Source organism: Streptomyces catenulae, from assembly GCF_000718015.1.
In the GTDB taxonomy this organism is placed as follows: Bacteria; Actinomycetota; Actinomycetes; order Streptomycetales; family Streptomycetaceae; genus Streptomyces; species Streptomyces catenulae.
Genome location: NZ_JODY01000030.1, coordinates 112,796 through 169,205, shown reverse-complemented (window position 1 = coordinate 169,205; position 56,410 = coordinate 112,796). Strand labels below are relative to the sequence as shown.

At 73.4% G+C, this 56,410-nt stretch carries 50 protein-coding genes, 3 tRNA genes and 1 pseudogene (1 of these 54 only partly in view); 27 read left to right on the top strand and 27 right to left on the bottom strand.

The genetic code is table 11. The features are described from left to right. Nucleotides 1–60 precede the first annotated feature (60 nt). A complete protein-coding gene (locus IF23_RS0123730) occupies nt 61–879 on the top strand; it encodes an isoprenyl transferase (RefSeq protein ID WP_030286923.1) in 819 nt (272 codons plus the stop codon). A 70-nt stretch (nt 880–949) separates the two neighbouring features. On the opposite strand, the gene IF23_RS0123725 is transcribed toward IF23_RS0123730, so the two are convergent. The 4 genes from IF23_RS0123725 to IF23_RS0123710 form a co-directional block, all read right to left on the bottom strand. Beyond that, nucleotides 950–1,372, bottom strand: coding sequence for a Fur family transcriptional regulator (locus IF23_RS0123725; protein WP_030286921.1), 423 nt, complete (start codon nt 1,370–1,372; stop codon nt 950–952). Nucleotides 1,373–1,491: 119 nt separating this feature from the next. Further along, complete coding sequence (locus IF23_RS0123720) at nt 1,492–2,400, bottom strand: metal ABC transporter permease (RefSeq protein ID WP_030286920.1); 909 nt, start codon at nt 2,398–2,400, stop codon at nt 1,492–1,494. A 1-nt stretch (nt 2,401) separates the two neighbouring features. Further along, on the bottom strand, nt 2,402–3,196 hold the full coding sequence (locus tag IF23_RS0123715) for a metal ABC transporter ATP-binding protein (RefSeq protein WP_030286918.1): 795 nt from the start codon (nt 3,194–3,196) through the stop codon (nt 2,402–2,404). Nucleotides 3,197–3,228: 32 nt separating this feature from the next. Then, nucleotides 3,229–4,173 carry a metal ABC transporter substrate-binding protein gene (locus tag IF23_RS0123710; RefSeq protein ID WP_030286916.1) on the bottom strand — a complete coding sequence of 315 codons (945 nt, stop codon included), beginning with the start codon at nt 4,171–4,173 and terminating at the stop codon, nt 3,229–3,231. Nucleotides 4,174–4,380: 207 nt separating this feature from the next. Between IF23_RS0123710 and IF23_RS0123705 the strand changes: the two genes are divergently transcribed. Then, nucleotides 4,381–5,763, top strand: a complete 1,383-nt coding sequence (locus IF23_RS0123705) for a glycine--tRNA ligase (RefSeq protein WP_030286914.1) — start codon at nt 4,381–4,383, stop codon at nt 5,761–5,763. An 87-nt stretch (nt 5,764–5,850) separates the two neighbouring features. Here IF23_RS0123705 and IF23_RS31585 read toward each other — a convergent pair whose 3' ends face one another. Further along, the gene (locus tag IF23_RS31585) at nt 5,851–6,270 is read right to left on the bottom strand and encodes a hypothetical protein (RefSeq protein ID WP_051739841.1); all 420 of its coding nucleotides are present in this window, start codon (nt 6,268–6,270) and stop codon (nt 5,851–5,853) included. Between the two features lie 177 nt (nt 6,271–6,447). On the opposite strand from IF23_RS31585, the gene IF23_RS0123695 reads away from it, so the two are divergent. Together IF23_RS0123695 and IF23_RS0123690 are read left to right on the top strand one after the other, a co-directional pair. Continuing rightward, nucleotides 6,448–7,662, top strand: a complete 1,215-nt coding sequence (locus tag IF23_RS0123695) for a sensor histidine kinase (protein WP_030286910.1) — start codon at nt 6,448–6,450, stop codon at nt 7,660–7,662. 65 nt (nt 7,663–7,727) lie between these two features. Beyond that, nucleotides 7,728–8,372 (top strand): response regulator, encoded by a 645-nt coding sequence (locus IF23_RS0123690; protein ID WP_030286902.1) that lies wholly within the window; start codon nt 7,728–7,730, stop codon nt 8,370–8,372. A gap of 66 nt (nt 8,373–8,438) precedes the next feature. On the opposite strand, the gene IF23_RS0123685 is transcribed toward IF23_RS0123690, so the two are convergent. Then, a complete protein-coding gene (locus IF23_RS0123685; protein ID WP_030286900.1) occupies nt 8,439–9,935 on the bottom strand; it encodes an MFS transporter in 1,497 nt (498 codons plus the stop codon). 190 nt (nt 9,936–10,125) lie between these two features. Here IF23_RS0123685 and dusB point away from each other — a divergent pair, with 190 nt between their 5' ends. Further along, nucleotides 10,126–11,253 carry a tRNA dihydrouridine synthase DusB gene (dusB, locus tag IF23_RS0123680; RefSeq protein ID WP_030286898.1) on the top strand — a complete coding sequence of 376 codons (1,128 nt, stop codon included), beginning with the start codon at nt 10,126–10,128 and terminating at the stop codon, nt 11,251–11,253. Nucleotides 11,254–11,309: 56 nt separating this feature from the next. Here dusB and IF23_RS0123675 read toward each other — a convergent pair whose 3' ends face one another. Next, nucleotides 11,310–12,386, bottom strand: coding sequence for a glutathione S-transferase family protein (locus IF23_RS0123675; protein ID WP_030286897.1), 1,077 nt, complete (start codon nt 12,384–12,386; stop codon nt 11,310–11,312). A 446-nt stretch (nt 12,387–12,832) separates the two neighbouring features. On the opposite strand from IF23_RS0123675, the gene ppdK reads away from it, so the two are divergent. Together ppdK and IF23_RS0123665 are read left to right on the top strand one after the other, a co-directional pair. Next, the gene (gene ppdK / locus IF23_RS0123670) at nt 12,833–15,613 is read left to right on the top strand and encodes a pyruvate, phosphate dikinase (RefSeq protein ID WP_425423878.1); all 2,781 of its coding nucleotides are present in this window, start codon (nt 12,833–12,835) and stop codon (nt 15,611–15,613) included. Nucleotides 15,614–16,348: 735 nt separating this feature from the next. Further along, the gene (locus IF23_RS0123665; RefSeq protein WP_030286893.1) at nt 16,349–17,179 is read left to right on the top strand and encodes an ArsR/SmtB family transcription factor; all 831 of its coding nucleotides are present in this window, start codon (nt 16,349–16,351) and stop codon (nt 17,177–17,179) included. 73 nt (nt 17,180–17,252) lie between these two features. Here the strand turns inward: IF23_RS0123665 and IF23_RS0123660 are convergent, their stop codons facing one another. The 11 genes from IF23_RS0123660 to nirB form a co-directional block, all read right to left on the bottom strand. Further along, nucleotides 17,253–17,561, bottom strand: a complete 309-nt coding sequence (locus tag IF23_RS0123660; RefSeq protein ID WP_030286891.1) for a hypothetical protein — start codon at nt 17,559–17,561, stop codon at nt 17,253–17,255. Nucleotides 17,562–17,864: 303 nt separating this feature from the next. Further along, complete coding sequence (locus IF23_RS31580; RefSeq protein WP_030286888.1) at nt 17,865–18,239, bottom strand: hypothetical protein; 375 nt, start codon at nt 18,237–18,239, stop codon at nt 17,865–17,867. 96 nt (nt 18,240–18,335) lie between these two features. Next, on the bottom strand, nt 18,336–19,280 hold the full coding sequence (locus IF23_RS0123650) for a TauD/TfdA dioxygenase family protein (RefSeq protein ID WP_030286887.1): 945 nt from the start codon (nt 19,278–19,280) through the stop codon (nt 18,336–18,338). A gap of 403 nt (nt 19,281–19,683) precedes the next feature. Further along, nucleotides 19,684–20,520: a carbohydrate ABC transporter permease gene (locus IF23_RS0123645; protein WP_030286885.1), complete on the bottom strand. Its 837-nt coding sequence runs from the start codon at nt 20,518–20,520 to the stop codon at nt 19,684–19,686. A gap of 6 nt (nt 20,521–20,526) precedes the next feature. After that, nucleotides 20,527–21,405, bottom strand: a complete 879-nt coding sequence (locus IF23_RS0123640; RefSeq protein WP_030286884.1) for a carbohydrate ABC transporter permease — start codon at nt 21,403–21,405, stop codon at nt 20,527–20,529. Nucleotides 21,406–21,512: 107 nt separating this feature from the next. Next, on the bottom strand, nt 21,513–22,781 hold the full coding sequence (locus tag IF23_RS0123635; RefSeq protein ID WP_030286883.1) for an ABC transporter substrate-binding protein: 1,269 nt from the start codon (nt 22,779–22,781) through the stop codon (nt 21,513–21,515). 223 nt (nt 22,782–23,004) lie between these two features. Further along, the gene (locus tag IF23_RS0123630) at nt 23,005–23,832 is read right to left on the bottom strand and encodes a putative protein N(5)-glutamine methyltransferase (protein ID WP_030286881.1); all 828 of its coding nucleotides are present in this window, start codon (nt 23,830–23,832) and stop codon (nt 23,005–23,007) included. Between the two features lie 232 nt (nt 23,833–24,064). Further along, nucleotides 24,065–25,042, bottom strand: coding sequence for an oxidoreductase (locus IF23_RS0123625; RefSeq protein WP_051739846.1), 978 nt, complete (start codon nt 25,040–25,042; stop codon nt 24,065–24,067). 173 nt (nt 25,043–25,215) lie between these two features. Then, nucleotides 25,216–25,698: an SRPBCC family protein gene (locus IF23_RS0123620; RefSeq protein ID WP_051739840.1), complete on the bottom strand. Its 483-nt coding sequence runs from the start codon at nt 25,696–25,698 to the stop codon at nt 25,216–25,218. A gap of 127 nt (nt 25,699–25,825) precedes the next feature. Further along, nucleotides 25,826–26,278 (bottom strand): nitrite reductase small subunit NirD, encoded by a 453-nt coding sequence (nirD, locus tag IF23_RS0123615; protein ID WP_078654201.1) that lies wholly within the window; start codon nt 26,276–26,278, stop codon nt 25,826–25,828. Continuing rightward, entirely contained in the window at nt 26,275–28,902 is a 2,628-nt protein-coding gene (gene nirB, locus IF23_RS0123610; RefSeq protein ID WP_030286874.1) for a nitrite reductase large subunit NirB, read from the bottom strand. Before nirB ends, nirD begins: the two co-directional genes overlap by 4 nt. Before the next feature lie 293 nt (nt 28,903–29,195). Between nirB and IF23_RS0123605 the strand changes: the two genes are divergently transcribed. Beyond that, entirely contained in the window at nt 29,196–29,984 is a 789-nt protein-coding gene (locus IF23_RS0123605) for a sulfite exporter TauE/SafE family protein (protein ID WP_030286872.1), read from the top strand. A gap of 32 nt (nt 29,985–30,016) precedes the next feature. On the opposite strand, the gene IF23_RS0123600 is transcribed toward IF23_RS0123605, so the two are convergent. After that, on the bottom strand, nt 30,017–30,397 hold the full coding sequence (locus tag IF23_RS0123600) for a cupin domain-containing protein (protein WP_030286869.1): 381 nt from the start codon (nt 30,395–30,397) through the stop codon (nt 30,017–30,019). 530 nt (nt 30,398–30,927) lie between these two features. Between IF23_RS0123600 and cutA the strand changes: the two genes are divergently transcribed. After that, a complete protein-coding gene (gene cutA / locus IF23_RS0123595; RefSeq protein WP_051739839.1) occupies nt 30,928–31,284 on the top strand; it encodes a divalent-cation tolerance protein CutA in 357 nt (118 codons plus the stop codon). Nucleotide 31,285: 1 nt separating this feature from the next. Continuing rightward, nucleotides 31,286–32,326: a trypsin-like serine peptidase gene (locus IF23_RS0123590; protein WP_107127003.1), complete on the top strand. Its 1,041-nt coding sequence runs from the start codon at nt 31,286–31,288 to the stop codon at nt 32,324–32,326. Between the two features lie 71 nt (nt 32,327–32,397). Here IF23_RS0123590 and IF23_RS0123585 read toward each other — a convergent pair whose 3' ends face one another. Then, on the bottom strand, nt 32,398–33,078 hold the full coding sequence (locus IF23_RS0123585; protein ID WP_030286863.1) for a SanA/YdcF family protein: 681 nt from the start codon (nt 33,076–33,078) through the stop codon (nt 32,398–32,400). Nucleotides 33,079–33,265: 187 nt separating this feature from the next. Between IF23_RS0123585 and IF23_RS0123580 the strand changes: the two genes are divergently transcribed. The 7 genes from IF23_RS0123580 to IF23_RS0123550 all read left to right on the top strand — a co-directional run bounded on the left by IF23_RS0123580 (nt 33,266) and on the right by IF23_RS0123550 (nt 42,747). Further along, nucleotides 33,266–34,276: an adenosine deaminase gene (locus IF23_RS0123580; RefSeq protein WP_030286861.1), complete on the top strand. Its 1,011-nt coding sequence runs from the start codon at nt 33,266–33,268 to the stop codon at nt 34,274–34,276. Between the two features lie 124 nt (nt 34,277–34,400). Continuing rightward, entirely contained in the window at nt 34,401–35,312 is a 912-nt protein-coding gene (locus tag IF23_RS0123575; RefSeq protein WP_078654198.1) for a sirohydrochlorin chelatase, read from the top strand. Further along, nucleotides 35,309–36,676: a deoxyguanosinetriphosphate triphosphohydrolase gene (locus tag IF23_RS0123570; protein ID WP_051739838.1), complete on the top strand. Its 1,368-nt coding sequence runs from the start codon at nt 35,309–35,311 to the stop codon at nt 36,674–36,676. Before IF23_RS0123575 ends, IF23_RS0123570 begins: the two co-directional genes overlap by 4 nt. A gap of 263 nt (nt 36,677–36,939) precedes the next feature. Beyond that, entirely contained in the window at nt 36,940–38,202 is a 1,263-nt protein-coding gene (locus tag IF23_RS0123565) for an NAD(P)/FAD-dependent oxidoreductase (RefSeq protein WP_030286855.1), read from the top strand. Nucleotides 38,203–38,211: 9 nt separating this feature from the next. Then, nucleotides 38,212–39,234: a pyridoxal-phosphate dependent enzyme gene (locus tag IF23_RS0123560; protein ID WP_030286853.1), complete on the top strand. Its 1,023-nt coding sequence runs from the start codon at nt 38,212–38,214 to the stop codon at nt 39,232–39,234. Nucleotides 39,235–39,282: 48 nt separating this feature from the next. Continuing rightward, entirely contained in the window at nt 39,283–41,184 is a 1,902-nt protein-coding gene (gene dnaG / locus IF23_RS0123555; protein ID WP_030286851.1) for a DNA primase, read from the top strand. A 393-nt stretch (nt 41,185–41,577) separates the two neighbouring features. After that, nucleotides 41,578–42,747, top strand: coding sequence for an RNA polymerase sigma factor (locus IF23_RS0123550; RefSeq protein ID WP_425423877.1), 1,170 nt, complete (start codon nt 41,578–41,580; stop codon nt 42,745–42,747). Between the two features lie 4 nt (nt 42,748–42,751). Here IF23_RS0123550 and IF23_RS0123545 read toward each other — a convergent pair whose 3' ends face one another. Together IF23_RS0123545 and IF23_RS0123540 are read right to left on the bottom strand one after the other, a co-directional pair. Beyond that, nucleotides 42,752–44,236, bottom strand: coding sequence for an FGGY family carbohydrate kinase (locus IF23_RS0123545; protein ID WP_030286847.1), 1,485 nt, complete (start codon nt 44,234–44,236; stop codon nt 42,752–42,754). A gap of 81 nt (nt 44,237–44,317) precedes the next feature. Next, on the bottom strand, nt 44,318–44,617 hold the full coding sequence (locus tag IF23_RS0123540; protein ID WP_030286845.1) for a hypothetical protein: 300 nt from the start codon (nt 44,615–44,617) through the stop codon (nt 44,318–44,320). A gap of 261 nt (nt 44,618–44,878) precedes the next feature. Here IF23_RS0123540 and IF23_RS0123535 point away from each other — a divergent pair. The 3 genes from IF23_RS0123535 (at nt 44,879) to IF23_RS0123525 (ending at nt 45,282) form a co-directional block, all read left to right on the top strand. Next, nucleotides 44,879–44,951: transfer RNA gene (locus tag IF23_RS0123535), tRNA-Asn, on the top strand. Nucleotides 44,952–44,956: 5 nt separating this feature from the next. Next, nucleotides 44,957–45,029: transfer RNA gene (locus IF23_RS0123530), tRNA-Asn, on the top strand. Nucleotides 45,030–45,208: 179 nt separating this feature from the next. Then, a tRNA-Ile gene (locus tag IF23_RS0123525) sits at nt 45,209–45,282 on the top strand. Nucleotides 45,283–45,488: 206 nt separating this feature from the next. On the opposite strand, the gene IF23_RS0123520 is transcribed toward IF23_RS0123525, so the two are convergent. Continuing rightward, the gene (locus IF23_RS0123520; protein WP_030286844.1) at nt 45,489–46,043 is read right to left on the bottom strand and encodes a VOC family protein; all 555 of its coding nucleotides are present in this window, start codon (nt 46,041–46,043) and stop codon (nt 45,489–45,491) included. A 327-nt stretch (nt 46,044–46,370) separates the two neighbouring features. Between IF23_RS0123520 and trxA the strand changes: the two genes are divergently transcribed. Next, entirely contained in the window at nt 46,371–46,754 is a 384-nt protein-coding gene (gene trxA / locus IF23_RS0123515) for a thioredoxin (RefSeq protein ID WP_030286841.1), read from the top strand. Then, nucleotides 46,751–47,341 carry a histidine phosphatase family protein gene (locus IF23_RS0123510; RefSeq protein WP_030286839.1) on the top strand — a complete coding sequence of 197 codons (591 nt, stop codon included), beginning with the start codon at nt 46,751–46,753 and terminating at the stop codon, nt 47,339–47,341. Before trxA ends, IF23_RS0123510 begins: the two co-directional genes overlap by 4 nt. Nucleotides 47,342–47,368: 27 nt before the next feature. Here IF23_RS0123510 and IF23_RS0123505 read toward each other — a convergent pair whose 3' ends face one another. From IF23_RS0123505 to IF23_RS0123490, 4 genes are all read right to left on the bottom strand, one after another. Then, complete coding sequence (locus tag IF23_RS0123505) at nt 47,369–48,400, bottom strand: rod shape-determining protein (protein ID WP_030286837.1); 1,032 nt, start codon at nt 48,398–48,400, stop codon at nt 47,369–47,371. 148 nt (nt 48,401–48,548) lie between these two features. After that, nucleotides 48,549–49,064: a hypothetical protein gene (locus tag IF23_RS0123500; protein WP_425423876.1), complete on the bottom strand. Its 516-nt coding sequence runs from the start codon at nt 49,062–49,064 to the stop codon at nt 48,549–48,551. A 109-nt stretch (nt 49,065–49,173) separates the two neighbouring features. Then, nucleotides 49,174–49,827 (bottom strand): mycothiol-dependent nitroreductase Rv2466c family protein, encoded by a 654-nt coding sequence (locus IF23_RS0123495; RefSeq protein WP_051739835.1) that lies wholly within the window; start codon nt 49,825–49,827, stop codon nt 49,174–49,176. A gap of 111 nt (nt 49,828–49,938) precedes the next feature. Further along, the gene (locus tag IF23_RS0123490) at nt 49,939–50,370 is read right to left on the bottom strand and encodes a MarR family winged helix-turn-helix transcriptional regulator (protein WP_030286831.1); all 432 of its coding nucleotides are present in this window, start codon (nt 50,368–50,370) and stop codon (nt 49,939–49,941) included. 87 nt (nt 50,371–50,457) lie between these two features. Here IF23_RS0123490 and IF23_RS0123485 point away from each other — a divergent pair, with 87 nt between their 5' ends. The 5 genes and pseudogenes from IF23_RS0123485 to IF23_RS35520 all read left to right on the top strand — a co-directional run. Next, a complete protein-coding gene (locus IF23_RS0123485; RefSeq protein ID WP_030286829.1) occupies nt 50,458–51,477 on the top strand; it encodes an NADP-dependent oxidoreductase in 1,020 nt (339 codons plus the stop codon). 359 nt (nt 51,478–51,836) lie between these two features. Next, a complete protein-coding gene (locus tag IF23_RS0123480) occupies nt 51,837–52,265 on the top strand; it encodes an organic hydroperoxide resistance protein (protein WP_030286827.1) in 429 nt (142 codons plus the stop codon). Nucleotides 52,266–52,846: 581 nt separating this feature from the next. Beyond that, nucleotides 52,847–53,881 (top strand): LacI family DNA-binding transcriptional regulator, encoded by a 1,035-nt coding sequence (locus tag IF23_RS0123470; protein WP_030286825.1) that lies wholly within the window; start codon nt 52,847–52,849, stop codon nt 53,879–53,881. 244 nt (nt 53,882–54,125) lie between these two features. Continuing rightward, entirely contained in the window at nt 54,126–55,889 is a 1,764-nt protein-coding gene (locus tag IF23_RS0123465) for a sugar ABC transporter ATP-binding protein (RefSeq protein WP_030286824.1), read from the top strand. Continuing rightward, nucleotides 55,882–56,410: pseudogene (locus tag IF23_RS35520) on the top strand (ABC transporter permease/substrate-binding protein) (it continues 1,465 nt past the right edge of the window). The gene IF23_RS0123465 and the pseudogene IF23_RS35520 overlap by 8 nt, the downstream one beginning before the upstream one ends.

Sequence of the window (56,410 nt, the reverse complement as noted above, 5' to 3'; positions counted from 1 at the left end):
GCAGCCGCCCGGCGAACTCAATCGACCTCGGTATTCAAGACAATGGGAGACGTGGGCCGCATGGCACGACGCGGAATTCTGGGCCGTAATCGACGCGAATACGAGACGCCCGAGCCGCACCCCTCCGGTGCGCGTCCCCCGCAGATCCCCGGGGAGCTGGTTCCCCAGCATGTGGCCGTCGTCATGGACGGAAACGGCCGGTGGGCCAAGGAGCGTGGACTGCCGCGCACCGAAGGTCACAAGGTCGGCGAGGGCGTCGTCATGGATGTGCTCAAGGGCTGCATCGAAATGGGCGTGAAGAACCTCTCGCTCTACGCATTCTCCACCGAGAACTGGAAGCGTTCGCCGGACGAGGTCCGCTTCCTGATGAACTTCAATCGCGATGTCATCCGGCGGCGGCGTGACGAAATGGACGCGCTGGGTATCCGTATCCGGTGGGTCGGGCGTATGCCGAAGCTGTGGAAGTCCGTTGTCCAAGAGCTCCAGATCGCCCAGGAGCAGACGAAGGACAATGACGCGATGACGCTGTATTTCTGCGTGAATTACGGCGGTCGCGCGGAGATCGCGGATGCCGCCGCGGCCATCGCCGCGGATGTGAAGGCGGGCAAACTCGACCCGTCCAAGGTCAGTGAGAAGACCGTCGCCAAGTACATGTATTACCCGGACATGCCGGACGTTGATCTCTTCGTTCGCCCGTCGGGCGAACAGCGCACCTCGAACTATCTGATCTGGCAGAGCGCCTACGCCGAGATGGTGTTTCAGGACATTCTCTGGCCTGATTTCGACCGCCGGAACCTCTGGGAAGCCTGCCTGGAGTACGCCAAGCGGGACCGCCGCTTCGGTGCGGCACCGGTCGCCGAGGGCGAATCGGCGGTCTGACGGCCGCCGGACACACGGAAGGGCCGCCTCCCGCTCGGGGAGACGGCCCTTCCGCCGTACCGGGGTGCCGCTACTTCTCCGCGCCCTCGGCGCAGTCGCCGCAGGTGCCGAAGATCTCGATGGTGTGCGCGACATCGCGGAAGCCGTGTTCGGCGGCGATCTGGTCGGCCCACTTCTCCACCGCCGGGCCCTCCACCTCGACCGCCTTGCCGCAGCTGCGGCAGACGAGGTGATGGTGGTGGTCGTCGGTGCTGCACCGGCGGTAGACGGCCTCGCCGTCGCTGGTCCGCAGCACATCGACCTCACCGGCGTCCGCGAGCGACTGGAGCGTGCGGTAGACGGTGGTCAGGCCCACCGAGTCGCCCCGGTGCTTGAGCATGTCGTGCAGTTCCTGGGCGCTGCGGAACTCGTCGACCTCGTCGAGAGCGGCCGACACCGCGGTCCGCTGTCGCGTCGACCGGCCGCGTACCGGGGATCCCGCGCTCGTCGCCACCGTTGCCTCCTAGGTCGTGGTCGTCCCCCTGGACGGGCGTGTGGCCATTGTGCCAGGTGATGACCGGATCGCCGGGGTGACACTTACGCCCCCGCGGCGCCCGCGGACCGGACCGGCGCTCAGACCCGTACGTCGTCCGCCGGAGCACGGCTCCCGGGTACTTCCAGGGTGCACCCGTCGGCGCCTCCCGCGGCGGCCCGCGCCCGTTTCCGGGCGAGCGGCGCGGCGAGCAGCGTGAAGAGGACGAAGACGGCGATGGCGAAGAGCACGATCGTCGCGCCGGACGGTACGTCGACGTAGTACGAGGTCGCGGTGCCGGTCACGGTGACGCCGATGCCGATCGCCACGGCCAGCGCGAAGGTGACCGCGAAGCTGCGGCTGATCTGCTGGGCGGCGGCGACCGGGATCACCATCAGCGCGGAGACCAGCAGCAGGCCGACGACGCGCATCGCGACGGTGACGGTGACCGCGGCGGTCACCGCGATCAGCAGGTTCAGCAGCCGCACCGGCAGCCCGGTGACGCGGGCGAACTCCTCGTCCTGGCAGACCGCGAAGAGCTGGCGGCGCAGCCCCACGGTGATCGCCAGGACCAGCGCGGCCAGCACACAGATCGCCGTCATGTCCTGTGCGGAGACGGTGGTGATCGAGCCGAAGAGGTAGGTGCTGAGGTTGGCGTTGGACCCGGCGTCGGAGAGGTTCATCAGCATCACACCGCCCGCCATACCGCCGTAGAACAGCATCGCCAGCGCCAGATCGCCGCGGGTCTTGCCGTACCAGCGGATCAGCTCCATGGCGACGGAGCCGGCGATGGCGACGAAGGTGGCGATCCACACCGGACCGGCCCACGCCGAGCTGCTGTTGATCAGGAAGCCGAGGCCGACGCCGGTGAGGGCGACATGGCCGATGCCGTCGCCCATCAGGGACTGGCGGCGCTGGACGAGGTAGATGCCGATGGCGGGTGCGGTGATGCCGACGATCAGGGCGGCGATCAGGGCCCGCTGCATGAAGGCGTAGGTCAGGATTTCCATGTCAGCTCAGCAGTCCCGTCCCCAGCGTCGCGGGGGCCGTGTCGTCGGCGTGCGGGTGGACGTGGTCGTGGCCGGGCAGCGCGTGCTGGCCGACGGCCTCCGGCGGCGGCCCGTCGTGCACGACACAGCCGTCGCGGAGCACCACCGCCCGGTCGATCAGCGGCTCCAGCGGACCCAGCTCGTGCAGGACGAGCAGGACGGTGGTGCCGCGGGCGACCTGCTCGCGCAGCGCGCTCGCCAGCACCTCCTGGCTGGCGAGGTCCACCCCGGCCATCGGCTCGTCCATGATCAGCAGTTCCGGTTCGACGGCCAGCGCGCGGGCGATCAGCACCCGCTGGTGCTGACCGCCGGAGAGCGCGGTGGCGGAGTCCTTGGCGCGGTCGGCCATCCCGACCAGCTCCAGCGCGTGGTGGACGGCCTCGCGGTCGGCGCGGCGCGGCAGCCCGAAGCGGCTGCGGGCCAGCCGCCCGGAGGTGACGATCTCCCGCACGGTGGCGGGCACCCCGCCCGCCGCCGTGGTGCGCTGCGGGACGTAGCCGACGCGGTGCCACTCCTTGAAGCGGCGCAGCGGCGTGCCGAAGAGGGTGAGGTCGCCGCCGGTCAGCGGGACCTGGCCGATCACGGAGCGGACGGCGGTGGACTTGCCGGAGCCGTTGGCGCCGAGCAGCGCGACGACCTCCCCGGCGCGCACGGTCAGATCGACGCCGCGCAGCACGGGCCGGGAGCCGAGCGACGCGGTGGCGCCGCGCAGCGCGATGACCGGGTGGTCGGACCGCGGGGGTGACGTTTCTTCCATGCTGGCCTCCGTCGTGGACCCGGGGTGGCTGGTCACTTGGTGCCGAGCGCCTTCTGGAGGGCGGCGAGGTTGGCGTGCATCACGCCGAAGTAGTCCTTGCCGCGGGAGGCGTCGGTGATCCCCTCCAGGGGGTCGAGCACGTCGGTCTTCAGGTGCAGGTCACCGGCGAGCGCCTTGGCGGTGGCCGGGTTGGCGAGCGTTTCGAAGAAGACCGTCGAGACATGGTGCTTCTCGGCCACGGTGTGGAGGTTCTTGATGCGGTTCGCGCTGGGCTCGGACTCGGGGTCGAGGCCGTTGATGGCCTCCTCGGTCAGGCCGTAGCGCTCGGCGAGGTAGCCGAAGGCCGCGTGGGTGGTGAGGAAGGTGTCCGACGCGCGGTTCTTCAGGCCCTTCTCGAAGTCGGCGTTCAGCCCGTCGAGCTTCTTGACCAGGGCGTTGGTGTTCTTCTGGAAGTCGGCCTTGTGGGCGGGGTCCGCCTCGGCGAGCGTCGTGTTCACGCCCTTGGCGACCTCGGCGTACTTCACCGGGTCGAGCCAGATGTGCGGATCGGCGTCGGCGCCGGTCGTGGCGTGGCCGTGGTGGTGGCCGTCGACCTCGTTGCCGTGCTTCTCCAGGGTGGTCATGGCGGCGGCGTCGGCGATGTGCGCGACACCGGACTGGGCGACCGCCTCGTCGACGGCGGGCTGGAGCCCCTTGAGGTAGACGATCGCGCCGGACTCGCCGAGCTGACCGGTCTGCTTGGGGGACAGCTCCAGGTCGTGGGGTTCGACGCCGGGCCTGGTGAGGTTGGACACCTCGACGTGGTCGCCGCCGATCTGCCGGGCGAGGAACTCCATCGGGTAGAAGGACGCCGTCACCCGCAGCTTCCCGTCGCCGCTGCCGCCGGTCGTGGCGGTGGAGCAGCCGGAGAGGGCGAGGAGACCGAGGCCGCAGGCTCCGGCGAGGATTGCGGTGGATATGCGACGGCGTGTGTTCATGACTGTCATTTTCAACAAAAGTGGAAACGATTGTCAACAACATGTTCGAACGGGGTCCTGGGGCGGGTGGTACCGGGAGGAAGCGGAGAGGCGCCCCAGGCGATTTGGCCCGGGGGGTACGCCCGCCGGTAACCTGAATCATTCACCCGCACCGGCGCTGAGCGCCGCCGCCCATCCATCGTTCGCCGTCGTAATGAAGAGAGCACCGTGGCCGCCGACAAGATCGACAGCATCGTCAGCCTGAGCAAGCGCCGTGGCTTCGTCTACCCCTGCAGTGAGATCTACGGCGGTTCGCGCGCCGCCTGGGACTACGGTCCGCTGGGCGTCGAGCTGAAGGAGAACCTCAAGCGCCAGTGGTGGCGCGCGATGGTCACCTCGCGCGAGGACGTCGTGGGTATCGACTCGTCGGTGATCCTGGCCCCCGAGGTCTGGCAGGCGTCCGGCCACGTCGCCACCTTCACCGACCCGCTCACCGAGTGCACCTCCTGCCACAAGCGCTTCCGCGCCGACCACCTGGAGGAGGCGTACGAGGCGAAGCACGGCCGCCTCCCCGCCAACGGTCTGGCCGACCTGAACTGCCCGCACTGCGGCAACAAGGGCGGCTTCACCGAGCCCAAGCAGTTCTCCGGTCTGCTCTCCACCCACCTCGGCCCCTCGCAGGACACCGCCTCGGTCGCCTACCTGCGTCCCGAGACCGCGCAGGGCATCTTCACCAACTTCGCGCAGGTCCAGCAGACCTCCCGGAAGAAGCCCCCGTTCGGCATCGCGCAGATGGGCAAGTCGTTCCGGAACGAGATCACGCCGGGCAACTTCATCTTCCGCACCCGCGAGTTCGAGCAGATGGAGATGGAGTTCTTCGTCAAGCCGGGCGAGGACGAGCAGTGGCACGAGTACTGGATGGCCGAGCGCTGGAACTGGTACCGCGACCTCGGCATCCGTGAGGAGAACATCCGGTGGTACGACCACCCCAAGGAGAAGCTCTCCCACTACTCCAAGCGCACCGCTGACATCGAGTACCGCTTCAACTTCGGCGGCACCGAGTTCTCGGAGCTGGAGGGCGTCGCCAACCGCACCGACTTCGACCTGTCGGCGCACGCCAAGGCGTCCGGTCAGGACCTCTCCTACTTCGACCAGGAGGCCGGCGAGCGCTGGACCCCCTACGTCATCGAGCCGGCGGCGGGCGTGAACCGCGCGATGCTCGCCTTCATGCTCGACGCGTACATCGAGGACGAGGCGCCGAACGCCAAGGGCAAGATGGAGAAGCGCACCGTCATGCGCCTCGACCCGCGTCTGGCGCCGGTCAAGGTCGCGGTTCTGCCGCTCTCCCGCAACCCGCAGCTGTCGCCGAAGGCCAAGGGTCTCGCCGCCGACCTGCGCAAGAACTGGAACATCGAGTTCGACGACGCGGGCGCCATCGGCCGCCGCTACCGCCGTCAGGACGAGATCGGCACCCCGTTCTGCGTCACCGTCGACTTCGACACCCTCGACGACAACGCGGTCACCGTCCGCGAGCGCGACACCATGAAGCAGGAGCGCGTCTCCCTGGACCAGATCCAGGCGTACCTGGGTGCGCGGCTCCTCGGCTGCTGACCTCGGGCGGGCTCCGGCCCGCCGCCCCTGAGCGTGGCCCCGGCCCCGCCCGCATCCGCTGCGGGCGGGGCCGGGGCCTTTCCCCGCTCAGCGCGCCGCCGGGCGCTCCGGGCGTAGCGCGAGCGCCCCGCACACCGCCGCCAGCGGGAGTTCGGTGGCCAGGGCCATGGCGACGGCGGTGGCCAGTTCGGCGCCGGGTGCGGCGGTGGTGACGTCCGCGACGGCGTCGACGAGGAGCAGCAGGGCGGCGGCGGCCGCGGGACGGCGGTGGCCCGGGGCGCCGCGCCGCAGTCGGCGGCCCGCGCCCAGCAGGGCCGCGGCCTCCAGGAGGTCCAGGGTCACCCAGGCCACGGCCTGACCGGGCGGCAGGGTGGCGGCGAGGCAGACGGTCCAGGGGAGCAGGGCGAGCCCGGCGCCGGTCAGCACCCGGCCCGGCCACCGGTCCCCCTCCACGGCGAACGGGCGCCAACCGGCCTTCGGGGCTGGCGGGTTGAGGAGCAGCGTCATGATCCGGGTCCTTCGCGGTGACGGTGAACCCGGACGTCGGGCCCGCACTCCACCCTGGTCATTCCGGCCGCCGGTGTCGGTGGCCCACGGGCCCGACCTGGGGTGGTGCCAGGTACACCCCCGATCCGGTCCCCTGCTGCATGGCGGGCCCGTACGGGCGGCCCGTACGGTTCCGGCATGACCCTTCCGCCCCGGGTGCGCCGGGCCCTGTCGCGGCTGCGGCGTGATCTCCTCTTCGTCGCGGCCGGGGTGCTGCCGCATCTGCTGGTGGTCCCGCTGTATCTGTGGGCGGCGCTGTGCATCGGCCCGACGCTGACCGGCAGCGACGCGAACGCCCCGGTGGTCCTCATGGCGCCCCTCGCCCTGCTCTGCGCCGCTGGTCCGGGCCTCACCGAGGTCCAGCGGTGGCGGTTCCGGGCGCTGTGCGGGGTGGAGCTGCCGCGGCTCGGACTGCGGCGGCTGCGGCGGCAGTTCGGCTACAACTGGCTGGTCGGCCCGCTCCTGGGCACCCTCGAACTCCTGCTGCTGGCACTGCTGGCGACCGGAGTGGCCGCCGCCACGGTGCTGCTGTGGATCTGGGCGCTGCCCTGGCAGTGGCGCATCGGCCACCCCGGCTACACCACCCAGGCCACCTATCTCACCGGCCTCGGCCTGCTCGCCCTGGCCGCCGTCGTCCCGGGCGCCGCCGGTCTCGTCCGGCTGGAGAACCTGGTGGGGAGGGCGGTGCTGGGCGTCAGCCGCCACGACGAGTTGGCGCGGCGGGTCGAGGATCTGACCGAGAGCCGCGCCGGGGCGGTGGACGCGGCGGACGCCGAGCGCCGCCGCATCGAACGCGATCTCCACGACGGCGCCCAGCAGCGGCTGGTCTCCCTCGCGCTCAACCTGGGCCTCGCGAAGGCGACCCTCACCGATCTGCCGCCGGAGGCCCGCGAGGTCATCGAGGCGGCGCACCGGGAGGCGAAGGACGCGATCGAGGAGCTGAACCATCTCGTCCGCGGGCTGCACCCGGCGGTCCTCGACGAACTCGGCCTGGACGCCGCGCTGTCGGGGCTCGCCGCCCGGGCGCCGCTGCCGGTGCGGCTGCGGGTCGATCCCCTGGAGCGGACGACCGGCGCCGTGGAGGGCGTCGCCTACTTCGTCGTCTCCGAGGCGCTCACCAACGTCGCCAAGCACGCCCGGGAGGCGACCCGGGCCGAGGTGACGGTCGCCCGGATCGGCGGAATACTGCGGGTGGTGATCACCGACGACGGGCCGGGCGGGGCCGATCCCGCCCGGGGCAGCGGCCTGACGGGGCTGGCGCAGCGGGTGCGTTCGGTGGACGGGACGTTCCGGATGAGCAGCCCGGTGGGCGGTCCGACGACGATGAGTGTGGAGCTGCCGTGTCCGGGGTGAACGCGCCGACGGCGCCCGCCACCGGGCCCGGCGCGAGCGAGGGGGCGAACGGCGTGCGGCGTGCGGTGATCGCGGAGGACTCGGTCCTGCTGCGGATCGGGCTGGTCAAGGTGGTGGAGATGGCCGGTTTCACGGTCGCCGCCGAGGCGGGGGACGCGGCCGGGCTGCTGGCCGCCGTCGCCGCACACCGCCCGGAGCTGGCGGTGGTGGACGTCCGGATGCCGCCCGGTTTCACGGACGAGGGCGTCCGGGCCGCGCTGTCGATCCGGCGGGAGCACCCGGACACCGCGGTGCTGCTGCTCTCCCAGTACGTCGAGGAGCGGTACGCGGCCGACCTCCTTGCGGCGCACACCGGCGGGGTGGGCTACCTCCTCAAACAGCGGGTCGCGGACGTCGAGGAGTTCGTCGAGGCGCTGCGCCGGGTCGCCGGGGGCGGTACTGCCCTCGATCCGCAGGTCGTCTCGCAGCTGCTGATCCGGCGGGCGAGCGATCCGCTGGAGCGGCTGACCGCCCGGGAGCGGGAGGTGCTGGAGCTGATGGCGGAGGGCCGCTCCAACTCCGCCGTCGCCGCGCGGCTGGTGGTGAGCGAGAGCGCCGTCGCCAAGCACATCAACAGCATCTTCACCAAGCTCGACCTGCCGAAGGCGGACGCGGACCACCGCCGGGTGCTGGCGGTGCTGCGCTTCCTGGGCGTGGCGGCGGGACGCTGACCCGGGGCGCGGGCCGCCGACCCGGGGCGCGGGGCACGGCCGGGCGGGGCCCGCCGCCCCCGCGTCTCAGCGTCCCGGTCCGGACCCCCGCGCCGCCGCCCGTACCGCCCCCGGCGCCGTCTCGCCGTCGAAGAGTCCGGCGGTGCGCAGCGCCGTCGTACGGGCCCAGACGCCGGTGGTCAGGGCGCCGAGGAGCAGGACCGCGGCGCCGCAGCCCGCGATGATCCACCACGCCGGGCGGGCCGCCGCGACGAAGTCGGCGGCGGCCGCCGCGCTCGCCGCACCGCCCGGGCCCGCCGCCCGCACCCCACCGGCCAGCACCGCACCGATCACCGCGACCCCCAGCGACGAGCCGACCTGGCGGCTGGTGGACGCCACCGCCGCCGCCACGCCCGCCTGGGCCCGGGGCATCCCGGAGACCGCGGTGTTGGTGATCGGCGCGTTGACCAGGCCGAAGCCGATGCCGAACAGGACGTACCCGGTGAAGAGCAGCGCGGTGGTCGACTCGGCGTCGAACGCGGCGAACATCAGCCCGCTGGCGCCCATCGCCCACCCCGCGAGCAGCAGCGGCAGCCGCGGCCCGCGGTTGCCGACCAGCCGCCCGGACAGCGGGGCGCAGACCAGCGTCATCCCGGCCATCGGCAGCATGTAGAGCCCCGCCTCCAGGGCGGAGTGGCCGCGGATGTTCTGCAGGTAGAGCGTGTTGAGGAAGAGGAACCCGGCGAGCGACGCGAAGGCGCAGACCGCTATGACGGTGGCGCCGCTGAACGGCAGGCTGTGGAAGAACCGCAGGTCGATCAGGGGTTCTGGGCGCCGCCGCTCGTAGCCGATCAGTCCGGCGAGCGCCGCCAGCGCGACGGCGGCGAACGCCAGGATCTCCGCGGAGAGCCAGCCCTTCTCCGGCGCCTCGATGATCGCGTACGTCAGGGCGCCGAGCAGCACGATCACCAGCAGCTGGCCGACCGGGTCGGGGCGGCGCGGCCGCGGGGCGCGGGACTCGGGGACGTACCGCAGGGTGAGGAAGAGGGCCAGGGCGCCGATCGGGACGTTGATCCAGAAGATCGAGCGCCAGCCGACCGACTCCACCAGCAGCCCGCCGACGACCGGCCCGGCGGCCATGCTGATGCCGACGACACCGCCCCACGCACCGATCGCCCGGGCCCGTTCGCGCGGTTCGGTGAAGGTGTTGGTGATGATCGACATCGCGACGGGGTTGAGCATCGACCCGCCGACGGCCTGCATAATGCGGAAGACGACCAGCCAGGTGAGGCTCGGCGCGAGGCTGCACAGCAGCGAGCCGAGGGAGAAGACGGCCAGGCCCACGGTGAAGACCCGGCGTCGGCCGAGCCGGTCCGCGGTCGAGCCGGACAGCATCAGCAGCGACGCCAGCACCAGGGTGTAGGCGTCGATGGTCCACTGCAGGCCGGAGACGGAGGCGTGCAGCTCGTGCTGGAGGGAGGGGAGTGCGACGTTGAGGACGGTGTTGTCGAGGCTGACGATCAGCAGGCTCATACAGCAGATCGCCAGAACGAGCAGGCGCCGCCGGTGGCTCAGCTCAGACATGGTTGAACGCTACAACGATATCCGCGGGGCGGCCCGGCCGGGCGGCGGATTCCGGTCCCCCTCGCGCCCCGGCCGCCCGTGGGGGACGTGCCTGTGGGGGCCGCCCGCCGGATGCGGGACAATGGGAGGTCGCACCGCCGGGTCGCCCCGGCGCCGCACCGCCCCCGACCGCCGAAGGAACCCTCCTGCCATGACCTCGCTCCAGATCGGACCGCACACGGCGTCCCCGCCCGTGGTGCTCGCGCCCATGGCCGGGATCACCAACGCCCCGTTCCGGACGCTGTGCCGGGAGTTCTCCGGCGGCAAGGGGCTCTTCGTCAGCGAGATGATCACGACGCGGGCGCTGGTCGAGCGGAACGAGAAGACCATGCAGCTGATCCACTTCGACGCGTCCGAGAAGCCGCGCTCGATCCAGCTGTACGGCGTCGACCCGGACACCGTCGGCAAGGCCGCCCGCATGATCGCCGAAGAGGACCTCGCCGACCACATCGACCTGAACTTCGGCTGCCCGGTTCCCAAGGTGACCCGTAAGGGCGGCGGCTCCGCACTGCCGTACAAGCGGCCGCTGCTGCGCGCGATCCTGCGCGACGCGGTGAAGAACGCGGGCAACCTGCCGGTGACGATGAAGATGCGCAAGGGCATCGACGACGGCCACCTCACCTACCTCGACGCGGGCCGGATCGCCGCCGAGGAGGGCATCACCGCCATCGCGCTGCACGGCCGCACCGCCGCCCAGCACTACAGCGGCACCGCCGACTGGGACGCCATCGCCCGCCTCAAGGAGCACGTCCCGGAGATCCCGGTGCTCGGCAACGGCGACATCTGGTGCGCCGACGACGCCCTGCGGATGGTCCGCGAGACCGGCTGCGACGGCGTCGTCGTCGGCCGCGGCTGTCTGGGCCGCCCCTGGCTCTTCGGCGATCTGGTCGCCGCGTTCGAGGGCACCGGAAAGTACACCGAGCCGACGTTCGGCGAGGTCGCGGCCGTGATGGTGCGCCATGCGGCGCTGCTCGGCGAGTGGATCGGCGACGAGAAGCGCGGCGTGATCGACTTCCGTAAGCATGTCGCCTGGTACACCAAGGGCTTCGCGGTCGGCTCCGAGATGCGCCGTGGCCTGGCCGTCAGCTCCTCCCTCGCGGAGCTGGAGGACCTGCTCGGCAAGATCGACGCCGACCAGCCCTGGCCCGCCGGAGCCGACGGCCCGCGCGGCCGCACCTCCGGCCGCGACCGGGTCGTCCTGCCCGACGGCTGGCTCGACGACCCCAACGACTGCACGGGCGTCGACGCCGACGCGGAGCTGGACACCTCCGGCGGCTGAGCCGCGGCGGCGCGGCGGACCGGACGCGGTGGCCGCCGGGCGCGGCCGGTCCGCGCTCATGCCCGCCCGTCCGGCGGCACCACCTCGCCCGCCGGTACCGGTCCCGGCGGGGTGCCGTCGCCGAACGGGCGGCCGCCCAGTTCCTCGCGGTGGTGCGGGGTGAGCCAGCCGTCCAGCTCCGGCCCGCCCGGCACGATCCCGGTCGGGTTCACCCCGGTGTGCACGCGGTAGTAGTGCTGCTTGATGTGGTGGAAGTCGACGGTGTCCCCGAACCCGGGCGTCTGGAAGAGGTCCTTCGCGTACGCCCACAGCACCGGGTCCTCGGACAGTTTGAAGCGGTTGCACTTGAAGTGGCCGTGGTAGACGGGGTCGAACCGCACCAGCGTGGTGAAGAGCCGGATGTCGGCCTCGGTGATGCTGTCCCCGACGAGGTAGCGCCGTTCGGCCAGCCGCTCCGACAGCAGGTCCAGCCGCCGGAAGAGCGCCGCGTACGCCGTGTCGTACTCCGCCTGCCCGGTCGCGAACCCGGCGCGGTAGACGCCGTTGTTGACGTCCCGGTAGACGCCCTCCATCACCTCGTCGATCTCCGCGCGCAGCGCCTCGGGGTAGAGGTCGGGCGCCCCGGGCCGGTGCAGCTCCCGCCACTCGGTGGCCAGGTCGAGCGTGATCTGCTGGAAATCGTTGGTGACGAGCTGCCCGGTCGGTACGTCCACGACCGCCGGGACGCTCACCCCGCCCGGGTATCCGGTCTCCCGCCGGTCGTACGCCTCGCTCAGGAAGCGGATGCCGAGGACCGGGTCGCGGTCGCCGGGGTCGAGGGTGAAGCGCCAGCTGCGGTCGTCCTGGATCGGGTCGACGATCCCCATGGACAGCGCGGACTCCAGTCCGAGCAGCCGCCGGGAGATCACCGCCCGGCTCGCCCAGGGGCAGGCGCGGCTGACGATCAGCCGGTAGCGCCCCGCCTCGACCGGCCAGCCGGAGCCGCCGTCGGCGGTGATGCGGTCGGCGAAGTGGCTGCGGGAGCGGGAGAAGGGTTGACGGCCGTAGGCGGTGTTGCCGACGCCCTCGCCGGTGGCGGTAGCGGATGCGGCGTCCTCGGGTCCGGTGCCGTGGCTGTCGTGCGGGCGGGCCATCGCTCACTCCTTGCCGTGGGGTGCTGCCTCCCCGCCAGCTTTCCCGCCCGTGGCCGCCGCCGCCCGGAGGCATCGGCCGACCGGGCGCCCCGACCACCCGGCGCGGACCCGGATCCGGACCCGTGGGCGCTCGAATGATGGGACCGTAGCCCGTCCGAGCGCGTGATTCTCGCCACCCCTGATAACCCTTGCGCTCAGATGAGCAACCCGTAGGGGGATCCACCTCTCCAATGCTGGCACTGGGTGCCACGTAGTTGATGTTCATTGGCTGTACGAATTGGTGGACGGAGAGCGAGGACACTCGGCAATTCCGCAACGCTCCGCACTCGTCCGTTCAAGTGATGTATTCACCCGTCAAGGAGATATTCCTTTCGATCCGGTGGCGGACGGGCGGTTACGTACGCATGTCGACCAAGTGGACGTACCCAGATGCCTTCGATCTGGGTATGTTCCTCGCCGTCAGGGCAGCCATCCGCGAGGAGTCCAGTCCCGTGTCGGAAACACAGAATCCCCACGTAACCAAGCCTGCGTCCGCGAAGTTCGTGTACGACTTCACCGAGGGCAACAGGGACCTCAAGGACCTGCTGGGTGGCAAGGGCGCCAACCTCGCCGAGATGACGAACCTCGGTCTCCCGGTCCCGCCCGGCTTCACCATCACCACCGAAGCCTGCAAGGTCTACCTGGAGAGCGGGGAGGAGCCCGCGGCACTCCGTGCCGAGGTTTCGCACCACCTGGACGCCCTTGAGCAGCAGATGGGCAAGAAGCTCGGCCAGGCCGACAACCCCCTGCTCGTATCGGTGCGTTCGGGTGCGAAGTTCTCCATGCCCGGCATGATGGACACCGTCCTCAACATCGGCCTCTCCGACGCCTCGGTCGGCGGTCTGGCGCAGCAGGCCGGATCCGAGCGGTTCGCGTGGGACTCCTACCGCCGCCTCATCCAGATGTTCGGCAAGACTGTGCTGGACGTCGACGGCGACCTCTTCGAGGAGGCGCTGGAGGAGGCGAAGAAGGCCAAGGGCGTCACCGTCGACGTCGACCTCGACGCGGGCGACCTCAAGACGCTGGTCGAGCAGTTCAAGGGCATCGTCGCCAAGGAGACCGGCCGGGACTTCCCGCAGGACCCGCGCGAGCAGATGGACCTCGCCGTCCGCGCGGTCTTCGACTCGTGGAACACCGACCGCGCCAAGCTCTACCGCCGCCAGGAGCGCATCCCCGGCGACCTCGGCACCGCGGTCAACGTCTGCTCGATGGTCTTCGGCAACCTCGGCCCGGACTCCGGCACCGGCGTCGCCTTCACCCGCGACCCGGCCAGCGGCCACCAGGGCGTCTACGGCGACTACCTCCAGAACGCGCAGGGCGAGGACGTCGTCGCCGGTATCCGCAACACGGTCCCGCTTGCGGACCTGGAGCGGATCGACAAGGCGTCGTACGACCAGCTGATGCAGATCATGGAGACGCTCGAAACGCACTACAAGGACCTGTGCGACATCGAGTTCACCATCGAGCGCGGCAAGCTCTGGATGCTCCAGACCCGGGTCGGCAAGCGCACCGCCGGTGCCGCCTTCCGCATCGCCACCCAACTCGTCGACCAGGGACTCATCGACGAGGCCGAGGCCCTCCAGCGGGTCAACGGCGCGCAGCTGGCGCAGCTGATGTTCCCCCGCTTCGACCTGGGCGCCAAGGCCGACACCATCGGCCGCGGCATCGCCGCCTCGCCGGGCGCCGCCGTCGGCAAGGCTGTCTTCGACTCGTACACCGCGGTCAAGTGGTCCCGCTCGGGTGAGAAGGTCATCCTCATCCGCCGGGAGACCAACCCCGACGACCTCAACGGCATGATCGCCGCGGAGGGCATCCTCACCTCCCGCGGCGGCAAGACCTCGCACGCCGCCGTCGTCGCCCGCGGCATGGGCAAGACCTGTGTCTGCGGCGCCGAGGAGCTGGAGGTCGACACCAAGCGCCGCCGGATGACGACGCAGGACGGCGTGGTCGTCGAGGAGGGCGACACCGTCTCCATCGACGGTTCGACCGGCAAGGTCTACGTCGGCGAGGTGCCCGTCGTCCCGTCCCCGGTCGTCGAGTACTTCGAGGGCCGGATGCACGCCGGTGCCGACGACGCCGACGAACTGGTCAAGGCCGTCCACCGGATCATGGCGTACGCGGACCGGGTCCGCCGTCTGCGGGTCCGCGCCAACGCCGACAACGCCGAGGACGCCGCGCGCGCCCGCCGGTTCGGCGCCCAGGGCATCGGCCTGTGCCGCACCGAGCACATGTTCCTCGGTGAGCGCCGCGAGATGGTCGAGCGGCTGATCCTCGCCGACACCGACGCCGACCGGGACGCCGCCCTGGAGCAGCTGCTGCCGCTCCAGAAGGCCGACTTCATCGAGCTGTTCGAGTCGATGGACGGTCTGCCGGTCACCGTCCGGCTGCTGGACCCGCCGCTCCACGAGTTCCTGCCCGACATCACCGAGCTGTCGGTCCGCGTCGCGCTCGCCGAGGCCCGCAAGGACGCCAACGAGAACGACCTCCGCCTCCTCCAGGCCGTCCACAAGCTGCACGAGCAGAACCCGATGCTGGGTCTGCGCGGTGTCCGCCTCGGCCTGGTCATCCCCGGTCTGTTCGCCATGCAGGTCCGCGCCATCGCGGAGGCCGCGGCCGAGCGCAAGGAGGCCAAGGGCGACCCGCGGGCGGAGATCATGATTCCGCTGGTCGGCACCGTCCAGGAGCTGGAGATCGTCCGGGACGAGGCCGAGCAGGTCATCGCCGAGGTCGAGAAGGCCCACGGCGTCAGCCTCAAGCTCACCCTCGGCACCATGATCGAACTGCCCCGGGCCGCCCTCACGGCCGGTCAGATCGCCGAGTCCGCCGACTTCTTCTCCTTCGGTACCAACGACCTCACGCAGACGGTCTGGGGCTTCTCCCGCGACGACGTCGAGGCCAGCTTCTTCACCGCGTACCTGGAGAAGGGCATCTTCGGCGTCAGCCCCTTCGAGACGATCGACAAGGACGGCGTCGGCTCGCTGGTCCGCAACGCCGCCGCGGCGGGCCGGGCCACCCGGCCCGATCTGAAGCTCGGTGTCTGCGGTGAGCACGGCGGCGACCCGGAGTCCGTGCACTTCTTCCACGAGGCCGGACTCGACTACGTCTCCTGCTCGCCGTTCCGCATCCCGGTCGCCCGTCTGGAGGCCGGTCGCGCCGCCGCCGAGGCCAAGGGGAGCGACAGCCGCTGAACCACGGGTGCCGGCCGTGCCCTCACACGTCCGGCACCCGTACTCCCACCGGAACCACCGGCCGGCACCACACCCTCACCGCCGTGCCGAGGCTCCGGACCGACGAGGGCGGCACCTGTGCGGAGGTGCCGCCCTCGGTTTTCGCGGTACCGGTCGGGGTCCGTGCGGTGGACGGGGCGCGGCGGCAAACGGGCAGGCCGCGGCGGCAAACGGGCACGGCGGCGATGGGGCCCGGCGGCGCGGCGTCGGCGCGGGCCGTGCGGACAAGGGCGGCACCCGTGCGGAGGTGCCGCCCTCGCCTTTTTCCGAACTCCCCCCTCGGGAGCCGCCGCCTCCCATGTCGGCGTGGGGGCGGCTTTCAACGCAATGTGGCGCGGCTGGTTCCTTGCCCGTCACCCCCCACGGGATCGAGCAATCCGGCCGCGTACATCGGCGTTGAATTGAGTACAGCATTCCTCGTGTCCACCCCTGTGCGCGACCCTTTTCAACTCTGGCCAAAAGGCCATGGTGACCGCACGTATCGGCGTGCATACTCAGGCGTGGGCCGGGGTCGTCGGAGGTAACCAGGGGTGGGGTTCGGTGTTACGCGTCCATTTCAGTGGACCCGATCTGGCCCGCGTGCGGATAGCGGCGCGTCCCGATGCGCTGTGGGAAACCATTTTAAGTTTTCACCGACTCCGTGACCGGCGGGACGGCCTGGCCTTCGGGAAATGGCGTGTGGAAACCCGGGAAAAGTTGAACGGCGAAACGCGGCTGCTGGCGCCGCTGGTGCCCACCCGCGGCTATTTCCCGGATTTCCTCACCCCGCCCGAGGGGCAACTCGGCGTCGACGCCGCCCTGTCCGCGCTCCGCGAGACCCCGCCCGCCCGCGTCCACACCGAACTCGCCGGGCTCGCCCGCACCCGGACCCTGCCCACCTGGATACGGGCCATGGCCGACGGCGACTCCCGTCAGCTCGGCCACCTCGTCGGCGTCCTCCAGCGGTACCACGCGGCGGCCGTTGCCCCCTACTGGCCGCGGCTCCAGGCCCGGATAGAGGCCGACCGCGCCGCGCGGGGCCGGGCCCTGCTCGACGGCGGCGCCGACCGGCTGCTCGCCACCCTCCCCTCGACGCTCCGCTGGCGCGCCCCGGTGCTGGAGGTCGAGTACCCCGTGGACCGCGATCTCCATCTGGGGGGCCGCGGTCTCCTCCTGATGCCGTCCTACTTCTGCCGCCGCACGCCGGTCACCTTCCACAACCCGGACCTCACGCCGGTGCTGGTCTACCCCGTCGACCATCCCGTCCCGCGCGTCACCGCCGTACCGGCGCCCGGCCGCTCCCTGGGGCGCCTCGTCGGGGCCACCCGCTCCGCGATCCTCCGCGGCATCGGCGCCGGTTGCACCACCACCGAGCTGGCCCGCCGCGCCGACGTCTCCCTCGCCTCCGCCAGCCAGCACGCCACGGTGCTCCGCGAGGCCGGACTCCTCTTCACCCTCCGCCGCGGCAACGCGGTGCTGCACACCCTGACCCCGCTGGGCGCGGCCCTCCTCCGCGGCGGTCAGCAGGGTGAGGGCGAGACGGGGTGAGCCGGGCAGCGGGGGAATGCGGTCTCCTCCGTATTTCGCCGGAATTTCTCGGAACGGCATTTCCCTACGGGAGTTATCCGTGCCGTTCCCGGTAGCGGGCGATGACGCTCTCGGCGGGAAGGTGGGGGACGGTGACGGATTCCCCGGTCGCCTTGGACACGATGATCTGCGCCCCGCCGGGCGGCGCGGGAAGCGGATTTCCCGCGGCGTCGGTCCGCGCGGTCCGCGGAAAAACCGGGTGGACGAGATAGCCGATGTCGAATTCCCGCACCGCCAACGGGACCGCCGTACCGTCCGGCAGCCGGGGCTCCGCATAACGGCGGCGGACGAGGGCGAGCGCGTCCTCGGGGGTGGTCGGCGGGGCGTCGGGGTGGGGTGACATGGGTGACTACCTCCTGCTTCGGTGCAGTCCGGAGTGGCCCGGAGAGGTCCTGTGCGGTCCGGCGCGGTCCTGTGCGGTCGGTGTGATCCGGTGTCCCGGGGGATCCCGCACCCCCGAATTCCCGTGCGGCGCCTTCGAATCCCGGGGGGCGATCCACCGGGGTGCCGCAGCCGACACGCCCCGCGGGCGGCTCCGGGGAATTCGTAGGAGCCAGGGGCGCCGCGGAACCCCTTCGGAGGGGCGACCGTCCGGCCCTCCGAAGGGCTTGTGCCGGAGTTCTCTTCTCCGGATTCGCTTTTCGCTTCAGCCGGGGCGACGGGCGCGGAGGCGGCGATACAGCGCGACGGCTTCCGGGGGTGGGAAGTGGGGCAGGAAGGTGAGTTCGCCCGTTTGCTTGGCGATGACGACATGGCTACCGCCGGGCTGTGCCGGACAGGCGCCCGGGTCCTCCGGCGGCGGCCAGCCCGCGTGGACGAGGTAGCCCTCGGCGAATTCGTGGACGAACAGACCGCTGGGACCCCCGGGCGCGCCGACCGGCGGGAAGTGGTTCCGGCCGATCTCCAGCGCCTCGTCCGCGCTCCGCGGCACCGGGCCGCCCGTGGTCCGCGCCCGCGGCGGAAGCGGGGGCGGCGGCGGAGGCGGGGCGGGGCCGCCGGGCGGCGCGCCGGGGTCCGTCATGGCTGCTCCTCGTACGGTGTGCTGCGGGGACGGTCAACGTAGCGCGCGCCGCCCGGAGTCGGCCGGTGCGGCGGCGGGTCCGTGGTCGTCCCGGTTTCAGTACGGCCGGTCGCCCGCGATGGCGACGCGTTCGGCGACGCGGCGGTGCGGGGCGTAGTCGGCGACCGCGTAGTGCTGGGTGGCGCGGTTGTCCCAGAAGGCGATGTCGCCGGGGCGCCAGTCGAACCGCACCTGGAACTCCGGCACATGGGCCTGCTGGAAGAGCAGCCGCAGCACCCGGTCGCTCTCCTCCTCGGGGAAGCCGGTGATGCGGGTGGTGAAGGAGGCGTTGACGAAGAGCATCCGGCGGCCGGTCTCGGGGTGGCGGCGCACCACCGGGTGCTCCACCGGCGGGAACACCTCCTGGAACGGGGCGAGTTGTTCCGGGGTGTAGAAGCGGGCGAAGCCCGGGAGGTAGTCGTGGACGGCGCGGGCGCCCTCGATGCGCTCCTTGATCTCCGCCGGAAGGTTGTCGTACGCGGCGGCCATGTCCGCCCACAGGGTGTCGCCGCCCGACGGGGGCACCTCCCGCAGTTGCAGCACCGCGCCCATGGCGGGGCGGGCGCGGAAGGTGACATCGGTGTGCCAGACGTTCTCGAACGTCGGGACGGCGTCGGCCGACTTGTCGAAGCGCACCACATCCGTGGCGTCGCCGGACGCCAGCAGCGGATTGGTCTCCAACTCGCCCCAGTGGGCGGCGAACGCGCGCTGCGCGGCGGCGGTCAGCTGCTGGTCCCGGAAGAACAGCACCTTCCATTCGAGCAGCGCCCGGTTGAGCTGGGCGCGCAGGGCGGGGCTCAGCGGGCGGGACAGGTCGAGCCCGTGGATCTCGGCGCCGAGGGTGCGGCCCAGCGGGTGGACGTCGAAGAGGTCGTAGGGCCGGTCCTGCCAGTCGTCGGGGGTGCGGCGCAGGACGCGTGTGCCCTCGTACAGCCCGTCGGCGGGGATGCGGTGCGGGCGCAGGGCGGGGGTGGGACGGACGGAATCGGCGATGGCCGTCAACGGGACCTCCTGGAGGAGCGGAAACGGAAGCGGATGTGGCGGGGCGCGGTACGGCGGGCACGCGCCGGAGGCTTCGACGGCCGCGCGGAAGGCGGCGGATCAGGGCGCGGCGCGGGGCCCGCCCGGCGTACGGCAGCCGGGATCAGGCCGTACAGCGGATGCCGGGGGGCGAGCCCACCCGGCCGCGGCGGCGCAGGAAGCTCAGGCCGCGGGGCGCGCAGCCGCCGTGACGGCCGCGGGGGCGCGGCTCACGGGCGATCGGCTGCGGGCACATGCCGGGCAGCGTACCCCGGCCGTCCCGGAACGATGCGGGACGGCCGGAGCGAAGTGGGGAAGGGCGGCGGGACGGCGTCCGGGGACGCGGCCCGGCCCGGGGCCTCTGACCGGCGCCCCGGGGCGGTGCTCAGTCGTCGATGCCCGAGCGTTCCACCCCCGCCACGATGTACCGCTGGAGCAGCAGGAAGACCACGACCAGCGGGGCGATGGAGACCGCGGCGGCGACGAAGAGTTCGTGGAGGTTGAGGTTCTGCGCGGTGGTGAACGTCGACAGCGCGACCTGGACCGTCCACGCCTCCTGGTCCTGCCCGATGACCAGCGGCCACAGGAAGGCGTTCCAGGCGCCGATGAAGACGATGGTGGAGACGGCGGCGAACACCGGACGGGAGTTGGGGACGACGATGCGCCAGTACGTCCGCCAGTACCCGAGGCCGTCGACCCGCGCCGCGTCCTCCAACTCCCGCGGGAAGCCGAGGAAGTACTGCCGGAAGATGAAGCAGGCGAACGCGCTGAACAGCGTCGGGATCACCAGACCGCGCAGCGTGGAGATCCAGCCCAGCGACGAGACCAGCACGAAGCTCGGCACGAAGGTGACGGCCGCCGGGACCATCAGCGTGCCGAGGATCGCGGAGAAGACGACGCCCGCGCCGCGGTACGGGATACGGGCCAGTCCGTACCCGGCGAGGGAGGCCAGCAGCACCGTGCCGAGCGTCGTGGAGAGCGCGATCAGTGTGGAGTTGAGCAGCGCGTGGCCCAGCGGGAGGCTCGGGTCGGTGAAGACCTCGGTGAGGTTGGACCACTGCACATGGCGCGGGAAGAACGTCCAGTCCGGTGCGGTGATGTCCGCCTCGGTGGCCAGACCGTTGCGGACCAGCAGGTAGAAGGGGACGAGGAAGAGCAGCGCCAGGGCGCACAGCAGCGCCGCCCGCAGCGCGCGGCCCACCCGGATCCAGGCGTGGTGCATCGGCGGTCAGTCCTCCTTGCGGCCGAGGCCGAGCCAGCGGGCCTGGACGACCGTCGCCACCGCGATGATCAGCGCGAGGATCACCGCGCCCGCGCTGCCCAGCCCGAGGTTCTGCTCCCGCCCGAGAGCCGTGTAGTAGAGGTAGACCAGCGGCGGCCGGGCGTACGGCGGATAGCCGCGGGCGTCGCTGAGCAGGTTGTAGAACTCGTCGAACGCCTGGAACGCGTTGATCACCAGCAGCAGCACCACCGCCACGGAGGTGGCGCGCAGTTGCGGGAAGGTGATGTGGCGGAACGTCTGCCAGCCGGGCCGGGCGCCGTCCACCGCCGCCGCCTCGTAGAGCTGCGGGGAGATCCGCTGGAGCCCGGCGAGGAAGAGGATCATGTAGAAGCCGGCCTGGAGCCAGAGCCGGACGGTCACGATGACCAGCCAGTACCAGGGCGGATGGGTGGTCGACAGCCATGCCGTCTGGTCCGCGCCGAACCATCCCAGCACGGTGTTGGCCAGCCCGAAGCGCACCCCGCTGAAGAGCGACAGCTTCCAGATCAGCGCCGCCACCACATAGCTGCACGCCGTCGGCAGGAAGAACACCGACCGGAAGAACGCCTGGGCGACGCGCAGCCGGTTGACCATCACCGCCAGCGCCAGCGACAGCGCGTACGTCGCGGGGACGATGAAGAGGGTGAACAGCGCGAAGGTGCCCAGGCTGGAGAGGAACGCGCCGTCCGTGAGCATCGAGGTGTAGTTGCCCAGGCCCACGAAGTCGGTCGGGGTGACGGTGTTGTGCGCGTCGAAGAAGCTGAGGTAGACGCTCCAGGCCAGCGGGACGTACGTGAACAGCGCCAGGCCCAGCGCGAACGGGCCGACGAAGATCCAGAACCACAGGGAGCGGCGCTGCGGGCCGAAGAACCCCGCACCGGGCGTGCGCCGTCGGCGCTCGGCGGCGCCGCGCGCCCCCTGCCCGTCCGGGAGCGCCTCCGCCGTCGGCGCGGTCACCTCTTCCTGACCCGGGCCAGCTCGGCGTCGACCTTGCGCACCACGGTCCGCAGTTCGCTCTCCGGGTCGGCGCCGTCCTTGATGACGCGGCTCAGCGCGTCCTGGTAGGCGGTGCGGGACGCGGTCGTCCAGCGCAGCGGTTCGGCGTAACCGTGGTCGGTGGCGTACCGCACGGCGTCCGCGGCGGCGCCGGTCCGCAGCCGCGCCGCCTTCTTCGCCAGCGACGTCCGGGCCGGGATGTGGAAGCCGTACGAGAGCGCGAAGTCCTGCTGGAGGTCGGTGCGTTCGATCCACAGCCAGGATGCGAACGCCTTGGCCTCCGCCTTGCGGGGGCTGCGCGCGCTGACCGCCGAGGCGTAGGCGCCGACCGGGACGGCGGGTGTGCCGTGCGGGCCGTCCGCCGGGAACGGCAGGACGCCGAAGTCGTCGCCGAAGGTCTGCTGGATCTGCGGCAGCGCCCACAGGCCCGACCACTGCATCGCGGTCAGCTCCTGGAGGAACGCCGCCGGGTCGGACCAGTCCGTGGGCGCGCCCAGCAACAGCGACTTGTCGGCGTACAGGCGGCGGATCTTGCCGAGGGTGCGGGCGGCCGCCGGGTCGTCGAAGCCGACCTTGCCGTCCTCGGTGACCAGGCCGAGACCGGCGGCGAAGAGCGGGGTGCCGCCGAGGACGCCCGCGCCGCCGTCGTTCCCCAGGAACAGGCCCTTGGTCTGCGCCGTCGTCAGCTTCCGTGCGGCGTCCACCAGCGCGTCCAGGGTGCGCGGCGGCTCGACCCCGGCGTCCTTCAGGAGGCTCTTGCGGTAGTAGAGCACCTGGGTGTCGACGGTCTGCGAGATGCCCCAGATCCGGTCCTGCCAGATCTTGGGGGCCAGCACCGCCTGGTTGAAGTCGTCCTTGACCGGCTCGATCTCGGCGGTCAGATCGACGACCTGACCGCCGCGGATCTGGTCCAGCGTCGGGCCGTTGACCTCGAAGACGTCCGGGCCCGAGTCGGTCAGCAGCGCCGCGGCGGTCTGCCGGTCGTAGTCACCGGGCCGCCACTGCACGGTGACGCGCGCCTTCTTGTACGAGTCGGCGTACCGCTTGACGGCCCGTTCGACGCCCGGTTCGCCGTACTGGTGGTACCACTGGCTGATCCCGGGGCCCGAACCGCCGCCGCCCCGGCCGGTGTTGGAGCCGCAGGCGGCCAGCAGGCCGGTGAGCGCGAGCCCTCCGGTGGCGGCCAGCAACCCCCGTCTGCCGATGCCCGTGCCGGTGTCCGTCATGGCCTCGCCCCCTGCGTCCGCTGCCGTCGCCTGCCGACGGTGATCGGCGATCACCGCGTGGTGCCCGACCACTGTGCCGTACGGGTGTGACAACCGCAGGGCTACCGCACTATTCCCCCCGGCGCACCGGGAGGTGACGGCCCGTCCGGGGCGCCCCGGAGTGCGCTTCGGGGGCGCGGCGGGGGAGGCCGCGCGCCTCGTCGCGCCCCGGGGACGGCGGCCGTTACGGAACGTCGGCGGGCCGGGTGCCGAGGACGACGGTGGCGGCCCGTTCCGCGCAGCGTTCGGCGCGGGCGTGGAGTCCGCCGCCGGTCAGGGCGCGGAGCGCCGCCGGGGCCTGGCGTTCGCTGGTCTCGCTCAGCACCACACCGCCGGGCGCGAGCCACCGCGCGGCCGCCCCGGCGACCCGGCGCAGCACGTCGAGACCGTCGGCGCCGCCGTCCAGCGCCACCCGCGGCTCATGGTCCCGCGCCTCCGGCGGCAGCAGCCCCACCTCCTGCGTCGGTACGTACGGGACATTTGCCAGCAGCACGTCGATGCGGCCGCGCAGCTCCTCGGGGAGCGCGGCGAAGAGATCGCCCTCGTGGACGTGGCCGCCCGCCGCGGCGACGTTGGCGCGGGCGCAGCGCACCGCCGCCGGATCGATGTCGGCGGCGTGCAGCTCGACGGGCCCGGCGCAGGCGGCGAGCGCCGCGCCCAGCGCGCCCGAACCGCAGCACAGATCGACGACGACGGCGCCGGGGCGGGTGTGCCGGGCGGCTTCGTGGACGAGGAACTCGCTGCGCCGCCGGGGGACGAAGACGCCCGGTCCGACGTGCATCCGGTGGCCGCAGAAACCGGCCCAGCCCAGGACGTGTTCGAGGGGCAGCCCGGCCATCCGGCGCCCGGCCAGGGCGGCGAGTTCGGCGGGGGTGCGGGCGGCGGCGAGGAGCAGCTCCGCCTCGTCCTCGGCGAAGACGCACCCGGCGGCGCGCAGCCGCGCGACGAGACCGGGGGAGGCGGGCGGTGCGGAGGGATCGGAGGAGGGGACAGCGGGGTGACGCGCGGGCATGAGGGCCTCTCGGAGTGCCGAAAAGGGCGCTCTCCGGTCACCTCTGCCTGGTGAACCGCGCGGTGTCGGGGTGAGAGCACCCACCGGGTACAGCGGTGATGGGTCCCACCTCCTCGTCTCGTCCACTGCGAATGCGCCGTCACTCTACCGTGGGGGCGCGCGCCGGGCATCCGCGCGCCGGTCGGTTTCCCGGACGCGCCGGTGGCCGTCCCCGGGGCGGTACGGGCCGGGCTCAGGCCGTCCTCCGGCCGCCGCCCGCCGTGAAGTCGTAGTGCACACCGGTCAGTTCCTCCGACGCCTCCCAGAGCCGGACGGCGGCTGCGTCGTCGCGGGCCCACGGGGCGCGGGGGGAGGGGGCCGGGGCGCCGCGGAGCAGGGCGCGGGGGCCGACGAAGGTGTCCGGCTTCATGTGCGGGGCGGTGGCGGCGCACAGCACGGGCAGCGCGCCGCCCTCCGGGCTCTGCCCGATGAGGCGGTTGCCCAGCTCCATCAGGCGCTCCGCGGACCGGCGGCCCTCCATCCGGGGCGCCGTGGTCTGCAGGTTGGTGGCGGCGTACCCGGGGTGGGCGGCTGCCGCGACCACCGGGGAGCCGATCGCCGCCAGCCGCCGCGCCAGTTCGTGGACGAAGAGGAGGTTGGCGCTCTTGGAGCGCGCGTAGGCCCGCCAACGCCCGTAGGAGAGCAGGGCGTTGAGGTCGTCCGGGGCGATGCCGCCGAGGGCGTGGAGAAAGCTGGAGACGGTGACGACGCGGGCCCCGGGGGTGGCCAGCAGCCGGGGGAGCAGCAGCCCGGTGAGGGCGAAGTGGCCCAGGTGGTTGACGCCGAACTGCCGCTCGAAGCCGTCGGCGGTGGTGCCGCGGGGCAGCGCCATCACGCCCGCGTTGTTGACGAGCAGATCGAGCCGGACGGCGTCGAAGCTGTCGAGCCCGGCGGCGAAGTCGCGTACGGAGGCGAGATCGGCCAGGTCCAGGCGGCGGAACTCCGCCTCGGCGGCGGGCACCTCGCGCCGCAGCTCGGCGAGGGCCGCCTCGCCGCGCGCCACGTTGCGGCAGGCCAGCACCACCCGGGCGCCGTGGCGGGCGAGTTCGCGCGCGGTGGCGAAGCCGATGCCGCTGTTGGCACCCGTGACGACGGCGCAGCGGCCCGTCTGGTCGGGGATGTGGCTGGGGTTCCACCGGGGCACGGCGCCTCCTCCGTCGGGGACGCGCATCAGCGTACGCCCGGGGCGCACGGGGCCGGACGGGCGCAGGGGGCGTTCCCGGGGCGCTCGGGGCGCTTCGGGCGGGAGGACCGGGACGACCGGCGCGGACCGGGGCTCCCCGCCGCCGTGCGGTGGCCCCGTACGGGGGCCCCGCGGTGTCCGCCCGTGGGGCCCGCCGCACGTCAGGCCGTGAGCCGCTCCGTGTAGCGCCGGATGTTCTCGACCTGCCCGCTCCAGCCCTCCGCATGGCTCTCGTACGTGGCGCCCGCGCTCCCCGGGGCGGGCAGGGCGGCGAACCCGGACTCGGTGACCCGCAGCCGGGTGCCCCCGCCCTCGGGCGCGAGGGTGAACTCCACCAGGGTGGAGTTGTCCTCGGTCGCCGTCTCGCCGGGGTGGCCGCTCGCCCAGCGGTAGGAGAGGCGGTGCGGCGGTTCGACGGTGACGAAGACGACGGGGAACCGCCCGTAGGGCCCGTGGTCGAGGTGCATCACGCCGCCGGGCCGCAGATCGACCGGGGTCGGTGTGCCCTGGCCGAACCAGGAGCCGACGTGTTCCGGCTCGGTGAGCACCGCCCAGACGCGCTCCACGGGCGCCGCGACGGTGATCTCCCGCTCGATGCGGTCCCGGTCCGTGGCCCCCGTGTCCGCGGGGTCGTCCGTGTCCATGCGAGGCGTCCTCCCGACGGTGCGGGTGCGTCCGTTCGATCGCGCCCTGCCAGCGTGGCACGCGCCCCGGGGACGCGCAGCGCGAAGAGGCGGCGCGGCCGTGCCACCGGACCCGCCCCGGGCGCCGCTACGCCTCCCGGACCCGCACCGGGTACACCGGCACCGCCACCTCCGGGTCGTCCAGACAGGCCCCGCCCGCCAGGTCGAAGCGCTGCTTGAGCAGGGGCGAGGCGACGTACGGGCGGCCCGCCGCCGAGCCGGTCAGCCCGCGCGAGAGGACCTGCGCGCCGGTGAACGGGTCGCGGTTGCCGATCGCGTACACCGTGCCCGTCCGGTCGCGGAAGAGCGCCGCCTGCCCGCCGTCGGGCAGCAGTGCGGCGACCCCGCGCCCGGGGGTGAGCGCCGTGAGCGCGCAGACCGGGAACCAGCCGCCGGGCCCGTGCAGCTCGACGACGGCGCCCCCGGCGCCCGGGACGGGCCGCGCGCCGGGGGCGCACCCCGTGCCCGGCCCGGGTAACGCGGCGGTCGCCGGGTCCGGGGCGGTCAGCGTGTCCGTGGTGGCGGGATCCGTGGAGGTCATCGGGTGAACATCCCTTCCAGGGTGCGTACGGGCAGGTCGGGGCCGGTCAACAGGGGCAGGTCGGGCTTGATCTGGTCGCGTTCGGCGACGAAGCGGACCGACGGGTCCGGCACGCCCGGCGCGTTGACGAAGGAGGCGAAGCGGGCCAGCCGCTCCGGGTCGGCGAGGGTGAGCGCCCACTCGTCCTGGTAGTGCGCGACATGCGCCGCCATCAGGGACTCCAGCTCGGCGCAGAGCCCCAGGGAGTCGTGCACCACCACGTCCCGTACGTGGTCGAGCCCGCCCTCGATCCGCTCCAGCCACGCCGCGGTGCGCTCCAGCCGGTCGGCGGTGCGGATGTAGAACATCAGGAACCGGTCGATCAGCCGCACCAGTTCGGCGTCGGACAGGTCCTGCGCCAGCAGGTCGGCGTGGCGGGGGGTGGCGCCGCCGTTGCCGCCCACGTAGAGGTTCCAGCCGCTCGCGGTGGCGATGACGCCGAAGTCCTTGCCGCGCGCCTCCGCGCACTCGCGGGCGCACCCGGAGACCGCCGATTTCAGCTTGTGCGGCGCCCGCAGCCCCCGGTAGCGCAGCTCCAGCGCGATCGCCATCCGTACGGAGTCCTGCACGCCGTAGCGGCACCAGGTCCGCCCCACGCAGGACTTCACCGTCCGCAGCGCCTTGCCGTACGCGTGCCCCGACTCGAATCCGGCGGCCACCAGCCGCGCCCAGATCCGCGGCAGCTGCTCGACGCGGGCGCCCAGCAGATCGATCCGCTGCCCGCCGGTGATCTTCGTGTAGAGCCCGAACTCGCGGGCCACCTCCCCGATGACGATCAGCTTCTCCGGGGTGATCTCGCCGCCGGGGATCCGCGGCACGACCGAGTACGAGCCGTTGCGCTGGAGGTTGGCCAGATGGTGGTCGTTGGTGTCCTGGAGCGCCGCCTGCTCGCCGTCGAGGACGTACCCGTCGGCGCCGACCGAGGGCGCCAGCGACGCGATGACCGAGCCGATCACCGGCTTGCAGACCTCGCACCCCTCACCGCCCCGCGCCTGCGGCCGCCCGTGGGACTCCAGCAGCGCGGCGTACGACGGCAGCCGCAGCGTGCGGACGATCTCGTACAGCTCCGCGCGGGTGTGCGGGAAGCAGTCGCAGAGCCCGGGGTCGACGACGGTGCCGGTCGCGGCCAGCTCGTCGTGGACGACGGCGGTCAGGGTCCGCACACAACTGCCGCACCCGGTACCGGCCTTGGTGCATGCCTTCACCTCGGGGACGGAGGTGCAGCCGTGCGTGGTGACCGCCGCGCGGACGGTGCCCTTGGTGACGTTGTGGCAGCTGCACAGCACCGCGTCGTCGGGCAGCGCCCCCGGGCCGAGTGTCGCGGCGCCCGTCCCGGCGGGCACCACCAGTTCCTCGGGCGCCACCGGGGGCACCGACCCGGTCAGCGGGCGCAGCGTGCCGTACGCCTCGGCGTCGCCGACCAGCACCCCGCCCAGCAGCTCCCCGTCCGCGCCCACCACCAGCTTCTTGTAGATCCCGGCGCGGGCGTCCGCGTAGACGACGTCCAGGCTGCCCTCCGTGGTGCCGAGCGCGTCGCCGAACGACGCCACGTCCACCCCGAGGAGCTTCAGCTTGGTGGACCGGTCCGCCCCGGTGAACTCCGGCGCCTCCCGCCCGGCTATCGCCGCCGCCGCGGTGCGGGCCATCTCGTACCCGGGCGCCACCAGGCCGTACACCAGGCCGTCGACGGTCCGCGCGCACTCGCCGATCGCGTAGACCGCCGGGTCGTCGGTGCGGCAGCGGGCGTCGACGACGATCCCGCCGCGCTCGCCCACGGACAGCCCGCAGTCGCGCGCCAGTTGGTCGCGCGGCCGTACGCCCGCCGAGAACACCACGAGGTCCGCCGGTATCCGGCTGCCGTCCGACAGCTCCAGCGCGCCGACCGCCCCGGACGCGTCGGCGACGATCTCCTTCCCGGCGACCCCGGTGTGGACGTGCAGCCCCTGCCCCTCCACGGTGCGGCGCAGCGCCCGCCCGCCGCCCTCGTCCACCTGGAGGGACATCAGCCGGGGCCCGAACTCCACGATGTGGGTGCGGAGTCCGAGCCCCTTGAGCGCACCCGCCGCCTCCAGGCCCAGCAGCCCGCCGCCGATCACCGCACCGGTACGCGCACCGGCCGCATGCGCCTCGATGGCGAGCAGGTCCTCGACGGTGCGGTAGACGAAGCACCCGGCGCTGTCCCGCCCGGGGACCGGCGGCACGAACGGGTACGAGCCGGTGGCCAGCACCAGGGTGTCGTAGCGGACGGTGCGGCCGGAGCGGGTGGTGACGGTGCGGGCCCGGCGGTCCACGGCGGTCGCCGGGTCGTCCAGGTGCAGTTCGACGCCGTGCCGGGCGAGGAACTCCGGGTCGGTCAGGGTGAGGTCCTCGGCGCTGCGACCGGCGAAGTACGAGGTCAGCTGGACGCGGTCGTACGCCGGGCGGGGCTCCTCGGCCAGCACCACGACCCGGGTCCGCCCGGTGACGCCCCGCTCCGCCAACTCCTCCAGGAACCGCTGGCCGACCATGCCGTGCCCGATGAGCACGAGGGTCGGGCGGTGCGCCGGGGGCGCTGCGGCGGCGGGACGGGCGGTGGCTGCGGCCATAACGGTGCCTCCATCACGGGGGAGCGGGGTACGGGAAACGGGAAACGGGGAACGGGGAACGGGGAACGGGACGTGGACGACGGCGCGGGGCCGACGGGGCGTCGGGCAGCGGCGGAACGGGTGGCGTTCAGCGTCCGTCGCCGCTGTTACCCGCAGGGGTCCTGCCTGTTTCCCGGACGGAACGCTGCACTCAGCGGGCGGGCCGTACGGATGTGAGGGCGCCCCTCCGGGGCCTGCCGGGGCCGGGGACCGGCAACGCGGGCGGCCGGGGCGCCCGTTCGTAGGATCACCCGGTGCCCGCTGACATATCCCTCACCGTCCTGTCCCTGCTCTGCCTGGCGGCGCTCGCCGCGGGCTGGATCGACGCCGTCGTGGGCGGCGGCGGACTGCTGCTGCTCCCCGCGCTGCTGGTCGGACTGCCGCACACGCCCGTCGTCCAGGTGCTGGCCACCAACAAGTCCGCCGCCGTCGTCGGCACCACCGCCGCCGCGGTGACCTACGCCCGTAAGACCCCCGTCGACCTGCGGACGGCGCTGCGGATCGGGCTCGCCGCCCTCGCCGGATCGCTCGGCGGCGCCTTCTTCGCCGCCGGGATCAACAGCGCGGTGCTCCGCCCGCTGATCATGGTGATCCTGCTCGCCGTCCTCGCCTTCGTCCTCCTCCGCCCGTCCTTCGGCACCGCGCCCGCCCCGTCCGGACCGGTCACCCGGCGCCGGATGGCGGCGGCGATCCTCGTGGCGGGCCTCGGCATCGGCTTCTACGACGGGCTGATCGGGCCCGGCACCGGCGCGTTCCTGATCGTCGCGCTCTCCGCGGTGCTCCGTATGGACCTGGTGGCCGCCTCCGCCACCGCCAAGATCGTCAACGTCTGCACCAACGTGGGCGCCCTCACCGTCTTCGCTCTCCAGGGCGCCGTCCTGTGGCAACTCGGCGCGGTCCTCGCCCTTTTCAACCTCACCGGCGGCATGCTGGGCGCCCGGATGGCGCTCAAGCGGGGCGCCGGATTCGTCCGCGTCGTCCTGGTGGTCGTGGTCGTCGCCCTCCTGTGCAAGCTGGCGTACGACCAGTGGTACGGGGCCTGAGCCACCGCGCCCCGGTGGTCACACCCGGCGCGTCACCCCTGGGCCGTCGCCGAGCCCGCCGGGGCGGGACGGGGCGTCTCCGGTACGGCGGTGACGGCGGTGAGCAGCACCGCGGAGTCCTCGACGGCGTGCAGCGCATGGCGTTCCTGGGGGATCCGGACGATCTGCCCGGCGACCAGTTCGCGGTTGCCGCCCGGGGCGGTCAGCCGGACCCGGCCGTGCAGCACCTCCAGGCTGGCCGCGGGCGGCGCGTTGTGCTCCTCCAGCGCGCCGCCGGCCACCAGCGCGATCACGGTCTGCCGCAGCGGCCCGTCGTGCAGGAAGAGATGGGCGCTGCGGCCGTGCGTCGAGGCGCGGGCGTCGTCGAGCCGGTCGCGGACGAGGGCCCTGAGGTCGTTGACGTCGCTGTCCATGCCGTGCCCTGCCCTTTCCGCCGCCGCCCGCCACCGGGCCGGGCCGGTCGTGCGGCCCGCCGGATGCACCGGACCGTGCCACGGCCCACGGGGCGGGCCGTGTGCCGTCCCTCCCCTTCCATCGTGGCCGCTGGTACGCGGTGCGCAAGCCGGGCCTGGGGGCGGCGCGGACGGACCGGTCGGGCGGCCACGACCGGCCCCCTACGGGGCGCCCCGGAAGGGCCACCCGCGCCCGGCGCCCGGCCCGGCCGTACGCGCCCCGGCGCCCGGCCCGACCGCCCGCGCTCCCAGTCGGCTCCCGCCCGCGCCCGCGCCGGGCCCGCGCGCCCCGCGCCCGCCCGCGACGGCGGGGGCGCGGACACACGGCCGCGCGCCCCGCCCCGTGCCCCCGTTCCGTTCCCCGGTGATCGCACGCGTCCGTACCATGCCGTGCGGAGATCAACTGGGCCTCCGCGTCCGGGAATCGTCCCGCCATGAACCGTTCCGACCGGGAACCATCCCGGCCCGCCGACCCGCAGAGGTGCGCACCCGTGACCGACCCGTACGAGACCCCGGCGCCCGCCGAGGGGCCGGCCCGCTGTCTGACCGTGCTGACGACCACCGACGACGAGGCGAAGGCGCAGCAGCTGGCGCGCGGGGCGATCGAGGCGCGGGTGGCGGCGTGCGCGCAGGTCAGCGCCCCGGTGACGTCCGTCTACCACTGGGCGGGCGCGGTGGAGACCAGCCGCGAGGTGCAGGTGCTCTTCAAGACCACCGAGGACCGCTACGACGCGCTGGAGGCCCACCTCCGGGCGGCGCACGACTACGACACCCCCGAGATCATCGCGACGCCCGTGGTGCGCGGCGCGGCGGACTATCTGAACTGGATCGCTGAGGAGACCCGCTGATATGCGACGACACGGCAGGAAGCACCGCGGGAAGGCCGTGGCGGTCGCGCTCGGCGCCGGTCTCGGCCTGACCGCCTGGCTGGCCACCGCCACCGTCAGCCAGGCCGGAGTTGCCCCCGACGACCGCCCCCGGAGCCACGCGGCACCCGGCGCCCTGGGGGCCGCCACCCCCGCCCCGTCCGCCACCGGCGACGGCCACCGGCCCAGGATCAGCATCACCTCCGCCGCCGCCTCCTGGACGGCCGAGGCGGCGGCCGACTTCTGGACGCCCGCCAAGATGGCCGCGGCGCTGCCCCACGGCGACGCGCCCGACGGCCCGACGGCGATGACCTCGGCCGCCGGACCGGCCACGGCGTCCGTGCCCACCGCCCGGTACATCGGCGGCATCCCCTCCGTCGGCGTCCTCTTCTCCGTCGACAAGGACGCCCACGCCCACTACTGCACCGCGAGCGTCGTCACCAGCCCGCGCCGCAACCTGCTGCTCACCGCCGGACACTGCAACCCCGGCAAGCGCGCCGCGTTCGTCCCCAAGTACCGCTCCGGGGCGGCCACCCAGCCGTACGGGGTGTGGGCGATCACCAAGTCGTTCCTGTACCCCGGGCACGGCACCACCGGCGCCGCCTCCGACCTGGACTTCGCGTTCGCCACCGTCGCCCCCGACCGGCGTGGCCGCGCCATCGAGTCGCTCACCGGGGGCAACACCCTCACCCCGACCCCCGGTTACACCAACGACGTCACCGTCATCGGCTACCCGAGCGTCCGCCACGACCCCAAGGACCGGGCGATCCGCTGCGAGACCGGCACCAAGCGGCTCGACGGGTACCGCCAGCTGCGGATGGAGTGCAACGGGTTCCACGGCGGCACCTCGGGCAGCCCCTGGCTGACCCACTTCGACGAGCGCACCAAGACCGGCCGGGTCATCGGCAACATCGGTGGCCTCAACGGCGGTGGCCCCGACGGCCCCCACGCCGACCGCACCTCCTACAGCCCCTACTACGGCGCCGAGATCCTCGGCCTCTACCTGCGGGCCATCAGCGGCTGACCCCACGGCCCCGGGGCATGCGCCGTACAACCGGCCGCGTGCCCCGGGGCGCTCCGGGCCCGCCCCGGCGGCTACTTCACCGCCGCGGCCAGCCCCGGCTCGTGCGGCCCCAGGAACCGCGGATCGGGCCGCAGCGCCGCATCGGCCGCCGCCTTGCCCGCCGCGGCGATCTCCCTCACACCGCCGTACACCCAGGTCACCTCGTGCGGGGCGGCCACGCCCACGCCGTACGCGTCGATCCCGGCGGCGCCGCAGAGCGCCAGCGCCCGCCGGATGTGGAAGCCCTGGCTCACCAGTACGGCCCGCCGGACGCCGAAGATCCGGCGCGCCCGGCTGCACGAGTCCCAGGTGTCGAACCCGGCGTGGTCCCCGACGATCCGCCGCCCCGGGACGCCGTGCCGCACCAGATAGCGGCGCATCGCGTCCGGCTCGTCGTAGTCGGTCCGCCCGTGGTCGCCGGTCACCAGGACCGCCCGGACGGTGCCGCGCCGGTAGAGCCGGACGGCCGCGTCCAGCCGGTCCGCCAGATAGGGCGACGGTTCGCCGTCCCACAGGCCCGCCCCGAACACCACCGCCACGGGGGCGCGCGGCACCTCGTCGAGCGCCCGCACCCGCGGCCCCGCCGAGACGTTCAGCCAGGTCGCCGGGGCCAGCGCCAGGACGGTCAGCGCCACCCCGACCTGGTAGTACCGCCGCTGCGCCCGCCGGGTCCGCGGCCACCGCCACCACGTCCGTCCCGTCATCCCCCGCATCCCCGCTCCTCCGCTCCCCGGGGCCGGACCCCGGCCCGCCGTCACCGGCAGCGACGCGCCCCGCCCCGGCACGGTTGCAGCGCCCGCCCCGGGACCACGGCCCACCGCCCGCCCCTCCCCGCACCGCGGCTAACCTGGGCGAATCCACCACCCGACCACCGATCCGTACCGCAGAACAGGTGTGACCGTGCCCTCCTCCCCGCCCGCCGCCCCCGCCCCGCTCCCCAAGGCCGAACTCCATCTGCACATCGAGGGCACCCTGGAGCCCGAGCTGGCCTTCACCCTCGCCGAGCGGAACGGCGTCACCCTGCCGTACGCCACCCGCGACGAGCTGCGCAGCGCCTACTCCTTCAGCGACCTCCAGTCGTTCCTGAACCTCTACTACGCGCTGATGGCCGTCCTGCGCACCGAGGACGACTTCCACGACCTCGCCGACGCCTACCTCACCCGAGCCCGCGCGCAGGGCGTCCGGCACGCCGAGATCTTCTTCGACCCGCAGGCCCACACCGCCCGCGGCGTCCCCCTCGCCACCGTGATCAACGGCCTGGCCCGCGCGCTCGACGCCGCCCCGGAGCGCCACGGCATCACCACCCGCCTGATCATGTGCTTCCTGCGCGACGAGAGCGCCGAATCGGCCCTCGCCACCTTCGAGGCGGCCCGCCCGCACCTCGACCGGATCACCGCCGTCGGCCTCGACTCCGCCGAGGTCGGCCACCCGCCGTCGAAGTTCCGCGAGGTCTACGCGCTGGCCCGGGAGGCCGGACTCAAGTGCGTCGCGCACGCCGGTGAGGAGGGCCCGCCCGCCTACGTCTGGGAGGCGCTGGACATCCTCGGCGTGGACCGTATCGACCACGGGGTGCGCAGCATGGAGGACGAGCGGCTGGTGGCCCGTCTCGCCGCCGAGCAGCTGCCGCTGACGGTCTGCCCGCTCTCCAACGTCCGGCTGCGCGTCATCGACGACCTCGCCGACCACCCGCTGCCCGCCATGCTCGACGCCGGGCTGCTGGTGACCGTCAACTCCGACGACCCGGCCTACTTCGGCGGCTACGCGGACGACAACTTCACCGCCGTCCGCGACGCCCTCCACCTGGACGACGCGACCCTGCGCACCCTGGCCCGCAACTCCTTCCGCGCCGCCTTCCTGGACGAGGCGACCCGGGAGAAGTACCTCCGGGAGGTCGACGCGCACCAGGGGTAGCGGCCCCGGGGGCGGGGCCCGGCCCCGCCCCTCTCACGCCCCCTCCCGGCCCGGGGCGCTCCCGGTTACCGCGCGTTCCCCACCGGGAAACACCCCGGAAACGCCCGCTCGGCACCCTCGCCCCATGACGGCGTCCCGCTCCCGCACCCCGCTCCGCCCGCCCGGCCCGACCCCCTACGGGACGGGCGGACCGGGCGGCCCCGACGGCGGGTGGCCGGGCCGGGGCGGGCCCGCGCTCGTCGCCGTCGCCCACGGCAGCCGCGACCCGCGCGCCCGGCCCGCCGTCCGCGCGCTGCTGGCGCGGGTACGGGCGCTCCGCCCCGGGCTGCCGGTCCGCCTGGGCCACCTCGGGCTCGACCGGCCGCTGCTCGCCGACACCCTCGCCGGGCTGCACGGCGGCGCCGTCCTCGTCCCGCTCCTCTTCGGCCACGGCCACCACGTCACCCACGACCTGCCCGCCGCCCTCGCCGCCGCCCCGCACCTGGACGGCCGGATCGCCGCGCCCCTGGGCCCGCACCCGCTGCTCGCCGAGGCGCTCCACGGCCGCCTCACCGAAGCCGGGTTCACCCGGTACGCCGCACCCGGACGCCCCGCCCACACCGCCGTCGTCCTCGCCGCCGCCGGATCCCGCGCCCCGCGCTCCGCCGCCGACACCGAGGCCGTCGCCGCACTCCTGTCGGCCCGGCTCGGCGGCCTCCCGGTCGTCCCCGGGTACGCCTCCGCCGCCGCGCCCACCGTCACCGCGGCGGTCCGCGACCTCGCCGCCCGGGGACACCGCCGGATCGCCGTCGCCGGATGCTTCGCCGCACCGGGACGGTTCGCCACCCGGTGCGCCGCCGACGCCCCGGACACCGCCGCCGCCCCCTTGGGCGACCACCCGGCCCTGGCCCGCCTCCTGCTGCACCGCTACGACACCGCGCTCACCGCCGCGGGCCCCGCCGCCCCCGGCCACGGCACCTCCGCCACCGGCCGGAATGCCGCCGGAGGCGACGGTTCCGCACACGGCTCCGCCGGGGCGGTTACCGTCGCGGTATGACGGGCAATCCTGCACACACCGGCCGTAACGGCACCGGGCACGAGGGCACCACCGGGGCGCACCCGGACGACCGCGCGCCGTCCGCCACCACCGGCTACGCCCCCGCGGACACCGAACGCTGGGTCCCCGAGCCGGACAAACGCCCCGGCCGCACCGCCTTCCAGCGCGACCGGGCGCGGGTCCTGCACTCCGCCGCCCTGCGCCGCCTCGCCGGGAAGACGCAGGTCGTCACGCCTGGCACCCGCACCCACCTCTGGGACGCCAGCCCCCGCACCCGCCTCACCCACTCCCTGGAGTGCGCCCAGGTCGGCCGCGAGCTGGGCGCCGCCCTCGGCTGCGACCCCGACCTCGTCGAGACCGCCTGTCTCGCCCACGACCTCGGCCACCCGCCCTTCGGCCACAACGGCGAGCAGGCGCTCAACGAGGTCGCGGAGGGGTGCGGCGGCTTCGAGGGCAACGCCCAGTCGCTCCGCCTCCTCGCCCGCCTGGAGCCCAAGCGCTTCCGCACCACCGCCGACGGCACCCCCGTCAGCGTCGGCCTCAACCTCACCCGCGCCGCCCTGGACGCCGCCACCAAGTACCCCTGGCCCCGCGGCGGCCACCCCACCGACCCCGCCTCGCCCAAGTTCGGCGTCTACGCGGACGACCTGCCGGTCTTCGCCTGGTTCCGGCAGGGCGCCCCGGCCGCCGCCCGCAGCTTCGAGGCGCAGGTCATGGACTGGTCCGACGACGTCGCCTACTCCGTCCACGACGTCGAGGACGGGCTGCACGCCGGTCACCTCGACCCCAACCTCCTCCTCGCCGACGCCGAACGCGCCGAGATCTTCACCGTCGCCGCCCTCCGCTACGCCCCCGGCGCCGACCCCGCCGAACTGGCCGCCGCCCTCGACCGCCTCCTCGACCAGGAGTGGTGGCCGCACGGCTACGACGGCTCCGCCCTCGCCCAGGCGCGCCTGAAGGACGCCACCAGCCAGCTCATCGGCCGCTTCTGCACCGCCGCCGAGACCGCCACCCGCGCCGCGTACGGCACCGGCCGCCTCACCCGGTACGGCGCCTCGCTGGTCGTCCCGGAGGAGACCCGGCTGGAGTGCGCCGTCCTCAAGGCCGTCGCCGACCGCTACGTCATGCAGCGCCCCGACCAGGAGGCGCTCCGCGCCGACCAGCGCATCGTCCTCACCGAACTCGCCGAGGCCCTGCTGCGCCGCGCGCCCGACGGCCTCGACCCGCAGTTCCGGTCACTTTTCGACGAAGCCACGGACGACACCGCCCGGATGCGCGTCGTCATCGACCAGATCGCCGCGCTCACCGACGCCTCGGCCCGCAGCCTCCACGCCCGCCTCACCCGCGCCCCCGGAACGGCCTGACCTCGCCACCCGGACGCGCCGCAGCGGACCGTACCCTTCCGTCCGTCCCCGCGGTGCGGGAGGCTCGGACCGCGCGGACGGGCGCGCGCAGACCACGCGGGTGTCGCCCGGCGCGACACCCGCGCCGGTGCCCGGCCGCGAAACACGGTAACGAGGACGGAGAACGGGGGAGCGTAAGCGGGGGACCGAACAGCGGGGGAACGATCGGCGACGTGCACGGCCGCGGAAGCGGACGTACGGCACCGACAACGAGGAGGAAGCAAGTGGTCGAAGCACACCGGACGTTCGTCATCGTCGGGGGTGGCCTGGCCGGCGCGAAAGCCGCCGAGACCCTCCGCGCGGAGGGCTTCACCGGACGGGTGATCCTCATCTGCGACGAGCGCGACCACCCGTACGAACGCCCGCCGCTGTCCAAGGGATACCTGCTCGGCAAGGAGGAGCGCGACAGCGTCTTCGTCCACGAACCCGCCTGGTACGCGGGCGCCGACATCGAACTCCACCTCGGCCAGCCCGCCGTCCGCCTGGACCCGGAGGCCCGCACCGTACGGCTGGGCGACGGCACCCTCATCGTCTACGACAAGCTGCTGCTGGCCACCGGCGCCGAACCGCGCCGCCTCGACGTCCCCGGCACCGGACTCGCCGGTGTCCACCACCTGCGCCGCCTCGCCCACGCCGAGCGGCTGCGCGGCGTCCTCGCCTCCCTGGGCCGCGACAACGGCCACCTCGTCATCGCCGGAGCCGGTTGGATCGGCCTCGAAGTCGCCGCCGCGGCCCGCTCGTACGGCGCCGAGGTGACCGTCGTGGAGACCGCGCCGACGCCGCTGCACGCCGCCCTCGGCCCCGAACTGGGCGACCTCTTCGGCGATCTGCACCGCGAGCACGGCGTCCGCTTCCACTTCGGCGCCCGCCTCACCGAGATCGTCGGCCAGGACGGCATGGTCCTCGCCGTCCGCACCGACGACGGCGAGGAGCACCCCGCCCACGCCGTCCTCGCCGCCATCGGCGCCGCCCCCCGCGCCTCCCTCGCCGAACAGGCCGGACTGGCCCTCGTCGACCGCTACGACGGCGGCGGCATCGCCGTCGACGCGACGCTGCGCACCTCCGACCCGCACATCTACGCCGCGGGCGACGTCGCCGCCGCCGACCACCCGGCCCTCGGCACCCGTATCCGCGTCGAGCACTGGGCCAACGCCCTCAACGGCGGCCCCGCCGCGGCCCGCGCCATGCTCGGCCAGGAGGTCACCTACGACCGCGTCCCGTACTTCTTCTCCGACCAGTACGACGTCGGCATGGAGTACTCCGGCTACGCCCCGCCCGGCTCGTACGACCAGGTCGTCTGCCGCGGTGACGTCGCCAAGCGCGAGTTCATCGCGTTCTGGCTGCGCGAGGGGCGGCTGCTCGCCGGGATGAACGTCAACGTCTGGGACGTCACCGCGCCGATCCAGCAACTCATCCGCTCCGGCCATCCGTTGGACGCCACCGCCCTGGCCGATCCCGAGGTCCCGCTGGAGAGCCTTCTCCCGTAGCGTGCCGCCATGAGCGCACACCCCACGGGCCCCAGCGGCCCCACCCCGCCCGCCGGCCCCGCGGCCGTCACCCTCGACTCCGTCCGGGAGGCCGCGGCCCGGCTGGCGGGCGTCGCCCACCGCACCCCGGTGCTGCGCTCGCGTACCCTGGACGCGCTGGTGGGCGCCGAGGTCCACCTCAAGTGCGAGTCCTTCCAGCGGATCGGCGCGTTCAAGTTCCGCGGCGCCTACAACGCCGTCGCCCGCCTCACCCCCGAGCAGCGCCGCCGCGGCGTCGCCGCCTACTCCTCCGGCAACCACGCCCAGGCCGTCGCCCTCGCCGCCCGCGAGCTGGGCACCACCGCCGTCATCCTCATGCCCGAGGACGCCCCGCGCTCCAAGCGCGAGGCCACCGCGGGCTACGGCGCCGAGATCGTCACCTACGACCGCTACACCGGCGACCGCACCGCCCTGGGCCGCGCCCTCGCCGAGGAGCGCGGACTGGCCCTCGTCCCGCCCTACGACCACCCCGACGTCATCGCGGGCCAGGGCACCACCGCCCTGGAGCTGATCGAGGAGAGCGGGCCGCTCGGCGCGCTGCTCACACCGGTCGGCGGGGGCGGCCTGATGGCGGGCTGCGCCACCGCCGCCACCGCCCTCGTCCCCGGCATCCGCATGATCGGCGTGGAGCCGGAGGCGGGCGACGACACCGCGCGCTCGCTGGCCGCCGGGGAGCGCGTCACGATCCCCGTACCGCGCACCCTCGCCGACGGCCAGGCCGTCGAGGCGCCCGGTGAGCTGACCTTCGCGATCAACCGGCGGCTCCTCGACTCCGTCGCGCTCGTCACGGACGACGAGATCCGCGCCGCGATGCGGTTCGCCTTCGAGCGCCTCAAGATCGTCACCGAGCCCAGCGGCGCCTGCGCCCTCGCCGCCCTGCTCAGCGGCCGGATCGAGGCGCTCCCGCCCCGCGTCGGCGTCGTCGTCTCGGGCGGCAACATCGCCCTCGACCGCTTCCTGGAGATCATGCGCGACGCCCCCGACGCCACCTGACCCGGCCGCCCGGACGGGACTGTCGGCGCCCGGCCGTAGAATTCATGCGTGGCAGGCAGGATCAACGATGACGACGTGAAGGCGGTGCGGGACGCGGTCCCGATCGACGCCGTCGTGTCCGAATATCTCCAGCTCCGCAACGCCGGAGGCGGCAACCTCAAGGGCCTGTGCCCGTTCCACGACGAGAAGTCCCCGTCCTTCCACGTCAGTACGGCCAAGGGGCTCTACCACTGCTTCGGCTGCCAGGAGGGCGGGGACACCGTCGACTTCGTCATGAAGATCGACCACCTCTCCTTCGCCGAGACCATCGAGCGCCTCGCAGCTCAAGCGGGCATCACCCTGCGCTACGAGGAGGGCGGCTACGCCCCCGGCCGTCAGCAGGGCGAGCGCACCCGCCTGGTCGAGGCCCACAAGGCCGCCGCCGCCTACTACATCGAGCAGCTGGACTCGCCGGAGGCCGAGATCGGCCGCCGCTTCCTCGCCGAGCGCGGCTTCGACCAGGCCGCCGCCCAGCACTTCGGCGTCGGCTACAGCCCCGCCGGATGGGACCACCTCACCCGCTTCCTGCGCGGCCGCGGCTTCACCGACAAGGAGCTGATCCTCTCCGGACTCTCCCAGGACGGCCGCCGCGGCCCCATCGACCGCTTCCGCGGCCGTCTGATGTGGCCGATCCGCGACATCTCCGGCGAGGTCGTCGGCTTCGGCGCCCGCAAGCTCCGCGACGACGACAACGGCCCCAAGTACCTCAACACCCCCGAGACCCCGATCTACAAGAAGGGCCAGGTGCTGTACGGCATCGACCTGGCCAAGAAGGAGATCGCCAAGACCTCCCGCGCGGTCGTCGTCGAGGGCTACACCGACGTCATGGCCTGCCATCTCGCCGGTATCACCACCGCCATCGCCACCTCCGGCACCGCCTTCGGCGAGGGCCACATCAAGATCCTCCGCAGGCTCCTGATGGACAACGGCTCGGCCCGGGTGATCTTCACCTTCGACGGCGACGCGGCGGGCCAGAAGGCCGCCCTGCGCGCCTTCGAGGACGACCAGAAGTTCGCCGCCGAGACCTACATCGCCATCGCCCCCGACGGCATGGACCCCTGTGAGCTGCGCCTCGCCAAGGGCGACGCCGCCGTCGCCGACCTCGTCGAACCCCGCACCCCGCTCTTCGAGTTCGCCCTCCGCCAGATCGTGAGCCGCTACGCCCTGGAGACCCCCGCGGGCCGCGCCGCCGCGCTCGACGAGGCGGCGCCCGTCGTGGCCCGGATCAAGAACAGCGGCGCCCAGCACGAGGTGGCCGTCCAGTTGGCCGGACTGCTCGGCATCCTCGACACCCAGTTCGTCGTCCGCCGCGTCGCCCAGCTCGCCCGCTGGGCCCGCGAGCGTGGCCGCGACGGCGGCGACCAGCCCCGCCGGGCCCCCCGCGGCCAGACCCCGGCGCCCGAGGCACCCGCCCCCGGCCTGCGCGGCCCCGCGCTCAACCTCCGCAGCCCCGCCCACCGCGTCGAGCGCGAACTCCTCAAGCTCGCCCTCCAACGCCCCGACCTGGTCTCCCCGGCCTTCGACGCCTACGGCATCGACGAGTTCACCGCCCCGCCGTACGCCGTCGTCCGCCGCTGCATCGAGGACGCCGGGGGCGCCGCCGCGCACGACGACGGCTATGTCCAGCGGGTCCGCGAGGCCGCCCCCGACGACACCGTCCGCGCCCTGGTCACCGAGCTGATCGTCGAGCCGCTGCACATCCGCCGCGACCCGGACGAGGCATACGCCGGTGTCCAGCTCGTCGCCGTCCGCCTCGCCGCGGTCAATCAGCGCGTCACCGAGATCCGCGGCACCCTCCAACGCCTCGGCCCCCGCGCCGACCCGGAGCACCTCGCCGCCGTCCAGAACGAACTCTGGGTCCTCCAGCAGTACGGCCAGTCCCTGCGCGACCGGGGATACGCGGCGCTGTAGACGGGCGGAGGGCCCGCGCCCCGGAAGAGCCCCCGGCGCGGCACCGGCACCTCGTTCCCCGCCCGTCCGCCCTGCCCGGGTGACCCGTTCCCGCCCCCGGGGCCGCCCCGGGGGCCCCAGGAACCTCCGGCACCCCGCACACCCGGCCGCCGCGCTCCGCCCGACGCCCCGGCGTAGCCGGACGGTAACGGAACGAACTCAGAAAGTGCTCGCACGCCCCTCGTGGCAGCCCTGTGTCGTACTCCACACTGAGAAGCGGTGCGCGAGCTCGCCGCGCCCCATCCGCTCCCGCGCACCCGCTTCCCGCCCGCGGCCCCTCGCGGTACGACGGCCGGCCCGCCGCCGCTCCCGGACCCCGCCGCCCGCGCAGCGCATCCCCTGGAGGTCGCCCCCGTGCAGAGCCAGATCCTCCCCGGGGCGTCCGGCGCCCCGCAGGCAGCGACCGGGACGACCCTGCCGCAGGGGGAGGAGGCCCCCGCCCGCGACAGCCCCCGCCCGGCCCCCGGCACGTTCCGCGTCCCCGTCCAGCCCACCGGCCCCGCCCGCACCACCCCACCCGACACCGGGCGCCCCCCAAACGACCCGGAGGCGGCCGCCCCCGAGGACGAGCCGGAGGACGCCCCCGGCGCCCCGCTGCGCCCCGAGACCGCGGGCCCCTCCGCCGACCTCTTCCGTCAGTACCTCCGCGAGATCGGCCGCATCCCGCTGCTCACCGCCGCCGACGAGGTCGACCTCGCCCGCCGCGTCGAGGCCGGACTCTTCGCCGAGGAGAAGCTGGCCCGTACCCCGGACCTCGACTCCCAACTCGCCGGTGAACTCGACACGTTGGTGGTCCGCGGCCGGATGGCCAAACGCCGTCTGATCGAGGCCAACCTCCGCCTCGTCGTCTCCGTCGCCAAGCGCTACCTCGGCCGTGGCCTGACCATGCTCGACCTCGTCCAGGAGGGCAATCTCGGCCTGATCCGCGCCGTCGAGAAGTTCGACTATGCCCGCGGCTTCAAGTTCTCCACCTACGCCACCTGGTGGATCCGCCAGGCGATGTCCCGCGCCCTCGCCGACCAGGCGCGCACCATCCGCGTCCCGGTACACGTCGTCGAGCTGATCAACCGCGTGGTCCGCACCCAGCGCCGCATCCTCCAGGAGACCGGCCACGAACCGTCCCACGACGAGATCGCCGCCCAACTGGGCCTGACCACCGAACGCGTCGCCGAGGTGCTGCGCCTCGCCCAGGAACCGGTCTCGCTGCACGCCCCCGTGGGCGAGGAGGACGACGTCTCCTTCGGCGACCTCATCGAGGACGGCGACGCCCCCTCACCCGCCGAGTCCGCCGCCTTCCTCCTGCTCCGCGAACACCTCGACGCCGTCCTGTCCACCCTCGGCGAACGCGAACGCCGCGTCGTCCAACTCCGCTACGGACTCGCCGACGGCCGCCCCCGCACCCTGGAGGAGATCGGCCGCCTCTTCGGCGTCACCCGCGAACGCATACGCCAGATCGAGTCCAAGACCCTCGGCAAACTCCGCGACCACGCCTACGCCGACCAGCTCCGCGGCTACCTCGACTGACGCCTCACCCCTCCGGTACGAACGCCTCCGCGGGCGCCGCGGCGGCGAACGCCCCCGGGTACGTCTCGTCCCGCACCGCCGCGTACTGCTGGCGCACCGCCTGACCCACCGGCAGCTCCTCGCCCGGCTCGAAGACCTGGCTCGCCGCCGCGGGCCACGCGGGCGGCTCCGCGGGACCGCCCGGCTCGGCGACGGGCAGCGTGCCGTGCGCCGCGCCCAGCGCCCACGCCGCCTGCCGCGCCGCACCCAGCGCCGCGTACTCGGCCGGCTGCGGGACCACGACCTGCACCCCGAAGAGCGCCGGTGCCACCGCCTGCACCGCGGTCAGCTCCGCCGCCGCGCCCAGCAGGAACACCCGGCTCACCGTCACACCCCGCCCGCGCAGCACGTCCAGCGCGTCCGCGAGCCCGCAGAGCATCCCCTCGAACGCGGCGCGCGCCAGATGCTCCGGCTTCATGCTCTCCCGCCGCATCCCGTGCAACGACCCCGCGGTGTGCGGCAGATGCGGCGTCCGCTCACCCTCCAGATACGGCAGCAGCACCATGCCGTACGCACCGGGCGTCGACTGCAACGCCAGCTCCGACAGCCCCTCCAGGTCCGTCCCGAGCATCTCGGCGGTGCCGCGCAGCACCCGTACCGCGTTGCTGGTGTGCACCACCGGCAGATGACGGCCGGTCGCGTCGGCGAACGAGGTGATGGTGCCCTCGGCGTCGACCAGCGCCTCGTGGTGGATGCTGAAGACCGAACCGGACGCGCCCAGCGAGATCACCGCGTCGCCGACGCCCACGCCGAGCCCGAACGCCGCCGCCATCGTCTCGCCCGTACCGGCGGAGATCAGCAGCCCCTCCGGGGTGAAGCCCGCGGTCCCCCAGGGGCGCAGCACCTCCGGCAGCCGCACCTGGTGCCCGAGCGCCAGCTCGATCAGGTCCGGCCGGTACGCCTCGGCGGCGGCCGACCAGAATCCGGTCGTGGAGGCGCCGCCCCGGTCCGTCGTCCGCCGCGCCGGGCGGCCCAGCAACTGCCAGGCCAGCCAGTCGTGCGGCTGCATGACCTCGGTGATCCGGGCGGCGTTCGCCGGTTCGTTCCGCGCCAGCCAGCGCAGCTTCGTCACCGGGTGCGCCGCCTGCGGCACCGCCCCGACGGCCTGCGCCCACGCCGCCCGGCCGCCGAGCGAGTCCGCCAGATCGGCCGCGGCGCTCTGCGCCCGCTTGTCGTTGCCCACCAGCGCCGGGCGGACGAGCCCGCCCTCGGCGTCCAGCGGGACCAGCCCGTGCTGCTGCGCCGAGACCCCGATCGCCTGGACGCCTTCGAGCAGGCCGTTCCCGGCGGCCTCACCCAGTGACATCAGCCACGCCTGAGGGTCGACCTCGGGCCCCTTCTCGGCGGGGTGCGGCGCGTACCCCCGCCTGATGACGGCACCGGTATCGGTATCGCAGACCACGATCCGTGTGCACTCGGAAGAACTGTCCAACCCGGCGACTTTCCCCATGGCTCCAGATGATGCCCCATCCGGCGGGCCCGGGACGCCGCAGGGTTTACGACGGCCGCCACGGGGAAAATGCGCGCGCCGTCAGGTGTTGCTCGTACCCCAGTCGTCCGGGTCGGTGTCGCGCTGCTCCCGCAGCGACCTGACCCGGTCGGTGACCGCCTGCGGCATCCGGTCCCCGACCTTGGCCGAGACCTTGTCGAACGCCCTGGTCGCCGCCTGCCGACCGCCCAGCGCGGCGCTTTCGGCGGTGTTGCGGACCGCGGGGTTCTCCGCGACCTGCCGGGCCGCCTTGCGCAGCTGCTCGTACCGCTCCCGTCCGGCCCGCGTGCCGAGCACATATCCGACGGCCAGTCCCGCGATGAACGTGAGCCGGTAGCGCATCGCTCCACCCTTTCCTGTCGTCGGCGGCGCGATCGCCGGGGAGGGCTCCCGCGGCGCCGCCCGCCGATGGCGTCCGGTCGCGTCCGGTGCCGGTGCACCGGACCTGTGGGCTGTGCCGCGCGCCTGCCCTGCGGGGCCGGTGATCACCTCTGGCGATACCGATTGGCGGAGCACCCCCCTGCTTGCGCTAATGTATGTGTCGCAGCGAGCGCACGCCGTCCGGAGTTCCGGTCGACGAAGCATTCGAGGCACACGCAGCATTCCCCTGTAGCTCAATTGGCAGAGCAGCCGGCTGTTAACCGGCAGGTTACTGGTTCGAGTCCAGTCGGGGGAGCGCGATCCCCTGTAGCTCAATTGGCAGAGCATTCGGCTGTTAACCGGAGGGTTACTGGTTCGAGTCCAGTCGGGGGAGCAACACCGAAGAGGACCCCGAAAGGGGTCCTTTTCCGTATGCGGGGAACCGAAAGCCCCATGGGTGAAGTCCTGTTGACCGTGCACAGTCGCCGGACGGCAGCCCACACGGGCAACAGATCGTATGAGCGGCTATGCTGCGGCAGACGGCGCGCACAAATGTGCGCGGCGCGCCGTGTGGGGGCGGTAGCTCAGCCGGTCAGAGCAGCGGACTCATAATCCGTCGGTCGTGGGTTCGAGCCCCACCCGCCCCACCGCGCGGCAGGGACGTCACACCGTTCCTACCTGCGGAAACGTAAGAGCGCGGGCCGCCACTCCGTAGTGGCGGCCCGCGCTCACTCGTGTGGATCAAGATCCGGTGGACGCGGTGACACCGGGAGCGCCGTGATCCTTCGCGTCCCACGGATGCCTCAAGCCGCCCTGAGCGATCTTCGTCGCCCGCCTTCCCGTGGTCCCGCCCTCAGTGCCGGGCGGTGTGCGGGGTGTGGGTGACGTTCTCCGGTTCGCCCGCGGGGCGGCGGAGCCAGCAGGCGAATTCGAGCAGGATGCCGTCCGGGTCCTGAAAGTAGAAGGAGCGGACGAACACGCCGTCGTGCAGGGCGGGTGCGACGCCCGTGGGGCTGTCGTCGTGGTTGAGCACCGCGCTGACCCGTACGCCCTTGGCGGCGAGCCGGGAGTGGTAGGCGTCGAAGTGCTCCGGCGGTACGTGGAAGGCCACATGGTTCATCGAGCCGACCGCGCTGACGATCTCGCCCTCGCCGGGCAGGTGGACCGGGGCGGAGACGCCGGGCGCCGGGTCGGGGGCGTCCGGGAACCAGAAGAAGGCGACGCTGTCCCCGCCTCCGCAGTCGAAGAAGAAGTGCTGTCCCCTGCCGTCGGGCAGTTCGATGGTCTTGAGCAGCGGCATGCCGAGGACTCCGGAGTAGAAGTCCACGGTGCGCCGCATGTCGGAGCAGACGAGTGCGAGGTGGTTGACCCCGCCGAGTCGGAATTCGGGCTGGGAGACGGGTGCCATGTGCGTCCTCCCGCGGGACGAAGGGTGTTTCCGGTGACATCCCCGCGTCCGGAGGCGGCCACGCCCCCGCGCCCGGGCCCGTCGTTCGCGGGCGGCTCGGTGCCGGACAACGGTCCCGTTCGCGAGGCTTCCCGTCCCGCCCGGAGGGCGCCCGCCGGGTGTGCTGCGCGCCACGTCAACAGGGTGGGGCCGGGATGTCTAGGACGCCGTGCCCTGGGCAGGGGAGCGGGACGGTCCGACGTGCGGAATACGGTGCGGGGTGATCTCGTTGCCGCAGCTGGATACGGACCGGACATTCAGGTACAGAGCCGCAAGCAGGGAGCCCGCATGAGCACCGTAGAGCTGACCAAGGACAACTTCGACGAGATCGTCTCCGGCAACGACTTCGTCCTCATCGACTTCTGGGCCGAGTGGTGCGGCCCGTGCAAGCAGTTCGGCCCGGTCTTCGAGCGGTCCTCCGACAAGCACGACGACCTGGTCTTCGCCAAGGTCGACACCGAGGCGCAGCCCGAGCTGGCCCAGGCGTTCCAGATCCAGTCGATCCCCACGCTGATGATCGTCCGCGACAACATCGCCGTGTTCGCCCAGCCCGGCGCGCTGCCGGAGGCCGCCCTGGAGGACGTCATCGGTCAGGCCCGCGGTCTGGACATGGACGAGGTCCGTGCCTCCGTCGCCGAGGCGCAGCAGGCCGAGCAGGCGCAGGAGAAGTGAGCGAGCTGCTGCTGATCCGGCACGGCGAGACCGAGTGGAGCAGGGACGGCCGGCACACCAGCTGGACGGATCTGCCGCTCACCGCCGAGGGCGAGGAGCAGGCCCGCGCCCTGCGGCCGCTCCTCGCCCGGCGGCGGATCGCCGCCGTCCGCGTCAGTCCGATGGCGCGGGCCCGGCGCACCGCGGAGCTGGCCGGACTGGACGGCGCGCGGACCGACGACGGTCTGCGCGAATGGGACTACGGCGGCTACGAGGGCGTCTCCACGCCGGACATCCAGCGGGAGCGGCCGGACTGGTTCCTCTTCACCGACGGCGCCGTTCCGGGGCCCGACGGGCATCCCGGGGAGTCCCCCGAGGAGGTCGGGGCGCGCGCGGACGCGGTGCTGACGCGGGTGCTGCCGCTGCTGGAGCGGGGCGACGGGGACGTCGCGCTCGTCGCGCACGCGCATTTCCTGCGGGTGCTCACCGCCCGGCGGCTCGGGCTGCCGCCGTCCGCGGGGGCGCTGTTCACGTTCGGGACCGGCGCCGTCGGCGTCCTCGGCACCGAGCACGACCGGCCCGCCGTGGTGGCCTGGAACGCCCGGTAGCCCCGGCACGTACGGCCGGGCGCGGGGTCAGGGGGCCATCGGGTCGAGGTGCATCGGCTCGACCTTGCCCTCGATCATGGCGCCGAGCCCCTGGACGGCGCAGGTGTCGGGCCGGTCGGCGATGTGTACCGGCACCGTGGTCGCCTCCCGGATCATCGACTCCAGGCCCGGGATCAGCGCGCTGCCACCGGCCAGCATGATGCCGCGTTCGCCGAGGTCGGCGACGAGGTCGGGCGGGCAGCGGCGCAGCACCGCCCCGATGCCGTCCAGGATCGCCGTCAGCGGCGTCGCGATGGCGTGCCGGACCCGGTCGGTGTCCACCTGCACGCACCGGGTCGTCCCGCTGACGACGTCGCGGCCGTGCACCTCGGTCGGCCCGGAGGCGAGGCCGCCGGTGCTGGAGAGCATCAGATGCAGCGGCCGGACCGCGCGGCTGGCCAGGTGCACCTCGTGGTGCTGGCGCAGATGCTGGACGACGGCGTGGTCGATGGCGTTGCCGCCCACGGCCACGGTCTCCGCCGCCACGATCGACCCCAGGGAGAGCACCGCGATCTGTGTGGTGCCCGCCCCGCACACCACGATCATGGTCGCCTCGGGCTGCTCGACCGGCAGCCCGCAGCCGACCGCCGCGGCCACCAGTGTGTCGACCAGCTCCACGCGCCGCGCCCCCAGCCCGCTCAGCGTCTCCACCGCGGCGCGCTGCGCCAGCGGTTCGCTGCCGAACGGCTGGCAGACCGCGGCGCGCATCGTGGGGCGCCGCCGCCAGGTCCGGCGCAGCTTGTTGCCGACGAGATGGCGCAGCAGCCGCTGGGCCATGTCGATGTCGACCACCGTGCCGTTGGCGACCGGCCGGACGACCCGGATGTACTCCGGCGTACGGCCGTCCATCACCGCGGCGTCGCTGCCGACGGCGAGCAGCGCGCCGGTACGGACGTTCACGGCGGCCACCGTCGGCTCGTCGACGATCAGCCCCTGGTTCTTGAGGTAGACACGGGTGCGGGACGCCCCGATGTCGACGGCGACCGAGCAACGGCGCAGCTGGGCGAGGCTGATGGTCATGGAAGATTCCTCCCCTGTGGGCCGGTACGGACGGAGCGTCGTAAGGAGCACTCCCGGCCATCCTGTGGCGGCCGTCCGCCGTCTGCGCGTTGGGGAGGGCCGGTCGGGGGACGTACCGGCGCCCGCCGGAACGGGCCCCGCGGCGGCGTCAGCTCAACCGGCGCTGGAAGAGGCCCCAGGTGAACTCCAGGACCGCGGGGCGGAGTTCGCCCGCCGGTTCGGGGACGGTGGCGCGCAGGTTCCAGCGGTTCGGGGCGTCGCCCTCCAGGGGGCGGGCCGGGGCGAAGGCGCGGGCGGCCTCGTCGACGGTGCAGGACCAGGGGGTGAGGTCGTCGGCGGTGCGCAGCCGCGGGGCGGGGGCGCCGGGCGCGCGGACCAGCCAGGCGTTCCAGACGGCGCCGCCCGGGGCGGTCAGCACCTCGAACCGCAGCTCGGGCCAGAGCGGCACCGGCCAGCGCAGCGCCTCGCAGGTCAGATCGCCGATCCGCCGGGTGGTGACGGTCTCCGGCGTCCCGAGCAGCGCCCGGTAGGGCCGGGTCCCGGCGCGGGCCCCGGGCGCGTGCAGCCGGGCCTGCCACCGCTTGTTCGCCTCGCGCTGCCGGGCGCGGTCCACCCCCAGCTCGCGCAGCGCCGCCTCGACGAGCCCGGGCTGGTGGTCGGCCATCCGCCGCAGCAGCACGAGCTGCTGCGCTGCACGGACGGGCCCGGGACGTGACGGGGCGGGGGGGCGGGGGCGGCCCCCCCCCCCCCCCCCCCCCGCCCGCCCGGGGCCGTCAGCTGAAGTCGAACTCCCCGGTGCGGGTCCGCTTCAGCTCGAAGAAGCGGTCGTACCCCGCGAGCAGCCGGGCGCCGTCGAAGACCCGTACCGCGTCCTCGCCGCGCGGGATCGACATCAGGACCGGCCCGAAGAACGCGACCCCGTCGATGTGGATCGTCGGCGTACCGACGTCCTCGCCGACCGGGTCCATGCCCTCGTGGTGGCTGCGGCGCAGCAGCTCGTCGTAGCGGTCGGTCTCGGCCGCACCGGCCAGCGCGGCGGGCAGACCCACCTCGGCCAGCGCCTCCCGGATGACGTTCTCGGTGTCCTCGCGGGCCTCGTTGTGCAGCCGGGTGCCGAGCGCGGTGTACAGATCGCGCAGCACCTCCTCGCCGTGCCCGGCCGCCGCGGCGATACAGACCCGCACCGGGCCCCAGCCCGCGTCCAGCAGTTCCCGGTACTTCTCCGGCAGGTCCTCGCGCCCCTCGTTCAGCACGGACAGGCTCATGACCCGGAACCGCAGGTCCAGGTCGCGGTGGCGCTCGACCTCCAGGATCCACCGGGAGGAGATCCAGGCGAACGGGCAGATGGGGTCGAAGTAGAAGTCGACGGTGTGGCGGTCGCCCCCGGGCTGCGGGGTGCGGTCTTCCGGGGCGGTGATCTCGGTCATGGGCTCAGGCTATGCCGCGGCGCGGTGCGGCGCCCGGGCCGCTTTCCGCCCGTGGCGGCGGGCCACCGGGCGACGCCACCCGGCCGGGGCGGGACCGGCGCCGTGGGGCGCTCACTCCGGGGCGGTGCCGAGCATCCGCTGGAGCAGCTCCTTGAGCAGCGTGCGCTCGGTGACCGTCAGACGGCTCAGCGGCTCGCGCGCGAAGTGCAGCGACCCGCGCAGCGCCTCGGCGGTGCGTCTGCCCTCGTCCGTCGGCGCGGCCAGCTTCACCCGGCGGTCGGCGGGGTCGGGCCGCCGCTCGACCAGCCCGCGGGACTCCAGCCGGTCGACGATGCCGGTGATGTTGGACGGCTCGCACTTCAGGCGCTGCGCTATCCGCCGCATGGGGAGCGGCTCGGCGGACAGCAGGCCGAGCACCCGCGCCTGCGCGCCGGTGAGGGAGTGCTGCGACGCCGCGTGCTCGTACTCCTCGTGGTAACGGGCGACGACGGTGCCGATGAGATCGACGACCTCGACGGTCAGGTGGTCTGCGCGCGGAGTCATACCGCCAGGATACCCAATTGCTTGACAGCATGAAATATTCAGAGGCATGGTTGTTTCAGTTACTGAAGCATCAGGAAGGATCGCGTCATGTCCGCACTGCCCACGACCGGCCGTGAATGGCACCTCGTCGCCCGCCCGCACGGCTGGCCCACGCCGGACGACTTCGCCCTGCGCGAGGCAGCGGTGCCCGAGGTCGGCGAGGGCCAGATCCTCGTCCGCACCCGGCATTTCTCCGTCGACCCGTACATGCGCGGCCGGATGAACGACGTGAAGTCCTACGTCCCCCCGTTCCGGCTGGACCACCCCATGGACGGCGGCGCGGTCGGCGAGGTCATCGCCTCGCGCTCCAACGACGTGGCCGTCGGTGACCATGTGCTGCACGGCCGCGGCTGGCGGGAGTACGCCGTGCTCGACGCCGAGCACGCCGCCAAGATCGACCCCGCGCTGGCCCCGCTGAGTGCCTACCTCGGCGTGCTGGGCATGCCCGGGCTGACCGCCTACGCGGGCCTGCTGGAGGTGGCCTCCTTCAAGGAGGGGGACGCGGTCTTCGTCTCCGGTGCGGCCGGTGCGGTGGGGAGCCAGGTCGGCCAGATCGCCAAGCTCAAGGGCGCGTCCCGGGTGATCGGCTCGGCCGGTTCCGACGAGAAGGTCAAGCTCCTCGTGGAGGAGTACGGCTTCGACGCGGCGTTCAACTACAAGAACGGCCCGGTCTCCGAGCAGCTCAAGAAGGCCGCCCCCGACGGCATCGACGTCTACTTCGACAATGTCGGCGGCGACCACCTCGAAGCGGCCATCAGCTCCTTCAACGTCCATGGCCGGGCGGCGATCTGCGGCATGATCTCGATGTACAACGCCACCGAGCCCACCCCCGCCCCGCGCAACCTCGCGCTGGTCATCGGCAAGCGGCTCCGCCTCCAGGGCCTGCTGGTAGCCGACCACAGCGCGCTGCAGCCGCAGTTCGTCGAGGAGGTCTCCGCCTGGATCCGGTCCGGCGAGCTGAAGTACCGCGAGACCGAGGTCGTCGGCATCGAGAACGGCGCCGAGGCGTTCCTCGGCCTCCTCCGCGGCGAGAACACCGGCAAGATGATCGTGACCCTGGCCGACTGACCTGGGGGTGACCGGTTTGGGGCCGCCTGGTCCGGGGGCGACTGGCCCGGGGTCGCCGTCGTCCGACCGGCTCCGGCTCCCTTCGTGGGCGCTGCCCGGGCCCGTGTGCCGCAATGGTCGGCGTACGGGCCCGGGCCTGCGAGAGCGGCGGGCGGCGTACGGCCCCCGGCCTGCGGTTGCGGCGGTCGGCATGCCGGTGACCGGCCGGTCGTGGGCCGGTCCGGCGGGGAGCGGTCGACACCGCCGGTCGGCCTCGGCTTTACCGGCTCGTCACGCCATCCCTACGGGGGGACCGTTAGGCTCGGGGCAAGCCGTCGCGATCGTGGGCGCGAGTCGCGGCGAACCACAGGAGGATCCACATGTCCATCCAGCCGGTCGAGGTCGTCTACACCGCCGTCGCCACCGCCGAGAACGGCCGCGACGGCCGCGTCTCCAGCGACGACGGCAAGCTCGACGTCATCGTCAACCCGCCCAAGGAGCAGGGCGGCAGCGGCGCGGGCACCAACCCGGAGCAGCTGTTCGCCGCGGGCTACAGCGCCTGCTTCCAGGGTGCGCTCAGCGTCGTCGCCCGCCGGGAGAACGCCGACGTCTCGGGCTCCCGTGTCACTGCCCATGTCGGCATCGGCAAGACCCCGTCCGGCGGCTTCGGCCTCAAGGTCGAGATCTCCGCCTCGATCCCGAACGTCGACGCCGCCACCGCCAAGGACCTCATCGAGAAGGCCCACCAGGTCTGCCCGTACTCGAACGCCACCCGCGGCAACATCGAGGTCACCCTGACGGTCGCCTGACCCGTACCGCCGCCGCGCGGTCCCCGCACCCGCAACTCGCCGACGCCGCCGAGCAGTAGGACGGCAAGGCAGCGGGACAGCAGGGCAGCAGCCAAGTCTGAAGGCCGCTTCCGTATCCGTACGGGGGTGGCCTTCAGGTTTCCGGGTGGAGCGACGTGGCGTCAGTGGCCTTGCGTCGGACGGGAGTTGATGGAGGGAACTCAACCAGCCGCTCTGGCAACCGTCCTGACCTCCCGTCACTGGCGCACGAGTCTTCGTATGCGGCCGCAGTGCAAAGCCCGGACCCGCTCCCCGCCCCGTCAGTCCCGGTGTCGAAGCCCGGTGATCCCGGTGATCCCGGTGATCCCGGTGATCACCCAGCCGCGCGACCGCCCCGTCGGCCCCTTCCGAGTCCGCCTCTCGCCGGTGCACTCCGCCGCCCTCGCCCGGCCCCCGGAGGCTCCCGCGCCGCCTGAAGTGTCCGCCCTCACGTGATGCAGGCCACGCCGCAACCGTCTTGACGAAGTCCTTATGTAATCGATTTCGTATCCCCCAAGAAATCGATTACACGTCGATCGCACGCAGAGGATGGCAACGGCGCCATGGCGAACATCAAGGACGTGGCGGAACGGGCTGGGGTCTCGGTCGCCACCGTGTCACGGGTGCTCAACGGGAACAGTCCCGTGGCCGAGACCCGGGAGCGGGTGCTCGCCGCCGTGCGGGAGCTGGGGTACCGCCCCAACAACGTCGCCCGGGCCCTGCGCACCGCGCGGACCGGCACGCTCGGGCTGATCATCGGCGACCTCACCAACCCGTTCTTCACCGAGCTGGCCGACGCCGTCGAGGACGAGGCCCGCAGCCTCGGCTACAGCCTGGTCATCGGCAACGCCGGTGAACGCCCCGAGCAGCAGGACGACTACATCCGCACCCTCCTCGACCGGCAGATCGACGGGCTGCTGGTCAGCTCGGCGGGCACCGGTTCCGCGATGCTCGGCGAGGTCGTCACCTCCGGCACCCCGCTGGTGCTGCTCGACCGGATCGTGCCCGGCATCGACGCCCCGTGCGTCCGCGCCGACGGCCGGGAGGCCCTCACCGACCTCGCCGCACACCTCGCCGCCCTCGGACGACGCCGCCCCGCGATCATCGTGGCACCGGCCGGAACGCCCACCGGCGACGAGCGGCTGCGGCTGTTCCGTACCGCGCTCGCCGCACACGGCATCGCCCTCCCCGATGCCTGCGTCGGCGCCACCCCGGACCTCCAGCCCACCGGTGGCCGCGCCGTGATGCGTGCCTTCCTCGACCTTCCCGAGCCGCCGGACGCGGTGCTGGCCACCGACAACCTCATGGCGCTCGGCGCGATGGACGAACTGCGCGCACGGGGGCTGCGCATCCCCGAGGACATGGCGCTGGTGGTCTACGACGAGGTCCCGTGGTTCCGCCACGCCGCCCCGCCGCTGACCGCCATCGCCCAGCCCACCCGCGAGTTGGGACGGGCCGCGGTGCACACGCTGCTCGCCCGTATCGAGGGCCGGGAGGCCGAATCGGTGCTGCTCCCGGCGCGCCTGGTGACCCGCCACTCGTGCGGTGAACCGACCGGGAGCCGGGTGCCCGTGCCCAGCCCCGCCGATGCCGTATGAGCCGACCACCCCGCACCCTTCCGGGCTGACCGTCCGGGCGGCGGTCGGCGGATCGGAGCGTTCCGGCCACCCGCCGCGTCCCCGGGCGCCGTTCCGGGCAGACGCCGGGCGGGCGCCCGGCGGAACCCCGGAGGCACCACCCGGACCCGGCGCCCCCGGCGCGCCATCCGTCCACCCGTATCCCACCCCCACCACCCGAGCACGAGAAACCCGAGCACCACACCCGAGGAAGAGAGGGCAGCGCATGACCGGCGTCAAAGACGACGTACCGGGCGGCCGCGAACTGCTGCGCGTCGAGGGGGTGACGAAGTCGTTCCCCGGCGTGCGCGCGCTGGACGGCGTGGACCTGAGTCTGCGCTCCGGCGAGGTGCACGTCCTGCTCGGCGAGAACGGTGCGGGCAAGAGCACCCTGATCAAGATGCTCTCCGGTGCCCACCGCCCCGACCAGGGACGCATCCTCGCCGCCGGAGGCGCGGACGGCAGCGCCGACGGACTCCACGAGGTGCACATCCGCTCCGCCCAGGACGCGGAACGGATCGGGATCGCCACCATCTACCAGGAGTTCAACCTCGTCCCCGGGCTGACCGTCGCCGAGAACATCTTCCTGGGGCGGCAGCCGCGCACCGCGCTCGGACTCGTCGACCGGAAGACCATGCGGGCGCGCGCCGCCGAACTGCTGCGCCGGGTCCGCCTGGACATCTCCCCGTCCACCCCGGTCGCCGAACTGGGCATCGCCCGGCTCCAGATGGTGGAGATCGCCAAGGCGCTCAGCCTCGACGCCCGCGTCCTGATCATGGACGAGCCGACCGCGGTCCTCACCTCCGAGGAGGTCGAGACCCTCTTCGGCATCGTGCGGGAGCTGCGCGCGGACGGTGTGGGCGTCATCTTCATCACCCACCACCTGGACGAGATCGGCGCCCTCGGCGACCGCGTCACCGTCCTGCGCGACGGCCGCTCGGTCGCCGAGGTCCCGGCCACCACCGACGAGGACGAGCTGATCCGGCTGATGGTCGGCCGCGACATCTCCGAGCAGTACCCGCGCCAACGGCCCGACTCGCCGGGCGCGCCGCTGCTGCGCGTACGCGGTCTGACCAGGCACGGAGCGCGAGGCAGCAAGGGCGCACCGGCCCGTCCCGTCTTCGAGGGCATCGACTTCGAGGTGCGGGCGGGCGAGGTCGTCGGCCTCGCCGGGCTCGTCGGCGCGGGCCGTACGGAGGTCGCGCGGGCGCTCTTCGGCGTGGACCGCTACGACGCCGGGACCGTCGAGGTCGACGGCAAGGCGCTGGCCCCCGGTGACGTACGGGCGGCGATGCGCGCCGGGCTCGGCCTGGTGCCGGAGGACCGCAAGGGCCAGGGACTGGTCCTGGACGCCTCGTTGCAGGACAACCTGGTGCTGGCCCGGCTGGACCGGGACACCCGCGGCGGGCTGGTCGACCGGCGCGGTCAGCGGCGGGAGGCGGCCGCGGTCGCCGCGCAGCTGAAGGTCCGGATGAGCGGCCTGGGCCAGAGCGCCCGCACCCTCTCCGGCGGCAACCAGCAGAAGATCGTGATCGGCAAGTGGCTGCTGACCGAGACCCGGCTGCTCATCCTCGACGAGCCGACGCGCGGTATCGACGTCGGCGCCAAGGTCGAGATCTACCAGCTGATCAACGAGCTGACCGCGGCCGGCTGCGCGGTCCTGATGATCTCCAGCGATCTGCCCGAGGTGCTCGGCATGAGCGACCGGGTGCTGGTCATGGCCCAGGGCCGGATCGCCGGTGAACTCCCGGCCGGAGCGGCCACCCAGGACGCGGTCATGGAACTGGCCGTCCAGGCCCCGACCACCGGCAGCGGAACCCCCGCCGAGGCGACGGAGCCGACGGCCGACGGCCCCACCGAAGCGGCCACCGAGACGCCCACCAAGACGCCCACCGAGGCGGCCGCGGCGGCCGGGCCCGACCCGTCCGCCACCCCGCAGAACCCCATGAAAACCCCTGGTCAGAGCGCGATGGAGGGCTCCGATGACTGAGTTGCTGAAGACCCCGGAGGAGACCCCTCCGGCCCTGGACACGGGTCGCGGCGCCGCGCTCGGCGGATGGTTCACCCGGGCGGTCCTGAAGAACGGCCCGCTGGGCGGTCTGATCGCGCTCGTCGTGGTGATGGCCGTGCTGTCGAAGGACTTCCTCAACGGCCAGAACCTCCTCAACGTCGGCGTCCAGGCGTCCGTCACCGCGATCCTCGCCTTCGGCGTCACCTTCGTCATCGTCTCCGCGGGCATCGATCTCTCCGTCGGCTCGGTCGCCGCGCTGTCCGCCACCGTCGTCGCCTGGGCGGCGACCACCGAGGGACTGCCGGTGTGGTGCGCGGTCCTCCTCGGACTGGCGGTCGGTGTGGCCGCGGGGCTCGTCTCCGGCGCGCTCGTGGCGTACGGCAGGCTGCCCGCGTTCATCGCGACGCTGGCGATGCTGTCGGTCGGCCGTGGCCTGGCGCTGGTCGTCTCCGGCGGTACTCCCATTCCGTTCCCCTCCTCGGTCAGTGCGCTCGGCGACA

Bases quoted from the DNA above. Each gene is read 5' to 3' on its own strand.
- IF23_RS31585 (WP_051739841.1), bottom strand. From the start codon at position 6,270: ATGACGCTGCTCCTCAACCCGCCAGCCCCGAAGGCCGGTTGGCGCCCG.
- IF23_RS0123645 (WP_030286885.1), bottom strand. From the start codon at position 20,520: ATGCACCACGCCTGGATCCGGGTGGGCCGCGCGCTGCGGGCGGCGCTG.
- IF23_RS0123540 (WP_030286845.1), bottom strand. From the start codon at position 44,617: ATGCGCTACCGGCTCACGTTCATCGCGGGACTGGCCGTCGGATATGTG.
- IF23_RS0123630 (WP_030286881.1), bottom strand. From the start codon at position 23,832: ATGCCCGCGCGTCACCCCGCTGTCCCCTCCTCCGATCCCTCCGCACCG.
- IF23_RS0123590 (WP_107127003.1), top strand. From the start codon at position 31,286: ATGCGACGACACGGCAGGAAGCACCGCGGGAAGGCCGTGGCGGTCGCG.
- IF23_RS0123470 (WP_030286825.1), top strand. From the start codon at position 52,847: ATGGCGAACATCAAGGACGTGGCGGAACGGGCTGGGGTCTCGGTCGCC.
- IF23_RS0123570 (WP_051739838.1), top strand. From the start codon at position 35,309: ATGACGGGCAATCCTGCACACACCGGCCGTAACGGCACCGGGCACGAG.
- IF23_RS0123480 (WP_030286827.1), top strand. From the start codon at position 51,837: ATGTCCATCCAGCCGGTCGAGGTCGTCTACACCGCCGTCGCCACCGCC.
- trxA (WP_030286841.1), top strand. From the start codon at position 46,371: ATGAGCACCGTAGAGCTGACCAAGGACAACTTCGACGAGATCGTCTCC.
- IF23_RS0123625 (WP_051739846.1), bottom strand. From the start codon at position 25,042: ATGCGCGTCCCCGACGGAGGAGGCGCCGTGCCCCGGTGGAACCCCAGC.
- IF23_RS0123685 (WP_030286900.1), bottom strand. From the start codon at position 9,935: ATGTCTGAGCTGAGCCACCGGCGGCGCCTGCTCGTTCTGGCGATCTGC.
- IF23_RS0123720 (WP_030286920.1), bottom strand. From the start codon at position 2,400: ATGGAAATCCTGACCTACGCCTTCATGCAGCGGGCCCTGATCGCCGCC.
- IF23_RS31580 (WP_030286888.1), bottom strand. From the start codon at position 18,239: ATGACGGACCCCGGCGCGCCGCCCGGCGGCCCCGCCCCGCCTCCGCCG.
- IF23_RS0123620 (WP_051739840.1), bottom strand. From the start codon at position 25,698: ATGGACACGGACGACCCCGCGGACACGGGGGCCACGGACCGGGACCGC.
- IF23_RS0123575 (WP_078654198.1), top strand. From the start codon at position 34,401: ATGACGGCGTCCCGCTCCCGCACCCCGCTCCGCCCGCCCGGCCCGACC.
- IF23_RS0123505 (WP_030286837.1), bottom strand. From the start codon at position 48,400: ATGACCATCAGCCTCGCCCAGCTGCGCCGTTGCTCGGTCGCCGTCGAC.
- IF23_RS0123635 (WP_030286883.1), bottom strand. From the start codon at position 22,781: ATGACGGACACCGGCACGGGCATCGGCAGACGGGGGTTGCTGGCCGCC.
- IF23_RS0123520 (WP_030286844.1), bottom strand. From the start codon at position 46,043: ATGGCACCCGTCTCCCAGCCCGAATTCCGACTCGGCGGGGTCAACCAC.
- IF23_RS0123495 (WP_051739835.1), bottom strand. From the start codon at position 49,827: ATGACCGAGATCACCGCCCCGGAAGACCGCACCCCGCAGCCCGGGGGC.
- IF23_RS0123710 (WP_030286916.1), bottom strand. From the start codon at position 4,173: ATGAACACACGCCGTCGCATATCCACCGCAATCCTCGCCGGAGCCTGC.
- IF23_RS0123560 (WP_030286853.1), top strand. From the start codon at position 38,212: ATGAGCGCACACCCCACGGGCCCCAGCGGCCCCACCCCGCCCGCCGGC.
- IF23_RS0123730 (WP_030286923.1), top strand. From the start codon at position 61: ATGGCACGACGCGGAATTCTGGGCCGTAATCGACGCGAATACGAGACG.
- nirB (WP_030286874.1), bottom strand. From the start codon at position 28,902: ATGGCCGCAGCCACCGCCCGTCCCGCCGCCGCAGCGCCCCCGGCGCAC.
- dusB (WP_030286898.1), top strand. From the start codon at position 10,126: ATGACCTCGCTCCAGATCGGACCGCACACGGCGTCCCCGCCCGTGGTG.
- IF23_RS0123660 (WP_030286891.1), bottom strand. From the start codon at position 17,561: ATGTCACCCCACCCCGACGCCCCGCCGACCACCCCCGAGGACGCGCTC.
- IF23_RS0123715 (WP_030286918.1), bottom strand. From the start codon at position 3,196: ATGGAAGAAACGTCACCCCCGCGGTCCGACCACCCGGTCATCGCGCTG.
- IF23_RS0123465 (WP_030286824.1), top strand. From the start codon at position 54,126: ATGACCGGCGTCAAAGACGACGTACCGGGCGGCCGCGAACTGCTGCGC.
- IF23_RS0123675 (WP_030286897.1), bottom strand. From the start codon at position 12,386: ATGGCCCGCCCGCACGACAGCCACGGCACCGGACCCGAGGACGCCGCA.
- IF23_RS0123585 (WP_030286863.1), bottom strand. From the start codon at position 33,078: ATGCGGGGGATGACGGGACGGACGTGGTGGCGGTGGCCGCGGACCCGG.
- IF23_RS0123485 (WP_030286829.1), top strand. From the start codon at position 50,458: ATGTCCGCACTGCCCACGACCGGCCGTGAATGGCACCTCGTCGCCCGC.
- IF23_RS0123695 (WP_030286910.1), top strand. From the start codon at position 6,448: ATGACCCTTCCGCCCCGGGTGCGCCGGGCCCTGTCGCGGCTGCGGCGT.
- IF23_RS0123490 (WP_030286831.1), bottom strand. From the start codon at position 50,370: ATGACTCCGCGCGCAGACCACCTGACCGTCGAGGTCGTCGATCTCATC.
- nirD (WP_078654201.1), bottom strand. From the start codon at position 26,278: ATGACCTCCACGGATCCCGCCACCACGGACACGCTGACCGCCCCGGAC.
- IF23_RS0123500 (WP_425423876.1), bottom strand. From the start codon at position 49,064: ATGGCCGACCACCAGCCCGGGCTCGTCGAGGCGGCGCTGCGCGAGCTG.
- IF23_RS0123545 (WP_030286847.1), bottom strand. From the start codon at position 44,236: ATGGGGAAAGTCGCCGGGTTGGACAGTTCTTCCGAGTGCACACGGATC.
- IF23_RS0123600 (WP_030286869.1), bottom strand. From the start codon at position 30,397: ATGGACAGCGACGTCAACGACCTCAGGGCCCTCGTCCGCGACCGGCTC.
- ppdK (WP_425423878.1), top strand. From the start codon at position 12,833: ATGTTCCTCGCCGTCAGGGCAGCCATCCGCGAGGAGTCCAGTCCCGTG.